We start from the raw sequence: 51144 nt of genomic DNA on the forward strand, positions 1-51144 counted from the left end.
AATGTAATGGTGGATAAGAGTGCGTGTATCGGGACTTGGGGGAGGGAAGCGGTGGACAAGAGTATAAGAGGATTTTTTTTTTTTTTCAAGCAGAAGACGGCATACGAATTTCCCTCTTGCCTCTGGGCCTGGGAGATGTTAATAAAAAACGGCATTTTCCCCCCCCCCCCCTGTATATTTCAAGGCCTGTTTTCAATAAATATTCTTTACATTTCTATGTGTTTTTGTGAATTTAGCATACATTTTCCCGTATTTATGGGCATATCGCCGAAGCATATCAAAAAATCAGCTCAATTTCCGGGAATCCCGGTAATGCCGGTATCGTTTCCACAGACCGCCAATTTTGCGGGAGCCATCAAAGACCCCCTGCCCCCGCCGGGAGAACAAAAAACACACGGCCCGCCTTTTACGGCAGACCGTGTGTGTTGAAGTCCTATGCAGTTTTGTCAGAAAAAGCTCACCTGACTGCTCTCGGGCAGGTCGCCCAGAGCGCCCACCTGACGCAGGCGGTCGATGATGCTGCTGCCAACGCCGGAGGCCTGCTGCAACTCCTCGATGGAGAGATACTCCTGCCCATGGAGGGTGGCGTTTTCCAGCGCATCGGCGGCGGCACCGCCCAGACCTTTCAGGGAGCAGAAGGGCAGGCGCACCTTGCCGTCCTCCACCACATACTTCGAGCCCCGGCTCTTGCCCAGCTCGATGGGCAGGAACTCGTAGCCGCGCACCAGCATCTCGTTGACCAGCTGGAGCGAGACGAGCACATCTTCATCCTTGGCGTTCTTCTCTTCCTTGAGGCGGCGCTTCACCTCATTCATGTGGGCGCGGGCCACCGCCGCACCGCCCACAGCGGCTTCATAGTCGATGTCATCGCCGCGGACGGTGAAGTACACCGCATAGAACGCCTGCGGGTGGTAGAGCTTGAACCACATGAGCCGGATGGCCGACATCAGGTAGGCCACCGCATGGGCTTTCGGGAACATATATTTTATCTTGCGGCAGCTCTCGATGTACCAGTCCGGCACCTCGTGCTCCCGCATGGCCTCTTCCCAGCCGGGCGCAAAGCCGCCCTTGGCCACCTTGCCCTTACGGACAGCCTCCATAATATCGAAGGCCATCTTGGGCTCGAGGCCCTTGCGGAGCAGATAGAGCATGATGCTGTCACGGCAGCCGATGACCTCCGCGATGGTGCAGGTGCCGCTGCGGATGAGCTCGTCGGCGTTGCCGGTCCAGACGTCGGTGCCGTGGGACAGGCCCGAGATCTGGATAAGCTCGGAGAAATTCTTGGGACGGGCCTCCACCAGCATTCCGCGCACGAAGTTGGTGCCCATCTCGGGGATGCCGAAGGTGCCGGTCTGACTGTCGATCTGCTCCGGCGTCACACCCAGCTCTTCCGGGCTGGTGAGCAGGCTGTAGACCTTGGGGTCGTTCATGGGGATGCTGTCCACGGGGATGCCGGTGTACTCCTCGAAATACTTGTAGAAGGTGGGCATATCGTGGCCCAGCTCGTCCAGCTTGAGCAGGGTGTCGTGGAGGTACTTGAACTCGAAGTGGGTAGTCAGCAGACCGCCCGCCACATCGTCCGCCGGGTGCTGGATGGGGCAGAAATCGTAGATCTCATAGGTGTCCGGCACGACGACCATGCCGCCGGGATGCTGGCCGGTGGTACGCTTGACGCCGGTACAGCCCAGCGTCAGACGGTTCTCCTCGGCGTGGTTGACCGTTCTCCCCCGATCGTCCAGATACTTTTTGACGTAACCATAGGCCGTCTTGTCCTGAATACCGGAGACGGTGCCGGCCTTGAACACGTTGGCCTTGCCGAACAGCTCCTCCGTGTAGCGGTGGACGTTGGACTGGTACTCGCCCGAGAAGTTCAGGTCAATATCAGGCTCCTTGTCGCCGTAGAAGCCAAGGAAGGTCTCGAAAGGGATGTCGTGGCCGTCCACCAGCATCCGGGTGCCGCAGTGGGGGCAGTTCTTGTCGGGCAGGTCGAAGCCATCGTCCACGCTGCCATCGGTGATGAACTCGCTGTACTTGCACTTGGGGCAGCGGTAGTGGGGCGGCAGACTGTTGACCTCCGAGATTCCGGAGAAGTGGGCCACAGCTGACGAGCCGACCGAACCACGACTGCCCACCTGATAGCCGCCCGCGTTGGAGTAGGCCACCAGTTTGACCGCGATGACGTACAGGACGGCATAGCCGTGGCCGCAGATGGAGTCCAGCTCTTTTTGCAGGCGCTTCTCCACGATCTCGGGCAGAGGGTCGCCATAGTCCCGCTTCGCGTGTTCCCAGGTCGCATCCCGGAGCTGCTGTTCTGCGCCCTCGATGCTGGGCGGGTAGGTGCCGCGCGGGATGGCGCGGACGTTGCCGTCGATGCTGGCCGCTATCTTGCGGGGATTGGTCACGACGATCTCGTAGGCCTTTTCCTTGGGCAGGTAGCTGAACTGGTTCAGCATGTCCTCGGTGGTGCGGTAGAACAGGGGCGGCTGGTTGTCCGCGTCCTTGAAGCCGTTGCCCGCCTGCAGGACAGAGCGGTAGATGGCGTCCTCCGGCTCGGTGAAATGGACGTCGCCGGTGGCGATGACGGGCTTGTGCAGGTCTTCGCCCAGCTTGATGACGGTGCGGTTGAAGTCCTTGATGACCTCTTCGCTCTCCACCTTGCCCTCCCGCACCATATAGGCGTTGTTGCCCAGGGGCTGGACCTCCAAAACATCGTAGTACGATGCAACTTTCTTCAGTTCTTCGTAGGAGCGGCCCTCCACGATTGCCCTGTAAAGTTCTCCTGCTTCACAGGCAGAAGTGAGGATAAGGCCGTCCCGATACTTGTTCAGAAGGCTGCGGGGGACGCGGGGCTTCTTGAAGAAGTAGTTGACATGGGCCTCGCTGACGATTTTATAGAGGTTTTTCAGGCCCATCTGGTTGCGCACGAGGATGATGAGGTGATAATACTTCTTTTTCAGCACCTCGCGGTTCCCGCCAAGGCCGGTGTTGATGCCGCTGACGGCGGTGACCTGCTTTTCCTCCAGATCTTTCAGCATGACGCAGAAGATGCGGCCCAGTGCGGCAGAGTCCTCGCAGGCGCGGTGGGCCTCGTAGGCGGGCAGCTCCAGATGCTTGTTGATGGTCCCCTGCTTGTAGTTGTGGAGGCCGGGGTACATGGCCTGAGCCATGGTCAGGGTGTCGATATAGGTCGGCTCAAACTCGATGCCGCTCCGCTTGGCGGCGGCGCGGAGGAACCGGATGTCGAAGGAGTGGGCGTTGTGGCCCACGAGGATGCGGCCATCCACAAAGTCGAGGAAGGCTTTCAGCGCCTCGGCCTCGCCGGGGGCGTCGGCCACCATCTCGTTGGTGATGCCGGTCAGCTCGGTGATCTTGGGGGTGATGGGCTTTCCGGGTTTTACGAAGGTGTCGAATTCTTCCACCACCTCCCCGTTCCGCACGATGACCGCGCCGATCTCTGTCAGATATTCCACGCCGGGGTCGAGGCCCGTCGTCTCAGTGTCGAAGACGCAGAACTCACCGTTCAGCGGCTCGTCTTTCACGCCGTAGACGCAGGGTATCATATCATCGACAAAGTAGGCCTCACAGCCGTAGATGAGCTTGAAGTCCGGGTCTGTCTTGTGGATGGCGTCCGCAGCCAGCATCGCCTCGGGGTAGCCCTGACAGACGCCGTGGTCGGTGATGGCAATGGCCGGGTGGCCCATCCGGTGGGCCAGCTTGACGATGCCGCCGGGGTCGCAGAAGGCGTCCATGCTGGACAGCTTGGTATGCAGATGCAGCTCCACCCGCTTGACGGGGGCGTTGTCCTCCCGCTTTTTGCGCTCGACAAAGAGGACGTCGTAGGGCCAGACGATATAGTCGTGCTCGTACTTATCGTAGGAGCAGTCGCCGCGCACCACGACCGTCGTACCCTTGGGGATGGACTCCCACTTGGAGCAGTCCTCCCCTTCCTGCGCACGGATCTTCAGGTTGATGGAGCCGGTGTAATCGGTGATGGAGACGGTGTATATCTTGCGGAAGCTGCCCTTCACCTCGGTGAAGAAGACGTCGCCCCAGATCATGCACTTGCCGCCCTCGCCGCCCAGATCCTTGAGGGGTGTGAGGTTTTTCGGGGTGAACATCTTGCCGTGGAAGATGGTGACGGGCTTGTCCGTGAGGTCGAGGCCCTCCACCTTGATGGAGGGAGCAGTGTTCTTTTTCTCAAACTTGACGACAGGCGGCGCAATTTTCCGCTCGAGCTTTTCTTCCATCTGGCGCTGTTCGGCCTCGCCCACGCTGCTTTCCAGCGTCACTCTGGGCTTTACGCCGGTGTGGGCAGCGATGCGCTCCGCCAGCAGGCGCTCGAACTGCATCTCCTGCAAAAACTTCGTGCCGTGGCAGACGCCGATGGTGATGTTCTGGCCGGTGATGGTGATGCGGCAGCGGTCGAGGAAGCCGTTGATGGGGACGCCGTCCCGCTTCATCTCCTCCATCAGCTCCCGCAGACCGGCTTCATCCAGCGTCGCATAGCCGAAAAGATTGTTGATGCGGAGCTCGAAGCCCTCGTAATCCGGTGCCAGCGAGGCCAGCAGCCGGGCGCACAGCCCCTTGTCCAGCGGGGCAGAACTGCGCAGCGTAAAGATGACCTGCCGCTCCTGCCGCAGCATCTGGGCGTGCTCGACGACCACGCGGCCAAAACAGGCCGCAAAGTCCGGGTCCGCCATAAACTGCGGCCATAGCTGGGAAACAAGTGGTGTCACAGTGGTACTCCTTTTCTATCAGATAACAACACAAACTGCCGCGCCCTGGAAAAGGGCGTGGCAGCAGGTCGTTCTTGAGCTTACAGCTTATCGATCTCCTCCATGAACTGGTCGAGGATATTATCCCCCGTCAGCTTCCTGACGGGTTCGCCGTGGACGAACAGCACTGCCTCGCCCTTGCCGCCGGCAATGCCGATGTCCGCCTCACGGGCCTCGCCGGGGCCGTTGACGACACAGCCCATGACAGCCACCTTGATGGACTTTTTGCAGCCCTGAAGCCGACGCTCCACCTCATTTGCGATTTCGGTGCAGGGGTACTGGGTGCGGCCGCAGGTCGGGCAGGTGATGACCTCCGGGCCGGCCACCGGGAAGCCGACAGCGCGCAGGATATTGTAGCCTGCTTCCACTTCCTTCTCAGGGTCAGCAGCCAGCGAGACACGAATGGTGTCGCCGATCCCCTCCAGCAGCATCCCACCGATGCCCATGCCGCTCTTGAGCAGGCCCATCTGGTAAGTGCCGGCCTCCGTGACGCCCACATGGAGCGGGTAGTCGGTCACAGCGCTGAGCTGGCGGTATGCCTCCATCATGCGGGGGACGTTGGAGTTCTTGATGGAGATGACGATGTTGTTGAAGTCGAACTTTTCCAGCAGGTGGACATGGTACAGAGCGCTCTCCACCATCGCTTCCGGCACAGGCGCGCCGTACTTGGCGAGGATGTGCTTTTCCAGACTGCCGCCGTTGACGCCGATGCGGATGGGGATATTTTTCTGCTGGCAGGCATCCACGACCGCCTTCACGCGGTCATCGTCGCCGATGTTTCCCGGGTTGATGCGGATCTTATCCACCCCCACGTCGGCACAGGCGATGGCTGCCTTGTAGTCGAAGTGGATGTCCGCCACGATGGGGATATTCACGGCGTTCTTGACAGCCTCGATGCACTTGGCGTCTGCCGCGCTGGGACAGGTCACGCGCAAGATCTGACAGCCTGCCGCTTCGCAGCGCTTTGCCTGCGCCACATTGCCCTCGATGTCCTCCACCGGGACGTTCAGCATGGTCTGTACGGCAATGGGATTCTTGCCGCCGATGGTCACATTGCCGATCTTCACTTCACGTTTCAGCTGCCGCATGGTTTTACCTCTTTCAAACTGCTCCGGTCACGAGCCGGACGATGTCATTGTACGTTGCAAAGAGCATCAGGCCGAACAGCAGCGCAAAGGCTGCGACGGTCAGGCTGCCCTGGATCTTTTCCGGCACTGCATGGCCGGTGACTGCCTCGATGAGCAGGAAGACGATCTTGCCGCCGTCCAGCGCCGGGAACGGCAGCAGATTCAAGACGCCGAGGTTGATGGTGATGAGCCCCAGCAGCTCAGCCACATCCTCCCAGCCGTAGCTTGCGGCCTGACCGATGGCGGTCACGATGCCCACCGGGCCGGACAGGTCGTTGATGCTCTCGCGGCCCCTCAGAAGGTCGGCCAGCGAGGTATAGATGATGCGTCCATAGTAGATGACGCTGTTGGCCGACTCTTTCAGGACATTCAGCGGTGTTTTTTTGAGGCCGTAGACTGTAAAGCCCAGTGTCATATGGGTCTGGCCCTGTTCATCCTGCCAGGTGTCGAACCGGACGTCCGGCAGCTCCACGAGCCTGCCGTCCCGGCGGACGGTGAAGTCCGCACGGTAGCTCTCGGTGCGCATAAGCTCGTAGAGCATATCGTTGGCCACGAAGCAGTGCCGCCCGTTGACGGCCACGATCTCGTCGCCGGCCTGCAGGCCGGTCTGGCCGCAGAGGGCGTTATCCTCCACGGCATAGATAACCTTGCTGGTGATGGGCTCACTGCGCAGCGAGATGAGGAGCAGCAGCACCACGAAGCCCAGCACGAAGTTCATCACCGCGCCTGCCGCCATCACCAGCATCCGCTGCCAGACAGCCGCCTCGTTCAGCGGCTTGCCTGTCCGCTGCGCCAGCACCTCCGGCGGGATGTCCGGGCCGTCATCATCCCCGCTTCCACCCTCGGCCTGCTCGCTCTCGGGGCTCTCCTCCCCTTCCAGCGCCACAAAGCCGCCTACGGGCAGGAGCCGCAGGGTATACTGCGTACCTTTGCGGTAGGTCTTGATGAGGGTCGGACCCATGCCAATGGAAAACTCGTTGACCTGGACCCCGCAGAGCTTTGCCACTGCAAAATGGCCGAACTCGTGGATGGCGATGACCGCGCCGAAGATGAGCAGCGCGGCAGCAAAGGTGATGAAAACTGACATTATTTCTCCTATATTACAGATGTGCTCTCACGAATGCGCGGGCCATACGGTCACACTCATACACATCCGCGAGGCTGTAGTCGCCGCCGAAGCTGTCGCTGTCCACGACAGCCTCCACCAGACGGCCGATGTCGAGGAAGCCGATCTTATCCTCGAGGAAGAGCTTGACGGCCTCCTCGTTGGCACCGTTGGCGGCGCAGGGGCCGAGACCGCCCTTTCTGATGGCCTTCTTGCAGGCGGCGAGGCAGCGGAACGTCTCCTCGTCGGCCACATCGAAGGTCAGCAGCTTGAGGGTGGTGAAGTCCAGCTCCGGCACGACGCCCGGCACACGGGCCGGATAGGTCAGCGCATACTGGATGGGGATGCGCATATCCGGCACACCCAGCTGGGCGATGATGGAGTTGTCGCTGTACTGCACCGCCGAGTGGACGATGCTCTGGCGCTGGACGACGATTTGAATCTTCTCCGGAGGCAGACCGAACAGCCACACAGCCTCGATGAGCTCGAGGCCCTTATTCATCAGGGTGGCGCTGTCGATGGTGATCTTTGCACCCATGTTCCAGTTGGGATGCTTGAGGGCATCGGCCTTGGTCTTGCCCCGCAGCTCTTCGGTCTTCATGCCGAAGAAGGGGCCGCCGGAAGCCGTCAGCAGGATCTTGGTCAGGCTCTTGGCGCTCTCCTTATCCTGCAGGCACTGGAAGATGGCCGAGTGCTCACTGTCCACGGGCAGCAGCTTGACGCCGTGCTTCGCCACGGCCTGAGTGACGAGATGGCCGCCGGTGACGAGGCTTTCCTTGTTGGCGAGGGCCAGGTCATGGCCGTTCTCGATGGCGGCAAGGCTTGCTCCGAGGCCCGCGATGCCCACCACGCTGTTCAGCACCACGTCCGGGCCGTCCATCGCGGCGAGGGCCTTCAGGCCCTCGGGGCCGGTCAGGAGCCTGGGTGCATTGGCGCGGCCGGCCAGCGCAGCCGAAAGCTTTTCGGCACCGGCCTCACTGGTCATACAGACGTATTTCGGGTGGAATTCTTCTATCTGCTGCAAAATTTTATCCGTCTGGCTGTGAGCCGACAGGCCGAACACCTCATACCCTTGAGCGCGGATGACATCGAGACTCTGGGTGCCGATGGAGCCGGTAGATCCCAGCAGCGTGATTTTCTTAGCCATAAAGAATCTATCTCCTGCTGATTTTAATTGTAGAATGCTGCGATGACCACCATGGTGACAAAGGGCGCGATGAACATCACGCTGTCGAAGCGGTCAAGGATGCCGCCGTGGCCCGGGAAGATGGTGCCGTAGTCCTTGATGCCGCACTGGCGCTTGACCACGCTGGCGAACAGGTCGCCGTAGATGCCCAGCACCGCAGCCACACAGGCCAGCAGCGCAATGATGACATACATGGATACGCCAATGTTGGAGCGGGTGAACTCTTCCATCCGGTCTGCTGCGATGGAGTAGATGACCGTGATCAGCACACCGAACACCATGGTGCCCAGCACGCCGCCAACAGCACCCTCCACCGTCTTTTTGGGGCTGACCACCGGGCAGAGCTTATGCTTGCCAAAGGCGCGGCCCGCGAAGTAGGCGCAGGTATCGCCGCCCCAGGCGAAGCAGAGGATGAGCAGGATGAAGAAGATGGCGTCATAGCCATACTCCTCCACCGGCAGCATCTCCTTGAGCCGGATGAACGAGTAGAAGCAGAAGATCACAATGCCCGAAAACATGGCGAGGCCGCTGGCTTTCTGGTAGCTGATAACGCCGTTGCGCACTACAAGGTAGATGGCATAGAACAGCACCACGAGGAAGGAAGCGGGCATCACCATCGCCCGGAAGACGCTGTAGCTCGACAGCATGATGAGCAGTGTGTAGGGCACCAGAACAGCCAGCAGCGGCCAGTCCTGCTTTTCAAAACCCAGCGCAGAGTAAATTTCATGCAGGGCGATGAGGGTGATGGCCGCGATGACCAGATTGAACACCAGCGTATCGAAGGTGAACAGGACGCCTGCCAGAACGATCAGGCCCACCACGGCTGTGATGATTCGTGTTTTCATAGTTTCATGTTCTCCTTTGTTTCGTCCGGGAGCCGCTCCCCTGCTCTGGCAGGGTCTGCAGCGTCAGCGCCCGAGGAAATACCGGGCGCTCTCCGGGGGCCGCGCACGCCGCGCGGCATCTTGCGTATCGGTCGCTGCTCTCAGAGTCCGCCGAAGCGGCGGGAGCGCCGGTTGAACTCCATGATGGCGGCATCGAGGTCATCACGGGTGAAATCAGGCCACAGAACGTCCATTTCCACCAGTTCGGAGTAAGCCGCCTGCCAGAGCATGAAGTTGGAGAGCCGCTTCTCTCCGCTGGGGCGGAGGATGAAGTCGGGGTCTTTCTGGCCGGCGGTGTACATCTGGGCCGAAAGAGCCTCTTCCGTGATGTCCTCAGGCTTCAGCTCGCCCGCAGCCGCCCTGGCCGCGAGGCTCCGGGCCGCCCGGACGATCTCAGGCCGTCCGCCGTAGTTGATGGCGATGTTGATGGTCAGGCCGGTCTTGCAGGCAGAGTCCCGCTCCAGCTTGTTCATCAGCTCCTGCAGCTTGGGCTCCAGCACCGTGCGGTCGCCCATGAAGCAGATGCGGACGTTCCGGTTCTCGTAGTCGAAGCCCTTGATGAGGTATTCGCCGAACAGCCGCATGATCGCGCCTACCTCCTCGGCGGGACGCTTCCAGTTTTCGGTCGAGAATGCGTAAAAATACACCGACTCTACGCCCAGTTCATCGCAGTAGTCCGCAATGTCCTGAAAGACCTGTGCGCCCTTTTTATGGCCGGCGGTGCGGGGCAGGCCGCGGCTCTTGGCCCAGCGGCCGTTGCCGTCCATGATGATGCCGATGGACAGTCCCTTCGCAAAATCCTTTGAATGCTCCATGCTCTTCTTCCTCTACGTCTCGTCTGGCAAAAAGTGCCGCGCACCTTCTTTCAGCGCACGGCACCTCCCTGCTTTGCCTGCAGTCGGAATCAGACGGACATGATCTCCTTCTGCTTCTCTTCCACGGCAGCGTCGATGTTCTTCACATACTTGTCGGTCAGCTTCTGGACGTCCTCTTCCATGGTCTTCTGGGTGTCCTCGGTCAGCTCACCGGCCTTCTTCATGGCCTTGGCCTTATCCATGGCGTCACGGCGGACGTTGCGGACGGCGACCTTTGCCTCCTCGCCCATCTTGGAGACTTCCTTGGCCAGCTGCTTGCGGCGCTCCTCGGTGGGAGCCGGGAAGTTCAGACGGATGGTCTGGCCGTCATCAATGGGGTTGATGCCCACATCGCTGGCCAGGATCGCCTTGCTGATGGCGCGCAGCAGGGTGCGGTCCCACGGGGTGATGGTCAGGGTGCGGGCCTCGCTGACAGCCACAGAAGCCACCTGCTGGATGGGCGTGGGAGAACCGTAGTAATCCACGGTCACCTTGTCCAGAACGCCGGGGTTGGCGCGGCCTGCGCGCACGGTCTTCAGCTCGCGCTCCAGATGCTCGACTGCGCTCTTCATCTTGTCTTCGAATGCCTTGGTGTTGCTGCTCATTGTCCTTGTCTCCTGTTTGTTATCAATTCTCACCAGCCGCGAAAAGGCGTCTGGGATATTCTATTGTCGGAAGCGGGGCGGTATGCTCAGCCCTCGTAGACCAGTGTGCCCACGTTCTCACCCTGCACAGCGCGGGCGATGTTGTCGGGGTCGGCCAGATCGAACACGAGGATGGGGAGCTTGTTGTCCCGGCAGAGGGTGGCGGCAGTGCCGTCCATAACAGCCAGACGGTCTTCCAGCACCTTGGTAAAGGTAAGGGTCTCGTACTTCTTGGCGTCGGGGTACTTGTGGGGGTCCTTGTCATAGACGCCGTCCACCATCGTGGCCTTGAACATGATGTCTGCGCTCACCTCAACGGCGCGCAGGGCAGTGGTCGTGTCGGTGGAGAAGAAGGGGTTGCCCGTACCGCCGCCGAAGATGGCGATCTTGCCCTCGTCCATTGCGCGGAGAGCGTCCTTGCGGGTGAAGGCCGGGGCCACCTGCGGCATGGTGATAGAGGTGAACACCTCGGTCGGCACACCCAGCTGCTCCAGCTTGTCGGAGACAGCCAGAGCGTTCATCACCGTTGCCAGCATACCGATCTTGTCGGCCAGCGTACGCTCCATCCTGCCGCTGGAACGGCCGCGCCAGAAGTTGCCGCCGCCCACGACGATGCCGATCTGAACGCCCAGCTCATGGGCCTTCTTTACGCCGCCGCAGATCGCGTCCATGGTCGGCTCGTCGAAACCGGTCCCCTTTTCGCCGCCGAGGGCCTCGCCGCTGATCTTCAGAAGGATACGCTGATATTTCAATGCCATAATAACATACACCACCTGTATCAGATTTGGCCGCGCTGTGCGCCGCCGGTTTTATCTCCTGTCTATTTTACAATAAAACTGCTCCAAAGTAAACAGGCAAACGCCAGCTCAGCGGCAAAGGTTTCTTCTCCTTCTGCACTTTGGGCAAAAAATGCTGGACATTTGCCGCGAATCATGCTATAATACTGCTTGCATCCCGGCAAAACAGAATATGCGGGCATCGTACATCGGCTAGTATATCAGCCTTCCAAGCTGAGGAGGTGGGTTCGATTCCCATTGCCCGCTCCACGTAAAAACTGCCTAGGTTCGTCAGAATCTGGGCGGTTTTCTTATGTTCTGGTGGCCCTTCTATTTTTTGTTCATTCGAACCGCCGCTCTCTTCCCTGCTTTTTTGCACGTTCTCTTGATATTTTAGCTATTATGGAGTATACTAAAAATAGCTAAAACAAGGAGGTGCCTTTATGGTTGCTGCAACTGCTACTGCAACGGAAATGCAGAATAATTTTGGACGCTACCTGAATCTGGTTCTGAACGGTCAGGAAATCATCGTCACGAAAAACGGGCGCGAAGTTGGGCGTTTCATCCCGAAGGGGGCTGCGGTGTCTTATCTGACGGACTCTTTGACCGGCATCCTGCACGGCGATATTGAGCTTGACGAAGCAAAATCGGAAAGGCTGGCAGAAAAGTATGGTGTTGCTGATTGACGCAAATATCATTCTGGATGTTCTGCTGAACCGTCCCGAGTTCGTCAAAGAATCCTCTCTTGTCTGGAAGCTCTGCGAAACTGAGCAGGCAAAGGGGTATATCTCTGCGCTGACGTTTGCGAATTTGGTCTACATCATGCGTAAACAGCTTACGCCGGAGAAAATCGAAGATGTTCTCCAGCGGCTCGGCTTGATCTTCGAATTTGCAGATCTCACTTCTGCCGACGTGTCTAAGGCAGCTGCGTTGCATTGGGCTGATTTTGAAGATGCAGTTCAGAGCGTCACCGCTGAGCGGATCCATGCCAACTACATCATTACCCGCAATGTCCGGGACTTCACCAAAAGCAGCGTTATGGCATTTACACCCGCAGAGCTTCTGGCTCGGGTGTGAGCCTTTCCGCCTCCCTCCCGCATTCTTCGGCGGGTCGTTTGTGTCTTTTTAGGGCGCTTAGATATCAGCATCTTCTCGAATCCTCCCAAGATATTTTTTCTTGCTTTTTAGATTTTATGTGATATTATCAAGATACAATAAGCAAAAGAGGTGATTCTTTATGGCCACCCGCAGCCACCCCGAATCTGCCCGTATCATCCGCGAGGCACGGCAGGCCGCCGGGCTGACGCAGCTGGAGCTTGCGGAGAAACTTGGTGTCACCATCGGCACGATCGGCTATTATGAGCGAGGCGCCGGGATGCCCAAAACAGATAATCTCTTTGCACTCTGCGACATCCTGCACATCAGACCCGCCGACCTCCTGCGCGCCGATTCATAAACCTGACGCCCCCGCCGGTGTTTCCGCCAGCGGGGGCGTTGCTGCAAGAAAACGGCCCTCTTCCCTTTTCCGGGAGAGGGCCGCTTTCCTATTGTAATAGCAATAACAGTTTCAGAGTCTTTTTACCTCTTCCACCGGCTCTTGCCCGCCCGGGTATCGATATGCACCCAGCCGGTGCTGCGCTTCGGGTGGGCGGCGTCTTTTGGATACCGTCCAATGCCGCCCCGGGAGGGCAGCAGGGTCTCAGCGTAGGCGGCAACGGCAGCCACCGGCACACCCTCGACGTAGAGATCCGCCGCTCGGCCCAGAAGGTGCTGGCTCGACTTGCTGCCGCCCACGGCAGCGTTGTGGGCAACGGTGCGGTAGCCGCTGGTGATATGTACCGGCTTGCCGAAGTGCTCCCGGATGCACTGCAGCAGCACCACAAGCTCGTCGTCGAGGAGGACAACATCGCTGCCCTTGCAGGCAAACTCCCGCACCTTGAAGCTGGGTGAGAGCTGCCGGGTGGAGTCCCGGGACATGGAATATTCCTTGATTGCGATAGAGACCACGACCTTTCTTTTTGTTGACTTTTTGATCGAATGATGCAATGCGGTCATTTCCTGTGCGGAGGCTTCTGCCGATACCATCCGCACGCAGGCAAAAACTTCGAGCCGTTTCCCGCACAGATGCCGGCCTCTGCGCCCGTGAAACAACTTTATTTCGTCATCTTTGCCTTTTCTTGTGCCATATGGTAGCATTTTGCGCATTCAAAGTCAACGATTCTCGTGAAATAGTCGGAAACTTGTGCAAAAGCGCACAGAAAACTGTGTTTTCCTCTTTTGGACGCAAAAAAAGAACCGACCCGAGCCGTGTGAGGGCACACGAACTCGGGTCGGTTTTCCATCATTTTATTTCAGAACGATGTTTTCGGAGCAGCTATGCCGCCGGGATGTTTGCCTCATCTGTCCCACTTGTCACAGAGAGCGTTGATCTGGTCGGCGAACTTGGCGAGGTCCTTGTTGGCGCCGCCCTCGTTGTGCTCGATGACCCGCAGCAGGCGCTTACCGGCATTGAGCAGGCGCTGGAAGACGGTAGCCGCACGGGCTGCACCCTCGCTGACGTGGTGCTCGATGCGGATACGGGTGCCTTCCTTCAGGCAGACCGCGCCCTCGGCACCGATGGCCCACTGCTCACCATTATAAGGTGCGCAGGCGTTGAAGCCCTGCTCGGTGAGGGTCTGGGCAAAGATGTTCTCCACCTCATCCTCGCCGTGGATGATGAACACCCGCTTGGGCTTCGGCTCAAAGGAGTTGACCCACTTCAGCAGGCCCTCCCTGTCGGCGTGGCCCGAAAGGCCGGTGAGCTGGCAGATCTCCGCCTGCACCTCGATGGATTCGCCGAAGAGCTTCACGTTGTCCGCACCCTCCAGCAGAGAGCGGCCCAGCGTGCTCACGGCCTGATAGCCCACAAAGAGGATGGTGCATTCCTTCCTCCAGAGGTTGTGCTTGAGGTGGTGGCGGATACGGCCCGCTTCACACATGCCACTGGCCGAGATGATGACCTTCGGCACGGGGTCGGTGTTGATGGCACGGGACTCATCGCTGGTGACGCTGACCTTCAGGCCCGGGAACTGGATGGGGTCGATGCCCTTTGCCAGCAGGGCGTTGGTCTCTTCATCAAAGCAGGAGGAGTCAGTGTCCTTGAAGATGCGGGTGGCCTCGATGGCCAGCGGGCTGTCGATGTACACCGGGAAGCAGCCGTGGCCGGTGACCAGGTTCTTTTCCTTTATCTCGCGGATGAAGTAGAGCAGTTCCTGAGTGCGGCCCACTGCAAAGCTCGGGATGACCACATTGCCGCCGCGGTCGAAGGTGCGCTGCAGGATCTTCGCCAGCTCGGCCACATAGTCAGGCCGCGGGCCGTGGCTGCGGTCACCGTAGGTGGACTCCATAAAGACATAGTCTGCGTCCTTCAGATACGTGGGGTCTTTGATGATAGGCTGGTCGAGGTTGCCGATGTCGCCGGAGAAGACCAGCTTTGTGGTCGCGCCGTTCTCCGTCACCCATATCTCGATACTGGACGAGCCCAGCAGATGGCCCACATCCACAAAGCGGATGACGATGCCGGGCGCAAGCTCGATCTCTTTATTGTAATCATAGCCCCGGAACAGCGCGATGGCTGCCTCGGCGTCCTGAACGGTGTACATGGGTTCCACAGGCTCTGCACCGGAGCGCTGGCCCTTGCGGTTCTTCCACTCGGCTTCGAATTCCTGGATGTGCGCCGAGTCGCGCAGCATGATGCTGCACAGTTCTGCCGTGGGCCTGGTGGCGTAGATCCTGCCCCGGAAGCCGTTGCGCACCAGAAGAGGCAGAAGACCCGTGTGGTCGATATGGGCATGGGTGGCCAGCACGCCGTCGATCTCGCCCGGCGCAACGGGGATGGGCTGGTTCTCATAGACATCCTTGCCCTGTTCCATACCACAGTCGATGAGGTAGCGCTGTCCCGCCGCTTCCAAGAGGGTACAGCTGCCGGTCACTTCGTGGTTGGCACCCAAAAACGTCAGTTTCATAGACACACCTCCAACAGGATTATCCAACCTTGGTACATTAAGTATATCACGTTTCGCGCTGTAATGCCGCCCAAATCGACAGCCGATTCTCGGGCAAAACGCCGAATCCATCAAAAATTTTTTATACAATCTTGACAAACCACCCCCGGATGATATAAACTTAAATCGTATGACGTAACTTCTACTGAGATTCAAAATAGAGAGGTTGTATTTTATGGTTCGTAACGATTTGCGCAATGTCGCTATCATCGCTCACGTTGACCACGGCAAGACCACGCTGGTGGACGCCCTGCTGCGCCAGAGCGGCGCTTTCCGCGACAATCAGGCTGTGGCTGAGCGTGTCATGGACAGCGGTGACATCGAGCGTGAGCGCGGCATCACCATTCTGGCCAAGAACTGCTCCTGCACCTACAAGGGCGTCAAGATCAATATCGTCGATACCCCGGGCCACGCCGACTTCGGCGGCGAGGTCGAGCGCGTGCTGAAGATGGTCAACGGCGTTCTGCTGCTGGTGGACGCTGCTGAGGGCTGCATGCCCCAGACCCGTTTCGTGCTGCAGAAGGCTCTGCAGCAGAATTTGAGCCTTGTGGTCGCCATCAACAAGATCGACCGTCCCGACGCCCGCATCAAGGAAGTCATCGACGAGGTCCTCTACCTGCTGATGGACCTGGGTGCTACCGACGAGCAGCTGGACTGCCCCATGCTGTTCTGCTGCGGCCGTGACGGCACTGCAAGCCTTGACCCCGATGTGCCCGGCACTGACCTGGTTCCCCTGTTCGACACCCTGCTGAGCACCATCAAGCCGCCCGAGGGCGACCCCGAGGCTCCCTTCCAGATGCTGGTGTCCTCTGTGGACTACAACGAGTTCGTTGGCCGCATCGGCATCGGCCGCATCCAGAACGGCGTCGCCAAGGTGGGCGAGGAAGTGGTCGTGTGCGACTGGCACAACCCCGACCTCAAGATGCGCGGCCGTCTGACCAAGCTGTATGACTTCCAGGCCAATGGCCGTCAGCCCTGCGACAACATCACCGCAGGCGACATCGTGGCTTTCTCCGGTCTGCCCGACGTCACCATCGGCAACACCCTGTGCAGCCCCTCCAATATCGAGCCGCTGCCCTTCGTGAAGATCAACGACCCCACCGTCGAGATGACCTTCTCCGTCAACGACAGCCCGCTGGCCGGCCGTGAGGGCAAGTATGTCACCAGCCGCCAGATCCGTGACCGTCTGCAGAAAGAGCTGCTGAAGGACGTCGCTCTGAAGGTGGAGGATTCCGCCACCACCGATTCCTTCCGTGTCATGGGCCGTGGTGAGATGCATCTGTCCATCCTCATCGAGACCATGCGCCGCGAAGGCTATGAGCTGCAGGTCTCTCCCCCGCACGTTCTGACCAAGGTCATCGACGGCAAGACCTACGAGCCTATGGAGCACGTCGTCATCGACGTCCCCTCCCAGTATCAGGGTGCTGTTATGACCGGTCTGGGCCAGCGCAAGGCCATCCTGCAGCAGATGGAGTCTCTGGGTTCCGACCGTGTGCGTCTGGAGTTCCGTATGCCCAGCCGCGGCCTGTTCGGCTACCGCAACCAGTTCCTGACCGATACCCACGGCGAGGGCATCATCAACCAGATCTTCGACGGCTATGACGTCTGGGCTGGCATGATCGCCAACCGCTCCACCGGTTCTCTGGTCAGCTTTGAGACCGGCGAGGCCGTCACCTACGGCCTGTTCAACGCGCAGCAGCGCGGCACTCTGCTGGTGGGCGCCGGCGAGAAGGTCTACGAGGGCATGGTCATCGGCTACACCGCTTCCGGCGAGGACGTCGATGTCAACGTCTGCAAGACCAAGCACCTGACCAATACCCGTGCTTCCGGCTCTGACGATGCTCTGCGCCTCATCCCCATCAGCAAGCTGAGCCTCGAGGGCTGCCTCGAGTTCCTGGCTCAGGACGAGCTGCTGGAGGTCACTCCCGAGAATCTGCGCATCCGCAAGCAGATCCTCAACCACGAGCAGCGCATGAAGGCCAAGAGCAAGCTGAAGTAATTCGTCCCTCTGCCCTTCTCCATAAAAACAAAACGTCCCGCTCTCTGCACTTTATGTGCAAAGGGCGGGATTTTTTTGCACCGAAGGCACCAAATAACCCCGGAGCCATATCCGGCCCCGGGGAATTGAGATCATTTATCGCAGCCTGCGTTTTGGATGCACAACGATAATTTAAGCACTATACCCGGTGTAGCTGGAGTAGCGCAACTTGCTATAAACAGGCCTCGGCGTTCTATACCGCTCCGGGATCACGGAATCCATATCGTTGCCGACAACCCAGCCCTCGATCTTGATCATACCCGACGCACTCCCATCGGGTTCCTCCATCATCATATAGGCTGGTGCCGTAGATGCCGCAGACTCGTAGTAGAAGATATATTTGTAACCATTATTAGCTCTACCTTCTTCTGCCAAGTATTCTTTTCCGTTGTACTTAACACTGTAGCACTTGAATTCCGTTGAATTCGGAAAACCGCCATTATTATAAGAAAAAAGGTGGAGTGCTCTCTCGTCCCATGTTTCCGTAGAGGGGTCAGCGCCCTCGATCTTCGTCGCCGTATTATCTACTCTGTAATCCGTATTCCTACTCCAATAAGAAATGATCACGCCCTTATCATCGTTTCCAACATAAGTGTCGCCATCACTGCCATTTGTCACCACATATTTCAGCTCGCCCACACCGGATGTTCCAACCACACGGTATTGGAGATACCGATACTTGCCTCCCACATTGTGGCCGGTAATGGTCTCATTAGGAGCCTCTGTCTTCGGCGGAGTGATCGGCACCGGCGGTGCAACGCCGTCATTCTTGCTGCTGCCGCAAGCAGTCAGGAGCGCAAGCGCCATACCTGCCGCCAGAACGCCGGCGGCCAATCGTTTCATCCATCTCATCGTCAATTTCCTCCCACTTTTTCGTTTGTCGTTCGGGGGTCTTGCTGATTTTTATGATACCCCCCCCCCCCCTAAATTTTGTCAAGTATTTGACGATATTTCGGAGATTCGACGGAAATTGCACTGTGAAACAGGACATTTTGACGAAGAAAAGCCGCGTCCAGAGGGGGTATTTCCCTCAGGGCGCGGCTCTTTGTAAGCTTTCTTTTGTCTTTCAGCCTGCGTAGGCACTGCCGGGCGTCCATGCATTATCGGCAGAATACTTGGCGTGGTTGCGCAGGTAAGTGACCCACGCGCCGTAGCCGTTGCCCGCCGAGAAGTGGACGCCGTCCGGCGCAGCCAGTACCTCTTTCAGGTTGCCCTCGCCGTCGGCCAGCGTCTCCCACAAATCGAGGTAGACACAGCCCTTATCTGCGGCCAGCAGGGCCAGCTGCTCATTCACCGAGCGGATGATGTCCGAGGCAAGGCCCGGCTTCTCCGCTGCGGCCTCGGGGCGGACGGGCGGGATGGACTCCACATAGATGACGCAGTCCTCCCCCAGCGTCTGGCGCAGCACGTCCAGCATCTGGCCGTAGTAAGCGAGGAAGCGGTCCGCCGCACCCACGGTGGTCAGGGTGTTGGTACCCAGCAGGATATACAGTTTTTTGGGCTGAGCAGCGGCCAGCACGTCCAGCGCGACTTCCTCGCCCCGCACACTGCTCTTGACGGCGCTGCGGTTGACGATGGCGTCCGGACCGACGCCGGTGTAGCCGCAGATGAGCGCACCGCCGAGGTTGATCTTATAGTCGGAGAAGCCCACCGTCAGGCTGTCGCCAAGGAAGGCGGCATCGGAGAAGTAGCTCAAATCGACCTGGCCGCTGGCAGGCTGGCGGATGACGCTGCTGTCGTAGGCTTTGACGCTGTAGGCTCCCGCCGTCTGACGGGCCGGGCCGAACTGCTCGAGGGTCACGGCGGGCGTGCCGTCTGCCGCCGCGTTCTCCCCGCCGCTGACGGCGCTGTCGGTGGTGCTGTCCGCCGCGCCCTGCATGGGCAGCGGGGCCAGAATGTTCTGCGCCGTGCCGTTGGCCGTCACGGTGGGCAGCTCTTCGGGCTGTGCCTGTCCGTGCTCGAGGATGGCCGTGATGGCGAAGCTCACCAGCAGGATGCCGGCCACGGCCCCCGCAAACCGGATGACTCCGCCGGGACCGCCTCTGCGGCTCCGGCCCGTGCTATGATAATCGTGTGAAATGCCCATAAAGGTGTTCCCGCTTTCGTTTGGTTCTGCTCTTAGTCTGCCCGGGTGTCGGCGGGTTATCCCTACTTTCCGGCCCGGCAGAGCTGTGCAGTACCTATTTTATCATAATTTTTTTGCCTCTGCAACCAATTAGGACTTGCATACAACAGGCAAAACGGTTACAATAGAAGAAGAGCAGGTTTTTGCACACATTTCTCGAAGTGCTTGCACGACCTGCCAGAATTTTTGTGCGAGTTGCAGTCATCGATTGTTGGCTGTTCCCCCGTCCGTACACTGTGCAGGGTGTACGGACCGCGAAACGGGGACAGCGCGGAGCGGTGCTGCGGCGCACAGGAAGTCCAATTTATCGGTAAATGGTACAAGGAGGTTCTCATGGCCAAGAATGTCATCATCGGCCAGAGCGGCGGCCCTACCGCCGTCATCAATTCCAGTCTCGCAGGCGTCTATAAAGCCGCCTGCAGTCTGGGCGCAGACAAGGTCTACGGCATGAAATACGGCATCGAGGGACTGCTGAAAGAGGAACTCGTGGAGCTGAACGTCCTGCTGGGCGACCGGCTCAGCATCGAGCTGCTCAAGCGCACGCCGTCCAGCTATCTGGGCAGCTGCCGCTACAAGCTCCCCGAGCCGGAGGCGGACTCCACGCCCTACGTCAAGCTGTTCGCCCTGTTTGACAAGTACGACATCTGCGCGGTGTTCTACATCGGCGGCAACGACTCGATGGACACCATCGCCAAGCTCAGCCGCTACGGCGCACAGGTAGGCAGTGCGGTGCGTTTTATCGGTGTACCCAAGACCATCGATAATGACCTCTGCCTCACCGACCACACCCCCGGCTACGGCTCTGCGGCCAAGTACATCGCCACCATCCTCAAGGAAGTCATCCGTGACTCCTCCGTCTACGACATCCGCAGCGTGACTGTGGCCGAGATCATGGGCCGTCACGCCGGATGGCTGGCCGGTGCGGCCTGCCTCGCAGGCGGCGACGACAGCGACGGCCCCGACCTCATCCTTCTGCCGGAAGTCCCCTTTGACCAGGACAAGTTCCTCGCCAGAGTGGATGAGCTGCAGCGGGTGAAGTCCAACGTCATCATCGCGGCCAGCGAGGGCGTCAAGACCGCCGACGGCACCTATCTGTGCGACCTCGTGTCCACGGCAGGCCAGCTGGACGCTTTCGGCCACAAAGCCATCCTCAGCGGCACCAGCCGCTATCTGTCCGACCTCATCCACGACAAGCTGAACTGCAAGAGCCGCGCCATCGAGTTCTCGACGCTGCAGCGCTGCGCCAGCCATCTGGCCAGCCGCACCGATGTCAACGAGGCCTACGCCGTGGGCGGCGCAGCGGCAGCCGCAGCCTTTGCCGGTGAGACGGGCAAAATGATCGCCCTCAAGCGCATTTCCGAGTATCCTTACCAGTGCATCACCGAGGCGGTGGACGTCCAGCAGGTGGCAAACCTCGAAAAGAAGGTGCCGCTGGACTGGATCACCCCCGACGGGATGCAGGTGACGGCGGCGTTCGAGGAGTACGCCCGCCCGCTCATCCTCGACGAGGTCACCCCCGTCTACGTCAACGGTACGCCCCGCCACATCTGCCTGTAAGAAAACTCGCTTCTCCCCTTCCCCGCGTCTGTTTTCGTGCTCCTGCACGATTAAAGAAGTTGTTTTCGTAAGCAGGGTACGCCGAATGGCGAGGATTTTTGTCGGCAGACAAGGCGATTTTCCGCAGTAATCCTGACGGATTGCAAGGGAAAGCAACGCAGTATGCAGGCAAAAAGACCGCTCAGACGGTGTGCAATGCTTAGAAAACGGCTTCGTTATAAAGCCGAAACAGAAAAACAAAAAAGGAGAAATCATCATGGGTAAAAATGCAATCGTTGGCCAGTCCGGCGGCCCCACCTCTGTCATCAACGCAAGTCTGGCTGGTGTGTTCGAGAGCTGCAAGAGCCGCGGCGCGGACGTCGTCTACGGCATGTGCAACGGCGTCGCCGGTCTGCTGGAGGAGCGGGTCGTGGACCTGTCCACCCTGCTGACCGATGACCTCGACATCGAGCTGCTCAAGCGCACCCCCTCCAGCTTCCTCGGCAGCTGCCGCTACAAGCTGCCCGACTGGCACACCGACGAGGCCTTGTACAAGAAGCTCTTCGCCATCCTCGAAAAGCTGGACATCGGCTGCTTCTTCTACATCGGCGGCAACGACTCGATGGACACCATCGGCAAGCTGGCTGAGTACGGCGAGTGCATCCAGAGCGACATCCGCTTCATGGGCGTGCCTAAGACCATCGACAACGATCTGATGGTCACCGACCACACCCCCGGCTACGGCTCTGCGGCCAAGTACATCGGCGTGGTGATGAAGGAGATCATCCGCGACGCCACCGTCTACGGCACCAAGTACGTCACCGTCGTCGAGATCATGGGCCGCAACGCCGGCTGGCTGACCGCCGCCGCCGCACTGGCCAAGAGCGACGACTGCGAGGGCGTGGACATGATCTGCCTGCCCGAAGTCCCCTTCCATGTGGAGCACTTCATCGAGAAGGTGCGCGTGATGCAGGAGAAGAAGCCCAGCATCGTCATCGCGGTGTCTGAGGGCGTCAAGCTCGAGGATGGCCGCTATGTCTGTGAGCTGGCCGACGATGTCCACGCAGTGGACGCTTTCGGCCACAAGGCCCTGACCGGCACCGCCCGCTATCTGGCCAACGTCGTGGCCCGCAATCTGGACACCAAGACCCGCTGCATCGAGCTTTCCACCCTGCAGCGCTGCGCCGGCCACCTGACCAGCCGCACCGATATCACCGAGGCCTATCAGGTCGGCGGTGCTGCTGTCAAGGCTGCGTTTGAGGGCGTCACCGGCCAGATGGTGGCCCTGAAGCGCATCTCCAACAGCCCCTATCAGTGTACCACTGAGCTGCACCCCATCAGCGAGGTCGCAAATCTCGAGAAGAAGGTGCCGCTGAGCTGGATGAACGAGGATCACACCCAGATGACGGAAGACTTCCTCGCTTACGCACGGCCCCTCATTCAGGCTGAGCTGACCCCGCTCTACATCGCCGGTCTGCCTCACCACATCTACATGAAGCCCCAGAAGTAAGCGTTCTGTTTCGCAAATGTACCTCCGCGCCCCTGCACCCTGTGTGCAGGGGTGCATTTTTGTACGGAAAAAGCTTTGATTTTACTTGTTTTTTACCTGAAATCGTATTATAATATTATCTGCGTCGCTCGCTGTTGAGCGGCGCGTTTTTTCGTGAGTACCATCTGATATTTGAGGAGGCAGAGCATTTTCATGGCACAGAATACCCGGACAGGCGATTTGACCAGCGGCCCCATGCTGCAAAAGATCATCCTGTTTTCCCTGCCGCTGGCTGCATCCAGCATCCTGCAGCTGCTGTTCAACGCAGCCGATGTCGTCGTCGTGGGACGCTTTGCGGGCAGCACGGCGCTGGCCGCTGTCGGCTCCAACGGTGCGCTCATCAACCTGCTGGTCAACCTGTTCGTGGGCCTGTCGCTGGGCGCGAACGTCGTCGCGGCCCGCTGCTTCGGCGCGAAGGACGATGAGGGCGTCCACAACACTGTCCAGACCTCCGTGACGCTGGGTCTCGTCAGCGGTTTCTTACTGGCCGTGGTGGGCTTTTTTGCCGCCCGCGTCCTGCTGGAGCTGATGAGCTGCCCGGAGGACGTCATCGGCCTGTCCACCCTCTACCTCAAGATATACTTCATCGGTATGCCCATGACCATGCTGTACAACTTCAGCTCGGCCCTCCTGCGCGCCGTGGGCGACACAAAGCGGCCTCTGTTCTGTCTGGCCGTGGCGGGCCTCATCAATGTGGTGCTGAACCTCGTGTTCGTCATCCTCTTCTCCATGAGCGTGGCGGGCGTCGCTCTGGCCACCATCATCAGTCAGACCGTCTCCGCCTGCATGGTCACGGCCCTGCTGGTGAAGGAGAAAGGCCCGCTCCACCTCGACCTCGGCCATCTGGGCTTCCATGCGGGGGCTCTGGGCCAGATCCTGCGCATCGGCCTGCCTGCCGGTCTGCAGAGCACCGTGTTCAGCCTCTCCAACGTCGTCATCCAGTCGGCGGTCAACTCCTTCGGCTCCATCGTCGTGGCCGGCAACTCTGCCGCTTCCAACCTCGAGGGCTTCGTCTATACCGCCATGAACGCTTTCGCTCAGGCCGCTGTCACCTTCACGAGCCAGAACATGGGCGCCCGCCGGTACGACAATCTGGACCGCGTCATGCGCAACTGCCTGCTCTGCTCCATCGTCACCGGCCTCGTGCTGGGCGGCGGTGCTTCCCTGCTGGGCGAACCGCTGCTCCACTTCTACTCCTCCGATGAGGTCGTGGTGACTGCCGGTCTGGCCCGTATGCACATCATCTGCACCACCTATCTGCTCTGCGGCGGCATGGATGTTCTGGCCAGCTGTCTGCGCGGCCGGGGCTACTCCGTCCTGCCGATGGTGGTCAGCCTCGTGGGCAGCTGCCTGCTCCGCCTCGTCTGGATCGCCACCATCTTCCGGCTGTTCCACACCACCACGATGCTTTACCTCAGCTACCCCGTCAGCTGGATCCTCACTACACTGGTGCATCTGGCCTGCCTGCTGGTGGTACGGCATAAGATGAACGAGAACCTTAAAGCTGCTGCGCAGCGATAGGCAGGCTCTTTGTCAGAGCGATACGATCGCAGTGCAAGAGCTGTTTGGCAGCGTCCTTGCCCTCTCAGGCGCTCCGCGCCAGCTCCCCCAAAGGGGGAGCCATTGGCATGTCGGTCAGCTTTCGTCTGGACGAGCGAAGCACGATGTCCCGGAAACGGTAGTGCTCCGTTGTCTGGGCCAGCGACAGCTTGACAAGGAGCGTTGTCCAGAAGCCGCTGCCCTCTGTAGCGAGGCCCGCCCTTTTACGCCATATCGGGCCTCAGGCGTCCAGTAAAAAGTGGCCCGGCCTGCCAAGGCCTCTCCCTTTGGGAGAGGTGGCACGCCGCAGGCGTGACGGAGAGGGCAAGCCAGTTACGGCAAAGCCGCTACGAAGCGATAGGCAGACTCTTTTGTCAGAGCGATACTATCGCAGTGCAAGAGCTGTTTGGCAGCGTCCTTGCCCTCTCAGGCGCTCCGCGCCAGCTCTCCCAGAGGGAGAGCCATTGGCATGTCGGTCAGCTTTCGTCTGGACGAGCGAAGCCTGATATAACGCAAAAAATACTGCCCTGCTACAGAGGGCAGCAGCTGCGGAACCATGTTCCTTGTCAAGCTGCTGCTGGCCTTGGTAGCAGGGCACTACTGTTTCCGGATAGAGTAAGCTTTGCTCGTCCAGCGTGGGCTTGGCCGACACGCCAGAGGCTCCCCCTCTGGGAGAGCTGGCGAACGAAGTGAGACTGAGAGGGCAAACCCCCGGCACGCTGCGGAACGTGCCGGGGGCTTTTCGTACAAAGCGGAGGGATGCGGAAACGCTCCGCCTTGGGGGTTGGTTAGTTAGTGGATCAGTTCGCTGTGGTCTGCGCCGCCCACGGTGAGGGTGGCAGAGCTGCCGCTGTGGGTGAGGGTGAAGATGGTGTCCTCTGCGCCCAGCGACAGCATGGTATCGATGTCCAGCGCCGTCTCGCGGCTCTTAGTGCGGAAGACGAGGGTATCTACGCCCTGCGCTTTCAGTTCTGCCAGATTGCCCAGACAGCCGAAGAGGGTGGCGGTATCAGAGTCTGCCGTGACGATGTAGCGGGTAGACTCCTGATGCATCTCATAGGGAGCGTCTATAACTCTCAAAACGATCCTGCCGTTCTGCTCCTCCTCCACAGGTGCAGGTTCCGGAAGTACAAACTTGTATACAGTCCTTGTGGAGCCGCAAGAAGAACATTCATACACTTTTTCGCCCAGCTGGCCGACAGCCGCAGGAGTAGAGGAGACAAGTGTCCATTTATGCTCACAATCAGAGGTCAACTTGGAGTTAATCCGGGTGACCGTACCCTCACCGCTGGCATTTACATCCAGCTCTTTACCAGCTTTGCCGTCTGCATCGCCGTTTGTGCCGATGGCGGCGCCTGGACCGCGATTGAACTTGTTATCGCCCAGGCCGCCTTTTGCAGTCACCTGCGCACCGCCGCCAATCTCGACCTCTACATCACCTTCGCCTCCGCCAATGCCGCTTCCACATCCGTTGCCCACGGCATCGACAACACCGCCGAGGATACGAACGGTCGATTTTTCATCGCAGCCAAAGCCGCCGCCAATGCCTGTGACATTAGAGTTACTGCCCTCAGCAGGTATCGCAGTTACCGTGCCGCCAAGGATGGTAACGTCTCCCGAGCCCCTAAAACCGCCGCCAATACCTGCCGCAGTATGCCCTCCATGAGCAGTCACATCCCCGCCGGAAATGGTCACTTCACCTTTTCCGTACATGCCGCCGCCAATGCCTGCACCCATATTGAAACCACTTTCTGCATAGATTTTTCCGTTTGCAATTTCCAGCTTCGAGGTGCTATCATAAGATCCTCCACCAATGCCCGCAGAATTCTGACCACCATACGCCTTCAAAGAGGCGCTTGTATCTTCTGCGGTGATGGTCAGTTTTCCGGTAGAGTACTCATCATCCTTTTCCAAGCCCGCACAAGAATGTCCACCTCTCAAGGTATTGTCCCCCACCAGCTTCAGGGTCGTGTCGCCTGCGCCCTCGACAGACATCGCGGCCTTATAATCATAGGCGTACTGATAGATATTCACGTTTTCGATCGTGACCGTCGTGTCTTTTTTGGTGCAATTATTGATGATCTTGATGATATTCTGTACCGCTTCGTTCGCAACCTTTGTCAACGTGCTGGCAGTGTTGGCCTCATAGGTCATGATGTCCTTGTCGTCATCTTCGTCCTCTGCGGCCTTCTCGACAGGCTTCTGCGTGTCCGGTGTCTTCGGCTCTCCTTCTTCAGGCTCCGGGTCGTCCTTTTCCTGGGCTTCCCCGCTTTTCGCGTCCTCGGGCCAGACGACGAGCTCCGTGCCGGTATTCTCCGCAGGCTCTCCCGGCTCGGCATCCACCACCGGCTTCTGTTTTTCGACCTCGTCCGCCGACCCGTCAGAGTTGGTCTCCGCTGGTTTGTTCGGGTCCTTGCCGCCCTTGATGACCACGTCCGTGTCGTCTTTCACTCCGATGTCATCTTTGTCTTTCGCATCGCCGACACGGACATAGGTGTCGCCCTCTTCCGTAACGGTCACCGTAATATCACCGTTTTCGATATAATAATCCTTTGCCAGTGCCGCCGGGGCTGCCGCCGAAAGTGCCATGCTCAGGGCCAGGGCGGCTGCCGCCGCACGCTTCATATTTTTCCGTAACCGCATACTCTTTTTTACCTCCTGAATTTTATTGCAGGATTTCTGCGGCTCTATTCTACCCCCCCCCCCCCCTATATTTTTGTCAAGTCCTTTTCATGACATACCAGCGTAGATTCATGAACAGTACGACTTTTCCGGCATAGCAAAAAAAGAACAGCCCCGCCTTTCCGAAGAAAGGCGGGGCTGTATCATTTTATAGCCTCTTCGCCAGCAGATACCGGTCATACCCGCCGTACATCTCCCGGCGGCAGACGATCTCAAAGCCGCTGGCCAGAGCGTTGTTGAGGCTGTACTGATTTTCCGGGCTGACGGTGGCCCCGATGCCCACGATGCCCGGGCGGAGCCGGGCAAGCGCCGCCTCCAGCAGCTTCCTTTGCAGACCGTTGCCCCGGTAGCCGGGGTGGACGATGGCGCTGTCGGCGTTGGCCCAGCCGTCCCACTCTTCTCGCGGGATGCCCATAAAGGCGGCGTAGTTGTGCGCGTCCTGCCCGCAGTACCGCAGGATGAAGTAGGCCCCCAGCCGCCCGCCGTCCCACCCGCCGATGCACAGGTCCTCTTTCAGGTAACGGGCGATGTTTTCCAGCGTGTCGGGTACGAACTGCTCCGGGTGGGGCATCGCGGCCCGCACCTCGTTCTGCAAGGCGTAAAAGGCGGCGGCATCCTCCGGCCCGGCAGCGCGCAGGGTCATGGTGCGGCTTGCGGGCCGTCCGCACACTTTGTGCAGAAGAACTTCCATTCTTGCTCTATCCCTCCAAAATAAAATCATACTTTCCGGCTGATTCCAGTATAAATGCCGTTTGAATCATTGTCAATTTATGCTATAATATTTGCAGGAAGAGTTTTGTGCTCAGGCACAGCTTTTTCGGAAGTCCAGGCAGGGCCGCCCTGCCCGTGTACCGGAGGAAACGAACCATGAGAGATTCCAGCTTATCTTCTTCCAGCCGCCTGGGTGGTGCTGTCATCAGCGACCGCATCGTCAGCGCTCTGCTGGAGGAACTGCGCACAGGCCGCTATGCACAGACCGACCGTCTGCCCGCTGAGGTAGACCTTGCCGCCGAACTCAGCGTCAGCCGCACCGTCATCCGCGATGCGCTGAGCGAGATGGAGCGTGCGGGTTACATCGAGCGGGTGCGCGGCATCGGCACAGTGGTCAACCGAAGTGTCCTGAACCTGCGCAGCCGGTTGGACCAGAAGCTGGAGTATTACCCGCTCATCCGCAGCTTTGGCAGCTACCCCCACGCCGACGGCATCCAGATCTACCCCGTCCGCGCAGGCGAAGAGCTGGCCCGTGATCTGGCCATCGAGCCCGGCGACGATGTCATCTGCATCAAGAAGCGCATCCTCGCCGACACCACCCCTGTCATCTACTCCATCGACTACCTGCCCCGCGCCCTGTTTGGGAACCGGGACTACACCCGCATCGACCTGTCGGGTGACATCTTCGATGTTCTGGAGCGGGAGTGCCGCCAGCAGGTGGCTTCCAATGTGGCCCACCTCAAGGCCAGCTGCGGCGACGAGCCTATCCGGGCCGCCATGCGTCTGGCCCCGGGCGAGGCCATGCTGCTGCTGGATGAGATATGCTACAACCGGCTCTGCCATCCCGTCATGCGTTCGTTGAGCTACTACACGAACTTCTTCGACTTCTCGATTCTTCGAAAGCTTCTTTGACGGAGGGAAACAAAAGAATATGCGTCATCTAATCGATCCGTTGGATTTCAGTCAGCAGGAGATCACCTCTCTGCTGGACCTGGCCGACCGCATCTGCGCCGACCCGGCCGCCTATCAGGACGTGGCCGCCCACAAAAAGCTGGCTACTCTGTTCTACGAGCCGTCCACCCGTACCCGTCTTTCGTTTGAGGCCGCGATGCTGAACCTCGGCGGACATGTCCTCGGCTTCCCGAGCGAGACCGTCTCCAGTGCATCCAAGGGCGAGAGCGTGGCCGACACCATCCGCGTCGTCTCCTGTTACGCCGACATCGTGGCCATGCGCCACCCCAAGGAGGGCGCACCGCTGCGGGCCAGCCGGTACTCCCGCATCCCTGTCATCAACGCAGGCGACGGCGGCCACCAGCATCCGACCCAGACCATGACCGACCTGATGACCATTCGCCGCCGCAAGGGCCGTCTGAACGACCTGACCATCGGCCTGTGCGGCGACCTCAAGTTTGGACGCACCGTCCACTCCCTCATCAAGACCATGGCGCGCTGTGAGAACATCCGCTTCGTCCTCATCAGCCCCGAAGAGCTGCGTGTGCCGGACTACATCATCACCGACGTGCTCGAGGCCAACCACATCCCCTACAAGGAGACCCGCAGCCTCGAGGAGTCCATGCCCGAGCTGGACATCCTCTACATGACCCGCGTCCAGAAGGAGCGTTTCTTCAACGAGGAAGACTATGTCCGTCTGAAGAACAGCTATATCCTCACCAAAGAGAAGATGGCCCTTGCCAAGCCTGACATGGCCGTGCTCCATCCCCTGCCCCGCGTCAATGAGATCACGCTGGACGTGGACGATGACCCCCGCGCCGCCTATTTTGAGCAGGTGCAGAACGCCGTTTACATCCGCATGGCGCTGATCATGACACTGCTGGGTCTCAAGGACCCCAAGGCTGAAAAGGAGGGCAACTGAGATGCTGAACATTGATGAAATTCAGAACGGTATCGTTATCGACCATATCAAGGCAGGCACGGCCATCGGCCTGATGGACCTGCTGGGCATCAAGGGCAACCGCACCTCCAGCGTGGCCCTCATCCAGAACGCCCGCAGCCACAAGGCAGAGTCGGGCCGGAAGGACATCATCAAGGTGGAGGGCGACGCCTCCTGGCTCAACCTCGACGTGCTGGCCTATCTCGACCCCGACATCAGCGTGACCGTCATCGAGAACGGCAAGGCCGTCAAGAAGGAAAAGCCCCAGCCCCCCAAGCGTCTGGTCAACATCGTGCGGTGCAAGAACCCCCGCTGCATCTCCTCCATCGAGGAAGAGTGTGACCAGATCTTCGAGCTGAGCTCCAACGGCAAGTATCGCTGCATCTACTGCGAGCAGGAGCTGCAGGTCAAGCCGGAATAATAGAAATATACGATAAAAGCCGCCTGTCATTCAACGAATGACAGGCGGCTTTGCTTTTGATTTTCAGACTTTCCGGCGCAGCAGGCTCATCGGCGGCAGCTCCGGGGTGGGGATGGTATAGCGCTCCATCGCGTGGGGCGTGGACTCCACCAGCTCACCGGCCTCATTCTTGATCCACTCGGGGTCCAGCGGGATGCTGCGGCCATCCGGGCAGAGCACTTCCAGCGTGTCGCCGAGGCTCCACTTGCCCCGCTGCTGGCAGCTGGCGACGCCGTTCTCCCAGCCGTCCACCGTACCGACAAACTCCCACTCGCGGATGTAAGTCGCGCTGTCGGTGGCCTGACGGGCCTGCTCCCGGCCAAAGTAGAAGCCGGGCGAATAGTGGCGGTGGCTGGTGCGGGTCAGCTCATCCAAAACCTCTTCCGGCAGCTCGAAGTTCTCGTTCATCGGGTCGGCCAGATACTGGTCGAGGGCGCGGCGGTAGGCCGCCGTCACGCTGGCGACGTAGTAGAACGTCTTGGCGCGGCCCTCGATCTTGAGGCTGTCCACGCCCGCGTTGCAGATGAGGTCGAGGAAGGGCGCGGTACACATATCGTTGGCGTTGAGGATGTAGCTGCCGTTCTCGTTCTCGCCGATCTCATAGAGCTGGCCCGGGCGGGTCTCCTCGCTGAGATAGTACTTCCAGCGGCAGGGCTGGGCGCACTGGCCGCGGTTTGCGTCGCGGCCTGCCATGTAGTTGGAGAGCAGGCAGCGACCCGAGACGCTCATGCACATGGCGCCGTGGACGAAAGCCTCAATTTCCAGCTCCGGCGGGGTCTTGTCGCGGAGGGTGGCGATGTCCTGCAGGGTCATCTCCCGGGCCAGCACCACCCGCTTCGCGCCCATATTGTAGGCGGCGCGGGCAGCGGCCCAGTTGGTGATGCCGGTCTGGGTGGACATATGGACGTCGATGTCGGGCGCGAAGGTCTTACAGGCGTCCAACACGCCGAGGTCGGCCACGATGAAGGCGTCCACACCGGCGGCGGCAGCGTCCTTGATGGCCTGAGGCAGACGGTCAGCCTCCTCGTTGGTGGGCAGGGTGTTCATGGTCAGGTAGACCTTGCGGCCCCGGGCGTGAGCATAGATGACGCCCTCGCTCAGCTGCTCCGGGGTGAAGTTGGTGGGTGCAGAGCGCATCCCGAACTCGGGCAGAGCGCAGTAAACGGCGTCCGCGCCGTAGTTGATGGCATACCGCAGGCGCTCGAGGTCGCCTGCCGGGGCCAGAAGTTCCGGTATCTGTAACATGGTATTCCTCTTTTACTTCATACTTTTATTAACTTTAGCCGCCTCATCGCAGTTTTTCTGGTGGTCTGCGTAGGTGCGGGCGTAGTAGTAGTGACCAGCAAGGTCGGTGACGAAGAAATAGGCGTCCTTCGCCTCCTCGTCGGGCTGCGGGGCAAGCGCCGCACGGATGGCTGCGATGCCGGGGTTGGAGATCGGGCCGGCGGAGAGCCCGGTGCAGGCGTATGTGTCGTAGGCTCCCAGAATGTTCTCCGGGATGCTGTCCCAGCCGCCGTAGTAGGGCGCGACCCAGTTCCAGAGGTAGTTGTTGTCGGCGTCGCTCTGGACGTAGCTGGAGGTGTTGCTCTGCAGTTTGGGGTAGGGCGAACCCTCGGCCAGACGGTTGCGGAACACCTGCGCCACATTATCGTCCTGATCGTTGCCGGCCTCCTCCTGCACGAAGGACGCCAGAGTGACCACCTCGGAGAGGGTCATCCCCTGCTTTTCCATCTCGGCATACATCTCATCGGTGATCTGCTTGTCGAAGTGAGAATAGAACGTCTCAACGTAATGATGGACGGTGTCGTCCTTCAGGAAATCGTAGGTATCCGGGAAAAGATAACCCTCGCACTTGAGGAAGCGGTCCGGGGCGTCCTTGTCGTCGGGGACGTACTGCCAGAACCTGTACTGGCTGAAATCGCCGGTGTTGGCCTCCTTGAGGAAGTCCTCGGCGCTGCACAGCCCGGCATCCTCGATTTTTTTCGCAATGGCGATGGCCGTCGTACCCTCGGGGAAGGTCAGCCGGACACTGTCGGCCTTCGCGTAGGCGGAAAGTGCCTCGATGATGTCGTCGTAGGAGCTGCCGGGGGCGAGGTCGAACTCACCGTATTGGAGCTTGCCTGCCGCGCCCTGCTTGCCTGCATACCAGCGGAAGACGTGGGGGTACTTGATGACGCCCGCTGTCTTGAGCTTCTGGGCGATGGCTGCCACGCCGCTGCCCTGCTGGATGCTCACACTCACCGGTTCGCCAGCGGAAGCACTGCCGTTGATCTCTTTTCGGATGGCCAGCAGACAGCCGCCCGCCGCCAGTACCAGGATCAGCAGCACGATCAGGATCATTTTCGCTGCGCCGCCTTTTCTGCTTTTTTTATGTTTTGCATCGTGTGCCATGTACACACTCCTTTACCATTCCGTTCAGCTTTCCATCATCAGCCGCATATAGCTTTCTTCCACATCGAAAGGCTCCGCGTCGAACCGTATCATGCCGTAGTCCTGCCGGGTGCCTTCGCCGAGGAAAAGGTTCTGAGCCGCACCCACTGTGATGACGGCACGCTCCACGATGACTTCCTTCTCCCGGGCCGCTTCCATCAGCACCTCGGCGGAGCGGTCGTCTTCGGCCATCAGCTCCACAAAATAGAGGGTGTCCTCCCGGCGGAAGTAGATGCCGTAGCCCTTCTCGCTGGACACGATGGTCGCGCCCCGGGCGTAGAGGTCGGTCAGCACGACGGCCATCTGCTCCGGCGGGAACTGGACGGTATCGGGATAGAAGCGCTCCCGCAGCTCACAGAGCTTGCGGGCCGTCACGGAGTCGAACTCCGCCTGACTCCACAGGTTGCGGGACACCTCCCGGGGCAGGCAGCGGAGGGCAAAAGCCCGCTGGAAACCCTTGTTTTCCAGCAGCGCGGCCTGCTCCTGTCCGGTCGGAACGGCCACGGTGAAGCCCGCGCCCCGCAGCTTCTGCTGCGCACAGAGATAGTCCACGAGTCCTGCCAGAAGCAGGCTTCCCTGCCCGCAGAGGCCATAGAGGTAGCTGCCGCTGCGTCCCTTGAGGGTGACGGGGACCGCCAGCGCCGCAGCGACGATCTCGTCATTTTCCTCAGCGACGTAGATATTTTCCGCCCCGGCGAACTTTTCCAGAGCAGTCTTGATGAACTCAGCGCTGTCGCCGCGTTCTTTCTGCCACAGTGCCACGACTGCCGCCTCATCCGACGGCTGCATCAAACGATACATTGATAGTATCCCTCCCATTTTCGCGGTTATCCGAGTTCTTTTTCCGCCAGCGCCCGCACCTCGGCCTGAATCTCCTCGATGGTGCGCATGGCTCCATTTTCCGTGCAATGGACGGTGGCCCAGCCCAGATGCTCTGCACAGTACTCGGCGGCACGGCGGCTGCGGGCCAGATATTCGATGTCCTTTTCGTGGACGTCCTTCCTGCTCTCGTCGCCGTGGTAGCGGCCGGTCATGAGCTTCTGGCTCACAGCGGGGTCTACCTGTAAGTACACCACAGCGTCCGGTGCGGGCAGACCCAGCAGCCTGTATTCGTAGTCAAAGGCCCAGCGGAGGAAGTCGTTCCACTGCTCCGGCGGGAGCTTGGAGCACTGATGCACCGCGTTCGACGTGGTGTAGCGGTCGGCGATGACGATGCCGCCCGCCTCGTAGAAGCTGCCCCACTTGGTCTTATAGCTGGCGTACCGGTCCACCGCATAGAAGCTGGACGCCGCATAAGGGTTGACGTCGTCGGGCTTGTCGCCGAACTGACCAGAGAGGTACATCTTTACCAGCGCACTGGAATCGCTCTCGTAGTCCGGGAATGTGACCTCCATCACCCTTCGACCGCTCTCGGCCAGATGGGCGGCCAGCAGCTTTGCCTGGGTGGCCTTGCCGGAGCCGTCCAGCCCTTCGATGACAAGAAGCCTGCCCTTGCTCATTCTGCCTTCTCCCCTTTCAGCGCGGCGTACTGGGCGCGGACTTCGGCGGTGCGGCCGCAGCACATCTTGCCCTCCGGGCAGGGGCCGGACACGCAGGCCGGGCCGGCGGTGCGGAAGATATGGGGTGCCACCGGGTAGACCAGCCGCAGCATCTCTTCGGCCAGCTGCCGTATCTCCCACTGGGCGCGGCTGCAGCAGCGCAGGTGGAAGAAGTTCTGCAGGCTGCGGGCGTTCATGGTCACCACCATCTTGGTCTCGCAGGCGTTGGGCAGCACGAAGCGGGCGTCCTCGTTGGCCTGCTTGGAAGCCTTGGCCCGGGCCTGCTTTTCGGGCAGACCCTCGGCCATCAGGCGGGCGGTGTGGCCGTCTTCCAGCTTCTGCACGAGGTCGAGGTAGCGCCTGGCGTCCTCGTTCATGCTCTCGATGAACGCCGCCTTTGCCTCGGGGATGGCCTCGATCTCGGGCGGGATGACGTAGCGGAAATCGTCCAGACGGACGTACCGCTGACTCTGGACGCTGAAGGACGCGATGCGGTGGCGGGTGATCTGGGCCAGCAGGGTACGGCTGACGCCCTCGATGCCGAAGGTGAAGCTTGCGTGCTCGATGGGGCTGGCGTGGCCCAGATCGCTGAGCATGGTCAGGAAGCGGGCAGTCTTTTCCTCATCCAGCCCGTCCAGCAGGTCGGTGATGTGGGCGTCGGAGTAGCAGAGCTTCGCCGCGGCCGCCACGACCTTCTCCGGCTCCGGCGTATGTGCTATCAATCGGACAGTCATCATTTTTCTCATTCCTCCGTCGTTATCTTCACAAGGGGCGCAAAGTTGGCCATGGTCTTTTTCACGCCCACCTTCTCGAAGCTGATCTCCACGATCTGGTCGCCGGCGGCGGGCTTGACTTTCAGCACCTTGCCGCGCCCGAAGACCTTGTGCTCCACGATGTCGCCCGGCTCGTAATGCTTGGGGCCGGTGGATGCCGCTGCCGGACGGGGCGAAGACGTCACACCGCCGCCTGCGGGTTTGACCGGCGCTTTGGGCGCTGCCGGACGGCCATAGCCAGAGCCGAAGCCGCTGCTTCCCGAACCGGAGCTGCAGCCGCCATGACCCGACGAAGCACTTCCCCGGCCCGCGTAATCGGAGCCAAAGCCTCGGCTATTGGACATTGGTGCGTTATATTCTTTATTCAGATAGCCGCTGCGGCTGCCATAGCCCGAGCCGTAACCGGAGGCCGCACGCCCCCAGCCGGAGGGGCCGGAGTAGCCCGACGCACCGCCCGGCACGGTATCGCTGCCGTAACCGTTGCCCCAGCCGCCCAGACGGGAGCGCTGTTCCAGCACCGGGCTGCGGGTCTCTTCGATGTACTCCGGCTCGATCTCCCGGAGAAAGCGGCTGGGCTCGTTGCGCTGGGTGCGGCCATAGAGCATCCGGGTGACGCTGTTGGAGATGTAAAGCTCCTTCTTGGCGCGGGTGATGCCGACATAGGCCAGACGGCGCTCCTCCTCGAGGTCAGCCTCAGAATACTTGCTCATCTCACTGGGGAAGACGCCCTCTTCCATGCCAATGAGGAATACATAGGGAAACTCAAGGCCCTTGGCCGAGTGGATGGTCATCAGCACCACCTGGTCGGCACTCTCGTTGTAGCTGTCGATGTCGCTGATGAGGGCGATGTCCTCCAGATAGCCTTCCAGCGATGCCTCTTCGCCGTGCTGGTCGCAGTAGCTCTTGACGTTGTTGACCAGCTGACCGAGGTTCTGCAGACGGTCGGCGGCGTCCTCGTGGCCCTTGGCGGCGTCAGCTTCCAGCATGGCGCGGTAGCCGGTGATCTCGATGACATCAGAGGCGAACTCATCCAGCGTCTTTGTTTCCAGTGATTCCTGCAGTTTCTGGTAGATGTCCCAGAACTTGAACAGCGGCGCGATGGCGCGGCTGAGCTTGGCGTACTGGTCGGCATGGGAGATGACATCCAGCATACTGATGCCCTGCTGAGCCGCCAAGTCCGCGATGACTTCGATGGTCGTCGCACCGATTTTGCGCGCAGGCTCGTTGATGATTCGACGGAGTCGGACATCGTCCCGGGGGTTCGCCACGATGGACATATAGGAGTGGATGTCCTTGACCTCCTTGCGGTCGTTGAAGCGCTGGCCGCCCACGATCTTATGCGGGATGCCCGCACGGGTGAAGTAGCTTTCGATGGGGGCCGACTGGGCGTTCATCCGGTAGAGGATGGCGTGGTCGGCCAGATGTCCGCCCTCTTTGAGGTGCTGGCCGATGACGTCCGCGATATGGCTGGCCTCGTCCTGCTCGTTCTCGGCGGTGTAGACCTGCACCTTGTCGCCCTCGCCGTTCTTCGTCCAGAGGGTCTTGCCCTTGCGCTCGGTGTTGTGCTGGATGACACAGTTGGCGGCATTCAGGATATTCGACGTAGAGCGGTAATTCTGCTCGAGTCGGATGGTCTTCGTGCCTTTATAGATGCGCTCGAAGTTGAGGATGTTCTCAATGGTCGCGCCGCGGAAGCGGTAGATGCTCTGGTCGTCGTCGCCCACGACGCAGATGTTTTTCTCCGGGCCGGTGAGCAGGCTCACGAGCCGGAACTGAGCCACACTGGTGTCCTGATACTCGTCCACCAGCAGGTATTTGTACTTGTTCTGGTAGAACTCCCGCACGTCCTCGTGCTCCGACAGCAGGATGACCGTCTGGTAGATGAGGTCATCGAAGTCGAAAGCTCCGGCCTCCTTGAGCTTCTTTTCATAGGCGGCGTAGACCTTAGCCGCAAGTGCGCCCTTCGTGTCCCGGGCCGGGGTCTTCAGGGCCTCTTCCGGGCTGATGAGCTGGTCTTTCCAGCGGCTCATCTGGTTGATGGCGCTTTTGACCGGGAAGAACTTGTCGTCCACGCTCAGTTCTTTGTAGACAGCCTTCATGACACGCTGGGAGTCGTCGCTGTCGTAGATGGTAAAGCTGCGGGGGTAACCGATCTCCTCGGCCCAGCGGCGGAGAATGCGGACACAGGCCGAGTGGAAGGTGGAGGCGAACACCTCGTCGCCCTCTTCCCCGCCCAGCATCCGGCGCAGACGCTCTTTCAGCTCACCTGCGGCCTTGTTGGTAAAGGTGATGGCCATGACGTTCCAGCTCCGGACGGCGTCCTTCCGCAGCATCCCGTCCAGCCACGACGGGGCATCGGTGCCGGTCATGATGGCAGTGCGCAGGGCTTTCACATCGTCCTCCGTCACCTCCCGGGGCGTCCATCTGGAGCCGTGGGCCGAGCCGAAGCGGATGAGGTTGGCGATGCGGTTGACCAGCACGGTGGTCTTTCCGCTGCCTGCACCCGCGAGGATGAGCAGAGGGCCGTTGGTGGTAAACACCGCCTCCCGCTGCATATCGTTCAGGCGTCCGAACTGCTTTTCAATATACGTATCACGCAAAGCGCAGAATTGTTGTGCGAGATCTGTTGCCATTGTTTCACCTGTTCTTTTCAATCATTTCTGGATATATCACTTAAAATATAGTATATCACATTTCAAAAAAGTTGTACACAAAAACAATGCAAACAAAAACCGCCCCACCGCGGTCAATACCACGATGGAGCGGGAATCTCAGGAAATGCTTAGCCGAAGATGTTGATGAGGATACCAGCAGCGACGGCGGAGCCGATAACACCGGCCACGTTGGGGCCCATTGCGTGCATCAGCAGGAAGTTGGAGGGGTTCTCGCTCTGGCCGACCTTCTGAGAAACACGGGCAGCCATAGGCACAGCGGAAACGCCAGCGGAACCGATCAGGGGGTTGACCTGACCGCCGGTCAGGACATACATGACCTTGCCGCAGAGAACACCGGCAGCAGTGCCGAAGGAGAATGCGATGAGGCCCAGCACGATGATGAACAGGGTGCGGCTGTTCAGGAAGGTGTTTGCAGAGGTGGTGCAGCCAACAGACAGAGCCAGGAAGATGGTGATGATATTCATCAGCTCATTGCCGGCGGTCTTCTGGATACGGTCCACGACGCCGCACTCCTTCATCAGGTTGCCCAGCATCAGCATACCGACCAGAACGGCGGCATCCGGCACGATGAGGGAGACGATGATGGTGACCATGATGGGGAAGATGATCCTCTCGGTCTTGGTCACGGCGCGCAGCTGCTTCATCACAACAGTACGCTCCTTTTTGGAGGTCAGGGCCTTCATGATAGGCGGCTGGATAACAGGCACCAGAGCCATGTAGCTGTAGGCCGCGACGGCGATGGAGCCCAGCAGCTCAGGAGCCAGACGGGAGGTGACGAAGATAGCGGTGGGGCCGTCTGCGCCGCCGATGATGGAGATGGCGGCAGACTGCTTCTGGGTGAAGTCCACCAGACCGGTAGCGGCCAGCAGACGAGCGCCCATGTAAGTGCCGAAGATGCCGAACTGAGCGGCAGCGCCCAGCAGCAGGCTCTTGGGGTTGGAGATCAGGGGTGCGAAGTCGGTCATGGTGCCGATGCCGAGGAAGATCAGCGGCGGGTAGATGCCCAGCTTGACGCCCATGTAGAGCATATCGGCCAGACCGCCGTTGTTCAGGATCTCGACCCACATCGGGTGTTCGAGGCCGTCACCGACAAAGTACTGCATGTGGATGACGCCGCTGCCGGGGAGGTTGGCCAGGATCATGCCGAAAGCCATGGGCAGCAGGATCAGAGGCTCGAACTCTTTGACGATAGCGAGGTAGAGCAGGAAGCAGCCCACGCAGATCATCACTGCGTACAGCCAGCCGCCCGGCTCACCGAACTTGGCAAAACCGGAACTCTGGAAAATACCGACCAGAGTCTCAATAAACTGAGTCATGTTTTTCCTCCTGTGTTAAAAGGGTGCGGTGGTGTCGTTGACGCCAGCCTTGCCCCAGCCATTCTTGCCGCGGCGGACTGCCTTCAGCACATACTTGCCGTTGCCCATAGAGTAGATGGCTGCCATGATGGCTGCCACAACGTCGCCGGGGATGCCGGCCTCGACCTGCGGGGCAGCAGCCTTTGCAGGAGCGGGCGCAGCGGCCTGTTTCACAGGAGCAGCCGGTTTTGCAGCAGAAGCAGCCTTGGCAGCTGCCTTCTTGCCGTTCATGGCGTCAAAGATCTTGCCCTCCAGCGTGATGATAGCCATCAGCAGGACGAGGATCAGAAACACCAGCACAATACCGGTTATGGTAACGATCACATCATAACCTAAATCCATGGTCTTCCTCCTATTTACTTTTTTCTTTGCCGCCCGGGGGGCGGGCGGCAAAAAGCGATTTGAAGATATTATACAATATTTTCCGGGTCGATTCAACAACTATGAACAAAAATCATATTGTTTTTCACGGTTCTGTGAACAGCGCTTCCCTCTCAGCGGCGGCCCATGCGGGGGGTGGCGTCCATGAAGCCGGTCTCCAGCTTGTCGCCCAGACGCAGGCTCATGGCCGTACCCAGCGCGACGCAGTTGACGGGGTCAGGCGAGACGGTCACTTCCACCTTCAGCTCCTGGCTCAGGTACTCAGGCAGGCCGTGGAGCTGTGCGCCGCCGCCGGTGAGGACGACGCCGTTGCGGTAGATGTCGCCGGCCAGCTCCGGAGGAGTCTTCTCCAGCACCTGATGAGCGGCGGTGCCGATCTGCTCGCTCAGGCGCATGACCGGCTCGTAGAGGTCGGCGGTGGAGACATTGACACGCACGGGCAGGCCGGTGAGCAGGCTGCGGCCCTTGATCTCCATGGTCTCGTTGAAATCTGCCTTCTGGGGGCAGCAGGCCACGTTCTTTTTCAGGTTCTCAGCGGTGCGCTGGCCGATGGCGATGCTGAACTTGTTGCGCACGAACTTCAGGATCTCTTCGTCGTAGTGGTTGCCGGCCACGCGGACGCTGGTGGCCTTGACCTTGCCGCCGAGGCTCAGCACGGCGATGTCGGTGGTGCCGCCGCCGATGTCGATGATCATTCGGCCATCCGGCACGGTGATGTCGATGCCGGAGCCGAGAGCTGCGGCGATCGGCTCATCAATGAGGTAGACCTGACGCGCACCGGCGGCCATGACGGCCTCCACCACAGCGTCGCTCTCGATGCCGGTGATGGCAGCAGGCACACAGACGGCCACACGGGGCTTGACCATGTGGGAGCTGTAGACCTGATTGACGAAGCGGCAGATGAGCTCCCGGGTCATGGTGTGGTCGCTGATGACGCCATCCTTCAGCGGGAAGATGGCGGAGATGTAGTTGGGCGTGCGGCCCACCATTGCAAGGGCCTTGTCGCCGGCCTCAAGCACGCAGTTCTTGCGGGTATCCACCGCCACCACGCTGGGCTGGTTGAGCACGACGCCCTGCCCCTCCTGCGCGATGATGATGGTCGTCGTACCAAGATCGATACCGATGTCATTCTGTGCCATAATCGTGATATTTCCTTTCTCTGCTGCCCATTCTCTATTTCCATCGCCCATCTCCGGGCGCGGGTCATCAAAACACATTATAGTATAACACAGGTGTATCCAAAAAGAAACCCTTAAAGGTTCTCCTGCTCCGGGGGCAGAGCCTGGGCCAGCAGGGCGGCCAAGCCGCTGTAGCGCAGGTTCTGGCGGATGTTGGACATCATCCGGTTCACCACATCCCGCCGGCCCACCACGATGCAGAGCTTCCTCCCGCGGGTGACGCCGGTATAGAAGAGGTTGCGGTAGCACAGGCGGGGCGGCACCTGCGCCGCCGGGAGGATGACCGCCGGGAACTCGCTGCCCTGGCTTTTGTGTACCGTGATGGCATACGCAATTTCCAGCTCGTTGAGGTTCTCCGCCGGGTAGACCAGCCGCCGGTCATCCATCCGCACCACCATGGAGCGGCTGCGCACGTCGATGGACTCCACGATACCGATGTCGCCGTTGTAGGCACCCACACCCTGTTCCCCGCCGATGCGCTGCCACGTTATCTCGTAGTTATTGCGCACCTGCATCACTTTGTCCCCCACCCGGAAGACCCGGGCCGCGCTCTGCAGCTCCGGCTTGCCCTTCTTTGGCGGGTTGAGCATGGCCTGCAGCTCCGCGTTGAGGGCCTGGGTGCCGGTGGGGCCGAGCTTCGTGGGGCAGAGCACCTGAATATCCTTCACCGGGTCAAACTGGTAGCTGCGGGGCAGACGGGTGATCACAAGGTCGCAGACCAGCTTCTGGGCTGCGTCGCCGTCGGCTTCGAGGAAGAAGAAATCGTCCGTCTTTCCGCCCTTTTTCAGCGGTTCGCCCGAGATGATGTGGTGGGCGTTCTCCACGATGAGGCTCTGAGCGGCCTGCCGGAATATCTCGTTGAGGCAGACCGTCGGCACCAGCCCGGAGCGGATGATCTCGCCGAGGATATTGCCCGGGCCGACGCTGGGCAGCTGGTCGGCATCGCCTACCATAATAATACGGCAGCTGTACCGCAGTGCCGCAATGAGGGCCTGGAACAGCTTGACGTCCACCATACTCATCTCGTCGAGGATGACGACGTCGCACTTGAGCAGGTTCTTGTCGTTGTGGATGAAGCTGACCACGCCGCCGGTGTAGTCCACTTCCAGCAGGCGGTGGATGGTGGAGGCTTTCCGGCCCGTCAGCTCGCTCAGACGCTTGGCGGCGCGGCCTGTGGGAGCGCAGAGGGCTACCCGTTCGGCCTCGTTCTCGAGCAGCTGCAGGATGGCGTTGACCGTGGTGGTCTTGCCGGTGCCGGGGCCGCCGGTGAGGACAAGGCAGTTCTCGGTCATGGCCTTGCGGATGGCTTCCTTCTGGAGCGGCGCATAGGCAAAGCCCTGCGCCAGTTCCAGAATCTGGATGTTCTTGTCGAGGTTTCGGGCCGTCTGCTTTCCGCGCCTGGTCAGCATGGCCAGACGGTCGGCGATGTCCTGCTCTGCAGCCAGCAGATCCGGCAGATAAATATACGGTGTGCCGTCGAACATCCGCACCGCCAGTTTCCCGGTCTGGATGCAGCTGTCCAGCGCCGCCGCCAGCTTTTCGGGGGGCTGGCGGATGAAGTTCGACGCTGTTTCCAGCAGCTGCGCCCGGGGCAGACAGGTGTGGCCATTGCCGGCGTTGTGGCGCAGGGTGCGCAGAAGGGCGGCTTCCAACCGCTGGGCGCAGTCCCCTGCCATCTGGTAATACTGGGCGATGCTGTCGGCGTGGCGGAAGTCCAGCTGCAGCGGTTCCCCGCAGAGCAGGTAGGGGTTCTGCTGGATGGCCTGCATGGCCCCCGGCCCGAAGGTGCGGAAGACTTCCATCGCCCGGCGGGGGCTGATCTCGAACTGAGCCAGATAGGCGATGAGCTCCCGCATTCCAAACATCCGCTTGAACTCCTGCTGGATGCGGTCGGCCTTGTCCGCCGAGATGCCCGGGATGAGGGTGAGCTGGGCGGGGTCGTTGGCGATAACTTCCAGCGCCGCCGCGCCGAATTTGTCAATGATCTTATCCGCCGTCCGTGCGCCGATGTAGGGCAGCGACCGGCTGGCGAGGAAGGCGTAGACGGCCTCGAGGTCTTTGGGCATATCCGTCTCGCACTCCTGTGCGTGGAACTGTCGGCCATAGGTGGCGTGGTTCTCGTACCTGCCCCGGCAGACGACGCTCTCGCCGGCGTGGAGCTCTCCCACCACGCCGCACACAACGGTGACGACACCGCCGCCCGACACCTCGAACACGGTGTAGCCGTTGTCCTCGTTCAGGTAGATGATGTCCTCTACCGTGCCTTCCAGCCGTTCCAGCTCCTGCTCCATCGTCCCGCCTCCTCGTTTTGACACAACTATATATAGTATAGCGGTTTTGGGGGGATTTGTAAATATGAGGGGTGGGCTTTGAGGCTCTCCGGCAGCGTCCTAGCCCTCTCAGTCACCTTCGGTGACAGCTCCCCCAAAGGGGGGAGCCACTGGCGTGTCGGTCAGGCCCACGCGGGACGAGCAAAGTTTACTCTATCCGAAAACAGCAGTGCCCTGCTGCAGAGATTCACAGCAGCTTGACGAGGGATATTGTCCCGAAGCTGCTGCCCTCTGTAGCAGGGCACTATCTTTTATGCCATATTGAGCTTCCAGCAGTCAGCGGAAAGTGGCCCGGCCTGCCAAGGGCTCTCCCTCTGGGAGAGCTGGCGAGCGGAGCGAGACTGAGAGGGTCAATCCTCCACCCGCGCTGCGGCAAGCTCTTTCGTCAGCCGCCTGCGCACTGCAAAGTACGCCGGGATGAGGAAGAAGCAGGCAAAGAACCATGCCACAGGGCTGGCGATGCAGGCCGCAAAGTAGCCCCAGAGCGGCACGAACCAGAAGCCCACCATGGCACGGGCGACCATCTCGGCCACGCCCGCGAACATGGCAAGGCCGGAATAGCCCAGGCCCTGGATGGTGTAGCGGTAGATGATGAGGACAGCCAGCGGGATGTAGAACACGCTGTTCCAGAAGATGAAGCTGCGGGCATTCGCCATGATCTCCACCTCGCTGCTCTCGAGGAAGAGGCTGATAAGCGGCACATCCAGCACACGCAGGATGAGGAAGGATGCCACACTGTAGACGCAGCCAATGCCCAGCGCGGTATTGACGCCCCGGTCCACACGCTTGAGGTCGTGAGCGCCCATGTTCTGGCTGGCGTAGGTGGTCATGGCGGTGCCGATGCTCTCCAGCGGCACCGAGAGGAACTGGGCGGCCTTGCTGCCTGCGGTCTGCGCGGCCACGATGCTGCTGCCCAGACCGTTCACCGCGCCCTGCAGCACGACGCTGCCGATGGCGGTGATGCTGCACTGCAGGCCCATAGGGATGCCCATGTTGCAGAGCTTGAGGCAGTGGCTGGCGCTCAGACGGCCCTCTTCCCTGCTCCATTTCAGCTCCGGGTAGTGGCGGCCGATGTAGATGAGACTGCCGATGCCCGCCACCGCCTGACTGAACACGGTAGCGAAGGCCGCACCGAACGCCCCCATCCGGAAGACGAGGATGCAGAGCAGGTCGAGGCCGATGTTCAGCGCGCTGGCCACCAGCAGGAAATAGAGTGGCCGCTTGCTGTCGCCCAGCGCGCGCATGAGGGCGCTGGTGACGTTGTACAGCAGGGTGAAGGGGATGCCACAGAAGATGGTGCGGATGTAGATGTCCGCGATGTCGATGATGTTGTCGGGGGTGTTGGTCCAGACCAGCACCGCCCGGGTCAGGGCCACCGTCACCACCGTGAGCACGACGGCGAAAAAGAGGCTCAGCCAGACGGTATTGGCGGTGTAGCGCCGCATCTCTCTGTAGTCCTTCGCGCCGAAGGTCCACGAGATGGGGATGGAGAAGCCGCAGGCGATGCCGTTGACGAAGCCCAGTACCAGATAGTTCAGGCCGCCCACGCTGCCCACCGCCGCCAGCGCATCCACGCCCACGAAGCGGCCCACGATGATGGTATCGGCCAGATTGTAGAACTGCTGGAACAGACTGCCCAGCATCAGCGGCACCGCAAAGGCAAGGATGAGCTTGAGCGGGCTGCCCTGTGTCATGTCTTTTGTCATACAAAGCCCCTCCCCGGGCGGTCACTTAACATTTCTTTGCCGGATCTTTACCGACAAAAACGCCCTGCCGGACGAGGGGCAGGACGTTTTGCGTTTCATGAATGGTATTATACTCAGCTCATCGTGATTTTGCAAGGGGTTTGGGGCAGATTTCTTCGTACAACATTGCTATTTTCTATCGGCGGTTTTTGGTGATTGTGCGCAGGTCAGTTTCCGCGTCCCGCGTGCCGGCCCCGAGGGCCGCGGGGTTCACCGGTCTTATCACCGTCTCTGCTTGCCTGTGCCCCGCGAGGGCCTGCCTCGGTCTGCCGGACGGGGTCATCCCGCCTGCCCTGCTGGCCGCGAGGGCCGACAGTATCGGTCTGTTCCTCCGCCGGGGTCTTCTCCGTGAAAGGCTGAATGGTTATCTTTTCCTCGTCCTCAAGAAGCGGTATCCGGATGGGGTCTTCCGGCCCGGGGTCTGCGGCCTGCTCCGGCTGCTGAACCGTGGTAAGGCTGTCCGGCGAGAGAGTCGTCGGCCCGCTGAGGCCACCGACGGAGGGGGCCGGGTCATCCTTCTTGCTATCCTGCTTCCCGCCCACGAGCTTAACGATGTTACTAGTAAATGTCTTCCACACCGTCGGTTCGGAGGCGGGCTGCTCGGACGGACGGACCGTGAGGGGGCCCATGTCGATGATGGTGGGATCCTTCGGGTTTGCGCTGAAGTCGGTCACGCTGCCGACGGTACCCGTTCCCGGCTGAGTCCGCTCGGGCAGTCCGCTCAGAGAGCCGCTTTCCCGACCGGAGAGGACAGTTCCCCATTGCTTTTTCTCCTGCTTGCGGCGGGCGATTGCTTTCTCCACCCGGGCAGTCTCCTGCGCTTTCTGCTCCTCATCGCCAACGCGGTACACGAGGACCAGTTCCCTGCCGTTTCGGCGCAGGGCGGTCTCATCCGAGAATGTTTTTCTATCATATCCCGTCTGCCCGACAACATGGAAGCGATAGAGCCCTTCCTGGGACAGCTCGAGTTCGAACGCACCATTCACGCCGACCAGATCTTTGATCCGGGCCAGCGGAATGACGGCCTCCATTTCCTGCCCGTTCCCATCAAGGAACCGGATGCGAAGCTCATGGACCTCCTTTGCAAGCTCCCGCAGCGAGTCGCCTGTCATCCGAAAGACCGAACCATGGGCGTCGAAGCTCAGGACCCTGTTGACCGGGTCATACTCCGCCGTGGTCACGTCACCAAGCTCCTGTGTGCCATCCAGATGGGTGATCACGCCGATGGCCTCGTACATCTGCTTCACACGGTCCGGCACCTCGCCAGACTGCGAGTTCGGGGTGTCGTCCTCGTCGTCGTTCTCGCTATCATCGGGCTGCTCCCACTGGGAGGGCGTCCGCCGGTCGTAGCTGTAGTCCTCCATCTTCTTCCCGGCGGGGTCGTAGCGGGTCAGACTGCCGCCCGTCACCTTGTGGTGGTCGTCGGAGAGGGCGCTGTTGGGTATCTCGCCGACATCTCCGCCGCCGATGGCCGCAGTTTTTCCGCCGGTGCTGGCGCCTGCCTTGGCCGTCACCTCGGCGTCGCCGGAGATATAGATGTGATTGGGGTTGCTGGGTGCGTCCGGATCTATCTCGCCTTTCTCCGTACCCGCGCCGTCGCCGATGCCAGCCGCACCGGGGCGGGAGGATTCCAGATTTTTATTCGCATTGCCGCCCGTGGCCGACACCTCGCCGCCGGAGATTTCGATGTCGTGGCCCGGGCCGTACACACCGCCGCCGATACCGGCAGCACCCTCGCCGCCCACGGCTTTTACCGTGCCGCCGGTGATCTCGATGTTTCCGGCACCGCTTTCGTTCTTTCCGCCGATGCCTGCGCCGCCGCCGTCGCCGCCCTCAGCGGTGAGGGAGCCTTTGGTGTCGTTGTCGTCCTTGATGGTCAGCTTGCCGGAGGACTCATTGCCGTTCTTCTCAAGACCCGCATTTTTGCCGCCGCTCTTCAGCTCGTTGTCGCCGTCCAGCTCGATGGTGGCATCGTGGCCGCCCCTCACGGTGACGGCGGCATTGCTCTCCCGGACAGGGCTGTCACCGCCGCCATCCACCTCGGCCTTGTCGCTGCCATCCACCTCGGTCTTGTCGCTGACGTCCCCCTCGGCCTTGCCGCTGCCATCCACCTCGGCCTTGCCGCTGACGTCAATTTTCAGGTCGTCGAAGGTGACGTCCACGTTGCCCTTGGAGGTGTCGATGGTGACGGTATGCTCCTTCGACTCGCCGGTGATGACGGTCTCCCCCTCATCCTTCTTGAACTCGTTGTCGCCCTGCTTGACCTCGTTATAGTTTCCGCTTCCATCGCTCTTACCTTTGACCGTAATGTCGCCCTCGGCGATGTTCCATGTTTTCGCATAGGCCGGGATGCCGGAACTCACCACGATGCCCGCGATGACGGCGGCGGCCACGCCCCGCCGGAGTGCGCTCTTCAGTCTCATAGTCTGTCCCCCTTTGGTCTGTTCGTTTTTTGAAAAATCAGCCTTTTCTGACACAAGCTTACCAAAAAATTCAGAGAATGTAAATAAAATCTGCGCGAATCGCGGTGTTTTCGGCGTGAGTGGCGCAAAAAAGCCCTCCCGAGCGGGGAGGGCCATAGCCTGTCTTATTCAGAGTAGTGCGCCAAAAACTGCTTGGTGCGCTCCTCCTGGGGGTGGTCGATGAGCTGGCGGGCCGGGCCTTCCTCCACCACGACGCCGCCGTCCATGAACAGGATGCGGTCGGCCACGTCCCGGGCGAAGTGCATCTCATGGGTGACGATGATCATGGTGGTCTTACGGTCGGCGAGGTCCCGCAGGACGCGGAGAACTTCGCCGGTCAGCTCCGGGTCGAGGGCGCTGGTGGGCTCATCGAAGCAGAGGATGTCCGGGTGGAGCGCCAGTGCGCGGGCGATGGCCACCCGCTGCTGCTGACCGCCGGAGAGCTGGTGGGGGTAGTGTCCCGCCCGCTCCGACAGGCCCATCTGGGCCAGCAGGTCACGGGCCTGTGCTTCCAGCTGGGCGTGGATGGCCTTTTTGTTGGCCTTGTAGCCGGGCTGCTCCTTCGCCAGAAGCTCCCCCGCCAGCATCACGTTTTCCAGCGCGGTGTACTGGGGGAAGAGGTTGAAGTTCTGGAACACGAGGCCGAAGTGGAGGCGCTTTTTCCGCACCTCGCTCTCCCGCTGGGTGGCAGGGTCGGCGGCGTCCCACATGGTCTCGCCGTTCACCCGGATGACGCCGGTGTCGGGACGCTCAAGGAAATTCAGGCAGCGCAGCAGCGTCGTCTTTCCTGAGCCGGACGAGCCGATGATGGCCAGCGCCTCGCCCTGTTCCAGTGTGAGCGAGATGTCCTTGAGAACTTTCGTCTCGCCGAAATTCTTCCCGATGCCAGAGGCTTCGAGTAATGCCATAATTCAGTATCCTCCTTAGCAGCGGAAATAGTCCATCTTTTTCTCGGCCCAGTCCAGCAGCAGGGTGAGTGCGCCGACAAAGACGAGGAAGAAGATCGCGGTGGAGAACAGCGGCCAGATGAGGCCCTTGGCGCTGTACTCCTTTGCCATCATGATGATCTCCTTGTTGGCGATGACGTTCGCCAGCGAGGTATCCTTCACCAGCGTGATGACCTCGTTGCCCATCGGGGGCAGGATGCGCTTGACGACCTGCAGGAGCGTGACCTTGAAAAAGATCTGGCTCCTGGTCATGCCCAGCACCTGACCGGCCTCGGTCTGGCCTTTCGGCACATCCTCGATGCCGCCGCGGTAGATCTCAGAGAAGTAGCAGGCGTAGTTGATGGCGAAAGCCACCACCGCCGCCACCAGACGGCCCGAAGAGCCGGAGGGCCAGGGGTTGGTCATGCCCAGCAGGCCGGGGCCAAGGTAGATGACGATGATCTGGAGCATCAGCGGCGTACCGCGGATGACCCACACGAAGGTCTTGACGACGCCCCGCAGCGGTGCGCACCGGCTCATGGAGCCAAAGGCCACCACAAGGCCCAGCGGCAGCGAAAACAGCAAGGTCAGAAAGAACAGCTCACAGTTGAGCGCGAATGCGCCGGTCAGACGCTCCAAAATCACAGTCACAGAATCACTACACCTATCCGTTTATAATGTAAGTTACTCAGCCAGAGTCAGGCCGTACTTGTCGGCCAGAGTCTGCATGGTGCCGTCAGCCTTCAGCTCGTCGAAAGCGTTGTCCACAGCCTCGGCCACGTCGCTGCCCTTGCGGAAGGCCACGCCGTACTCCTCGACGTTCAGTTCATCCACCATCTTGAGGTTTGCGTAGTCGGTACCCTCGCCGATCATGGCAGAAGCCAGAGTCAGGTCGAGGATGGCGGCGTCAGCAGTGCCGGCGGCGACTTCCATCAGGCAGTCGGTCTGAACATCCTTGGAGATGAAATCAGCCTGAGACAGGTCGGCGTTCTCGGTGATGGTGGTCTCACCGGCAGAGCCGGCCTCGGCCACCACGGTCTTGCCGATGAGGTCGGCGGTGGAGGTATAATCGGTGCCGTCCTTCACCACGACGACCTGGGCGTTCTTGACGTAGGGCTTGGTGCAGGCCATGTTCTCCTCCCGGTCATCGGTGAGGGTCAGGCCGTTCCAGATGCAGTCGATGCTCTTTGCCGCCAGCTCGGTCTCCTTGGTGTCCCAGTTGATCTCCACGAACTCCGGCTCGACACCCAGCTTCTCGCAGACAGCGGTGGCCAGCTCGGTATCGAAACCGGTGAAGCTGCCGTCGGCGTCGGTGTAGTTCATCGGCTCATAGACGGTGTAGCCGATGACCATCTTGCCGTTGGACCGGATATAAGCCAGGTCGCTGTCAGCGGCCGCGGAGCTTGCCGGGGCGGCAGAGGCGGCGGCAGAAGAAGCAGCCGTGGAAGTGGATGCAGAACCGCCGCAGGCGGCAAGGCTCAGTGCCATCGCACCGGCCAGAAAAGCAGATACCAGACGTTTCATATACAAATTCCTCCTTTAGAAGCAGTGCTTCAGAAGCAGCGCTTCGTTTTACCGCTTTACCATGCTAAATTGTTAAACTGTGACTATAGAATAGCGCGTTTTGCCCCGTTTGGCAAGAGGAAAACCGATTTTTTTGCGTTTTGCCCGCAGACCGCCCCTTTCCGATCGGGTTTTCGGTGTATTTGTACAAAGGACAGGGCGTTCCGCAAGGCTCTCCCTCTGGGAGAGCTGGCGCGAAGCGCCTGAGAGGGCAAGCCCGTCTCCCAAGAGCCACCACCCAGCGATCAGCAGACCCTCCGTCAGAGCGATACTATCGCCGCGCAGCTGCTTCGCCATGAGCATCCTAGCCCTCTCAGTCTCGCTCCGCTCGCCAGCTCCCCCAAAGGGGGAGCCATTGGCAGGCCGGTCAGGCCCACGCGGGACGAGCAAAGTTTGATTTTATCGGAAACAGTAGTGCCCTGCTGCAGAGAGCAGCAGCTTCGGGACAATATCCCTTGTCAAGCTGCTGTGGATCTCTGTAGCAGGGCACTATCTTTTATGCCATATTGAGCTTTCAGCGGTCAGCGGAAAGTAGCCCGGCACGCCAGTGCCTCTCCCTATGGGAGAGGTGGCTGCGAAGCAGACGGAGAGGGCTAGGACGCTGCCGCAAAGAGCGTCAGCTTCTCCCCGGGATGTCGCCTACCATGATGACGAAGAGCCTGGGTTTGCCATTCTCATCCTTCCACCTTCCGAAGCCGACCCGGTAGCTGGATGCGAGGAAGCTGATAGTGGCCCAATTCTTCTCATTCGGTTCCGGCAGTACCAGTCTGTAGTTGTTACAGAGGTCGATGGCCTGCTTGACGGGGTCGTCCGAGCCTCTGTCCTCTCCACAGTAGAAGATGACCTGTTTGTTGGTGGTGTTGGGGTCGATGCCGATGGTTTTCAAGAGAGCTTTGCGAGGCTCAGAACCGATAGAGTGGTAATTGCCCAACTTCAATTTGTTAATGAGAAGAGTGCTTCCATCCTCAGAGCTCACCTGTGTGTACCTCTCCGCCGCCTCACTCAGCTGCGGGTCGGCCTCGCAGGTGATGTTTACGCCACGCTGTACATTTATGATGTCTGCCAGAGCCTCGGCCCGGAGGGTGTCCTCCGGCTTATCGCCCGGCTTATCGCCGCAGCCGGTGAGCAGGGTCAGCGCCATCACGCCTGCAAGGGCAAGGACAAACAGCTTTTTCAATTTCATGGTCGTTTCCTCCTGTGTCAAGTCCGCGGGGTATTGATGGTGGCGTATGTTACCAGTGCAAGGTAATAGCGGTGGCCGTTGCTCTTCTTGTCTGTCCTTGTAAAGGCTATGGCGTGCAGAGCGGTGCCTGACGACCCATAACCAGTACCAAACTCTATCTTTTGGTCGTACTGCATGCTCTCCGCCTGCGCCTGCGCACTCTGGCCCGGCTTCACTTCTCCATACCAAAGCCAAACGCTGCCTGTCAACAGATAGCCCTTCAATTCATCTTTAATGATACTGCGTGCATCCTCGGTCAGCCCACCCGCTTCATTATTCAGCCAGCTCGGCTGGAACTGCTGTGCGATGGCCTCGAGCTTTTTGTCCAGCGTCTCGTCCTTCTGATAGTCAACATTTTGTCTCGTTTTCATTAGAGAGCGGAAGCACTCTTCTACCTGCTTGGCTTTGGAGCTGCTGTCCGAGCAGCCGGTGAGCAGGGCCAGCGCCATCACGCCCGCAAGGGCAAAGGCAAGGAGTCGTTTTGCAGTTTTCATCGTCTCTACCTCCAATCGTGGGGTGTGTCTCGGTGATTTTATTATACCATACCCCTGTCTCCTATACACATTTGACGCCGCCGACGAACAGAGAGGCGCAGATCTAGGGTGTCGCCGGGCGCGCGAACAAAAGAAAAAAAGAACACA

The 51144-nt window shown here is 60.2% G+C and carries 42 protein-coding genes and 1 tRNA gene; 12 read left to right on the top strand and 31 right to left on the bottom strand.

Annotated elements, in window-relative coordinates; genetic code table 11:
• On the top strand, positions 1 to 429 hold a 429-nt coding region (locus tag F3G95_RS13905), incomplete at its 5' end, for a hypothetical protein (protein ID WP_207706444.1).
• Positions 430 to 446: 17 nt separating this feature from the next.
• Here the strand turns inward: F3G95_RS13905 and F3G95_RS13025 are convergent.
• From F3G95_RS13025 to pyrH, 8 genes are all read right to left on the bottom strand, one after another.
• Positions 447 to 4736, bottom strand: a complete 4290-nt coding sequence (locus tag F3G95_RS13025; RefSeq protein ID WP_243130398.1) for a PolC-type DNA polymerase III — start codon at positions 4734 to 4736, stop codon at positions 447 to 449.
• 80 nt (positions 4737 to 4816) lie between these two features.
• Complete coding sequence (gene ispG, locus F3G95_RS13030) at positions 4817 to 5863, bottom strand: flavodoxin-dependent (E)-4-hydroxy-3-methylbut-2-enyl-diphosphate synthase (RefSeq protein ID WP_149795277.1); 1047 nt, start codon at positions 5861 to 5863, stop codon at positions 4817 to 4819.
• Positions 5864 to 5876: 13 nt separating this feature from the next.
• Positions 5877 to 6989, bottom strand: a complete 1113-nt coding sequence (locus tag F3G95_RS13035) for a site-2 protease family protein (protein ID WP_149795278.1) — start codon at positions 6987 to 6989, stop codon at positions 5877 to 5879.
• Positions 6990 to 7002: 13 nt separating this feature from the next.
• Positions 7003 to 8154, bottom strand: coding sequence for a 1-deoxy-D-xylulose-5-phosphate reductoisomerase (gene dxr / locus F3G95_RS13040; protein WP_149795279.1), 1152 nt, complete (start codon positions 8152 to 8154; stop codon positions 7003 to 7005).
• A 23-nt stretch (positions 8155 to 8177) separates the two neighbouring features.
• Positions 8178 to 9038 carry a phosphatidate cytidylyltransferase gene (locus F3G95_RS13045; protein ID WP_149795280.1) on the bottom strand — a complete coding sequence of 287 codons (861 nt, stop codon included), beginning with the start codon at positions 9036 to 9038 and terminating at the stop codon, positions 8178 to 8180.
• A 140-nt stretch (positions 9039 to 9178) separates the two neighbouring features.
• Positions 9179 to 9892 carry a polyprenyl diphosphate synthase gene (uppS, locus tag F3G95_RS13050; protein WP_149795281.1) on the bottom strand — a complete coding sequence of 238 codons (714 nt, stop codon included), beginning with the start codon at positions 9890 to 9892 and terminating at the stop codon, positions 9179 to 9181.
• A gap of 89 nt (positions 9893 to 9981) precedes the next feature.
• On the bottom strand, positions 9982 to 10536 hold the full coding sequence (gene frr / locus F3G95_RS13055) for a ribosome recycling factor (RefSeq protein ID WP_015563925.1): 555 nt from the start codon (positions 10534 to 10536) through the stop codon (positions 9982 to 9984).
• A gap of 86 nt (positions 10537 to 10622) precedes the next feature.
• Positions 10623 to 11333, bottom strand: coding sequence for a UMP kinase (gene pyrH / locus F3G95_RS13060; protein ID WP_149795282.1), 711 nt, complete (start codon positions 11331 to 11333; stop codon positions 10623 to 10625).
• Between the two features lie 213 nt (positions 11334 to 11546).
• Between pyrH and F3G95_RS13065 the strand changes: the two genes are divergently transcribed.
• From F3G95_RS13065 to F3G95_RS13080, 4 genes are all read left to right on the top strand, one after another.
• A tRNA-Gly gene (locus tag F3G95_RS13065) sits at positions 11547 to 11621 on the top strand.
• 173 nt (positions 11622 to 11794) lie between these two features.
• Positions 11795 to 12037: a type II toxin-antitoxin system prevent-host-death family antitoxin gene (locus F3G95_RS13070; RefSeq protein ID WP_149795283.1), complete on the top strand. Its 243-nt coding sequence runs from the start codon at positions 11795 to 11797 to the stop codon at positions 12035 to 12037.
• Positions 12021 to 12428 (top strand): PIN domain-containing protein, encoded by a 408-nt coding sequence (locus tag F3G95_RS13075; RefSeq protein ID WP_149795284.1) that lies wholly within the window; start codon positions 12021 to 12023, stop codon positions 12426 to 12428. The genes F3G95_RS13070 and F3G95_RS13075 overlap by 17 nt, the downstream gene beginning before the upstream one ends.
• 160 nt (positions 12429 to 12588) lie before the next feature.
• A complete protein-coding gene (locus F3G95_RS13080; RefSeq protein ID WP_149795285.1) occupies positions 12589 to 12807 on the top strand; it encodes a helix-turn-helix transcriptional regulator in 219 nt (72 codons plus the stop codon).
• A 122-nt stretch (positions 12808 to 12929) separates the two neighbouring features.
• On the opposite strand, the gene F3G95_RS13085 is transcribed toward F3G95_RS13080, so the two are convergent.
• Positions 12930 to 13349: a D-Ala-D-Ala carboxypeptidase family metallohydrolase gene (locus F3G95_RS13085; RefSeq protein ID WP_149795313.1), complete on the bottom strand. Its 420-nt coding sequence runs from the start codon at positions 13347 to 13349 to the stop codon at positions 12930 to 12932.
• 398 nt (positions 13350 to 13747) lie between these two features.
• Positions 13748 to 15355 carry an MBL fold metallo-hydrolase gene (locus F3G95_RS13090; protein WP_149795286.1) on the bottom strand — a complete coding sequence of 536 codons (1608 nt, stop codon included), beginning with the start codon at positions 15353 to 15355 and terminating at the stop codon, positions 13748 to 13750.
• Between the two features lie 214 nt (positions 15356 to 15569).
• Between F3G95_RS13090 and typA the strand changes: the two genes are divergently transcribed.
• Complete coding sequence (typA, locus tag F3G95_RS13095) at positions 15570 to 17393, top strand: translational GTPase TypA (protein ID WP_149795287.1); 1824 nt, start codon at positions 15570 to 15572, stop codon at positions 17391 to 17393.
• A 171-nt stretch (positions 17394 to 17564) separates the two neighbouring features.
• On the opposite strand, the gene F3G95_RS13100 is transcribed toward typA, so the two are convergent.
• Positions 17565 to 18284 (bottom strand): hypothetical protein, encoded by a 720-nt coding sequence (locus F3G95_RS13100; RefSeq protein WP_149795288.1) that lies wholly within the window; start codon positions 18282 to 18284, stop codon positions 17565 to 17567.
• Positions 18285 to 18498: 214 nt separating this feature from the next.
• Positions 18499 to 19518, bottom strand: a complete 1020-nt coding sequence (locus tag F3G95_RS13105; protein WP_149795289.1) for a GDSL-type esterase/lipase family protein — start codon at positions 19516 to 19518, stop codon at positions 18499 to 18501.
• Between the two features lie 372 nt (positions 19519 to 19890).
• Between F3G95_RS13105 and F3G95_RS13110 the strand changes: the two genes are divergently transcribed.
• The 3 genes from F3G95_RS13110 (at position 19891) to F3G95_RS13120 (ending at position 24163) form a co-directional block, all read left to right on the top strand.
• The gene (locus tag F3G95_RS13110; RefSeq protein ID WP_149795290.1) at positions 19891 to 21114 is read left to right on the top strand and encodes a 6-phosphofructokinase; all 1224 of its coding nucleotides are present in this window, start codon (positions 19891 to 19893) and stop codon (positions 21112 to 21114) included.
• A 256-nt stretch (positions 21115 to 21370) separates the two neighbouring features.
• A complete protein-coding gene (locus tag F3G95_RS13115) occupies positions 21371 to 22603 on the top strand; it encodes a 6-phosphofructokinase (RefSeq protein WP_149795291.1) in 1233 nt (410 codons plus the stop codon).
• A 192-nt stretch (positions 22604 to 22795) separates the two neighbouring features.
• Positions 22796 to 24163, top strand: a complete 1368-nt coding sequence (locus F3G95_RS13120) for an MATE family efflux transporter (protein WP_149795292.1) — start codon at positions 22796 to 22798, stop codon at positions 24161 to 24163.
• An 810-nt stretch (positions 24164 to 24973) separates the two neighbouring features.
• On the opposite strand, the gene F3G95_RS13125 is transcribed toward F3G95_RS13120, so the two are convergent.
• Both F3G95_RS13125 and F3G95_RS13130 read right to left on the bottom strand, forming a co-directional pair.
• A complete protein-coding gene (locus tag F3G95_RS13125) occupies positions 24974 to 26824 on the bottom strand; it encodes a hypothetical protein (protein WP_149795293.1) in 1851 nt (616 codons plus the stop codon).
• Positions 26825 to 27011: 187 nt separating this feature from the next.
• Positions 27012 to 27554, bottom strand: a complete 543-nt coding sequence (locus tag F3G95_RS13130) for a GNAT family N-acetyltransferase (protein ID WP_149795294.1) — start codon at positions 27552 to 27554, stop codon at positions 27012 to 27014.
• 176 nt (positions 27555 to 27730) lie between these two features.
• Between F3G95_RS13130 and F3G95_RS13135 the strand changes: the two genes are divergently transcribed.
• From F3G95_RS13135 to F3G95_RS13145, 3 genes are read left to right on the top strand one after another with little or no spacing between them, the layout of a single operon-like run.
• Positions 27731 to 28486: a GntR family transcriptional regulator gene (locus tag F3G95_RS13135; RefSeq protein ID WP_149795295.1), complete on the top strand. Its 756-nt coding sequence runs from the start codon at positions 27731 to 27733 to the stop codon at positions 28484 to 28486.
• A gap of 19 nt (positions 28487 to 28505) precedes the next feature.
• Complete coding sequence (gene pyrB / locus F3G95_RS13140; RefSeq protein WP_015563910.1) at positions 28506 to 29447, top strand: aspartate carbamoyltransferase; 942 nt, start codon at positions 28506 to 28508, stop codon at positions 29445 to 29447.
• Position 29448: 1 nt separating this feature from the next.
• The gene (locus F3G95_RS13145; protein ID WP_015563909.1) at positions 29449 to 29886 is read left to right on the top strand and encodes an aspartate carbamoyltransferase regulatory subunit; all 438 of its coding nucleotides are present in this window, start codon (positions 29449 to 29451) and stop codon (positions 29884 to 29886) included.
• 63 nt (positions 29887 to 29949) lie between these two features.
• On the opposite strand, the gene F3G95_RS13150 is transcribed toward F3G95_RS13145, so the two are convergent.
• The 17 genes from F3G95_RS13150 to F3G95_RS13230 all read right to left on the bottom strand — a co-directional run bounded on the left by F3G95_RS13150 (position 29950) and on the right by F3G95_RS13230 (position 50997).
• Positions 29950 to 31170, bottom strand: coding sequence for a U32 family peptidase (locus tag F3G95_RS13150; protein ID WP_149795296.1), 1221 nt, complete (start codon positions 31168 to 31170; stop codon positions 29950 to 29952).
• Positions 31171 to 31182: 12 nt separating this feature from the next.
• Complete coding sequence (mltG, locus tag F3G95_RS13155; protein ID WP_243130399.1) at positions 31183 to 32265, bottom strand: endolytic transglycosylase MltG; 1083 nt, start codon at positions 32263 to 32265, stop codon at positions 31183 to 31185.
• Positions 32266 to 32340: 75 nt separating this feature from the next.
• Positions 32341 to 33156 carry a hypothetical protein gene (locus F3G95_RS13160; RefSeq protein WP_149795298.1) on the bottom strand — a complete coding sequence of 272 codons (816 nt, stop codon included), beginning with the start codon at positions 33154 to 33156 and terminating at the stop codon, positions 32341 to 32343.
• Positions 33157 to 33182: 26 nt separating this feature from the next.
• Positions 33183 to 33854 (bottom strand): thymidylate kinase, encoded by a 672-nt coding sequence (locus tag F3G95_RS13165; RefSeq protein ID WP_149795299.1) that lies wholly within the window; start codon positions 33852 to 33854, stop codon positions 33183 to 33185.
• On the bottom strand, positions 33851 to 34630 hold the full coding sequence (gene thyX / locus F3G95_RS13170; RefSeq protein WP_149795300.1) for an FAD-dependent thymidylate synthase: 780 nt from the start codon (positions 34628 to 34630) through the stop codon (positions 33851 to 33853). The genes F3G95_RS13165 and thyX overlap by 4 nt, the downstream gene beginning before the upstream one ends.
• Positions 34631 to 34635: 5 nt before the next feature.
• Positions 34636 to 37299, bottom strand: a complete 2664-nt coding sequence (locus tag F3G95_RS13175; RefSeq protein WP_149795301.1) for a UvrD-helicase domain-containing protein — start codon at positions 37297 to 37299, stop codon at positions 34636 to 34638.
• 149 nt (positions 37300 to 37448) lie between these two features.
• Entirely contained in the window at positions 37449 to 38657 is a 1209-nt protein-coding gene (locus F3G95_RS13180) for a sodium ion-translocating decarboxylase subunit beta (protein WP_149795302.1), read from the bottom strand.
• Positions 38658 to 38672: 15 nt separating this feature from the next.
• Positions 38673 to 39038: an OadG family transporter subunit gene (locus tag F3G95_RS13185; RefSeq protein ID WP_149795303.1), complete on the bottom strand. Its 366-nt coding sequence runs from the start codon at positions 39036 to 39038 to the stop codon at positions 38673 to 38675.
• Between the two features lie 152 nt (positions 39039 to 39190).
• Positions 39191 to 40216: a rod shape-determining protein gene (locus F3G95_RS13190; RefSeq protein ID WP_149795304.1), complete on the bottom strand. Its 1026-nt coding sequence runs from the start codon at positions 40214 to 40216 to the stop codon at positions 39191 to 39193.
• A 113-nt stretch (positions 40217 to 40329) separates the two neighbouring features.
• A complete protein-coding gene (locus tag F3G95_RS13195; protein ID WP_149795305.1) occupies positions 40330 to 42546 on the bottom strand; it encodes an ATP-dependent RecD-like DNA helicase in 2217 nt (738 codons plus the stop codon).
• 389 nt (positions 42547 to 42935) lie between these two features.
• Positions 42936 to 44291 carry an MATE family efflux transporter gene (locus F3G95_RS13200; RefSeq protein ID WP_149795306.1) on the bottom strand — a complete coding sequence of 452 codons (1356 nt, stop codon included), beginning with the start codon at positions 44289 to 44291 and terminating at the stop codon, positions 42936 to 42938.
• Between the two features lie 206 nt (positions 44292 to 44497).
• A complete protein-coding gene (locus F3G95_RS13205; RefSeq protein WP_149795307.1) occupies positions 44498 to 46753 on the bottom strand; it encodes a hypothetical protein in 2256 nt (751 codons plus the stop codon).
• A 164-nt stretch (positions 46754 to 46917) separates the two neighbouring features.
• Complete coding sequence (locus F3G95_RS13210) at positions 46918 to 47700, bottom strand: amino acid ABC transporter ATP-binding protein (protein ID WP_149795308.1); 783 nt, start codon at positions 47698 to 47700, stop codon at positions 46918 to 46920.
• Between the two features lie 15 nt (positions 47701 to 47715).
• On the bottom strand, positions 47716 to 48363 hold the full coding sequence (locus F3G95_RS13215) for an amino acid ABC transporter permease (RefSeq protein WP_149795314.1): 648 nt from the start codon (positions 48361 to 48363) through the stop codon (positions 47716 to 47718).
• 39 nt (positions 48364 to 48402) lie between these two features.
• Positions 48403 to 49242, bottom strand: coding sequence for a transporter substrate-binding domain-containing protein (locus F3G95_RS13220; protein ID WP_149795309.1), 840 nt, complete (start codon positions 49240 to 49242; stop codon positions 48403 to 48405).
• Between the two features lie 655 nt (positions 49243 to 49897).
• The gene (locus F3G95_RS13225; protein WP_149795310.1) at positions 49898 to 50464 is read right to left on the bottom strand and encodes a hypothetical protein; all 567 of its coding nucleotides are present in this window, start codon (positions 50462 to 50464) and stop codon (positions 49898 to 49900) included.
• Positions 50465 to 50481: 17 nt separating this feature from the next.
• Positions 50482 to 50997: a hypothetical protein gene (locus F3G95_RS13230; protein WP_149795311.1), complete on the bottom strand. Its 516-nt coding sequence runs from the start codon at positions 50995 to 50997 to the stop codon at positions 50482 to 50484.
• Positions 50998 to 51144 lie beyond the last annotated feature (147 nt).

Origin of the sequence: Faecalibacterium sp. Marseille-P9312, from assembly GCF_902497445.1 — a bacterium.
Classification (GTDB): domain Bacteria; phylum Bacillota; class Clostridia; order Oscillospirales; family Ruminococcaceae; genus Faecalibacterium; species Faecalibacterium longum.

What these genes read in the sequence shown, in the direction of transcription:
- ispG (WP_149795277.1), bottom strand. Translation starts at nt 5,863, where the DNA reads ATGCGGCAGCTGAAACGTGAAGTGAAGATCGGCAATGTGACCATCGGC.
- F3G95_RS13035 (WP_149795278.1), bottom strand. Translation starts at nt 6,989, where the DNA reads ATGTCAGTTTTCATCACCTTTGCTGCCGCGCTGCTCATCTTCGGCGCG.
- dxr (WP_149795279.1), bottom strand. Translation starts at nt 8,154, where the DNA reads ATGGCTAAGAAAATCACGCTGCTGGGATCTACCGGCTCCATCGGCACC.
- F3G95_RS13045 (WP_149795280.1), bottom strand. Translation starts at nt 9,038, where the DNA reads ATGAAAACACGAATCATCACAGCCGTGGTGGGCCTGATCGTTCTGGCA.
- uppS (WP_149795281.1), bottom strand. Translation starts at nt 9,892, where the DNA reads ATGGAGCATTCAAAGGATTTTGCGAAGGGACTGTCCATCGGCATCATC.
- frr (WP_015563925.1), bottom strand. Translation starts at nt 10,536, where the DNA reads ATGAGCAGCAACACCAAGGCATTCGAAGACAAGATGAAGAGCGCAGTC.
- pyrH (WP_149795282.1), bottom strand. Translation starts at nt 11,333, where the DNA reads ATGGCATTGAAATATCAGCGTATCCTTCTGAAGATCAGCGGCGAGGCC.
- F3G95_RS13070 (WP_149795283.1), top strand. Translation starts at nt 11,795, where the DNA reads ATGGTTGCTGCAACTGCTACTGCAACGGAAATGCAGAATAATTTTGGA.
- F3G95_RS13075 (WP_149795284.1), top strand. Translation starts at nt 12,021, where the DNA reads ATGGTGTTGCTGATTGACGCAAATATCATTCTGGATGTTCTGCTGAAC.
- F3G95_RS13080 (WP_149795285.1), top strand. Translation starts at nt 12,589, where the DNA reads ATGGCCACCCGCAGCCACCCCGAATCTGCCCGTATCATCCGCGAGGCA.
- F3G95_RS13090 (WP_149795286.1), bottom strand. Translation starts at nt 15,355, where the DNA reads ATGAAACTGACGTTTTTGGGTGCCAACCACGAAGTGACCGGCAGCTGT.
- typA (WP_149795287.1), top strand. Translation starts at nt 15,570, where the DNA reads ATGGTTCGTAACGATTTGCGCAATGTCGCTATCATCGCTCACGTTGAC.
- F3G95_RS13100 (WP_149795288.1), bottom strand. Translation starts at nt 18,284, where the DNA reads ATGAGATGGATGAAACGATTGGCCGCCGGCGTTCTGGCGGCAGGTATG.
- F3G95_RS13105 (WP_149795289.1), bottom strand. Translation starts at nt 19,518, where the DNA reads ATGGGCATTTCACACGATTATCATAGCACGGGCCGGAGCCGCAGAGGC.
- F3G95_RS13110 (WP_149795290.1), top strand. Translation starts at nt 19,891, where the DNA reads ATGGCCAAGAATGTCATCATCGGCCAGAGCGGCGGCCCTACCGCCGTC.
- F3G95_RS13115 (WP_149795291.1), top strand. Translation starts at nt 21,371, where the DNA reads ATGGGTAAAAATGCAATCGTTGGCCAGTCCGGCGGCCCCACCTCTGTC.
- F3G95_RS13120 (WP_149795292.1), top strand. Translation starts at nt 22,796, where the DNA reads ATGGCACAGAATACCCGGACAGGCGATTTGACCAGCGGCCCCATGCTG.
- F3G95_RS13125 (WP_149795293.1), bottom strand. Translation starts at nt 26,824, where the DNA reads ATGCGGTTACGGAAAAATATGAAGCGTGCGGCGGCAGCCGCCCTGGCC.
- F3G95_RS13130 (WP_149795294.1), bottom strand. Translation starts at nt 27,554, where the DNA reads ATGGAAGTTCTTCTGCACAAAGTGTGCGGACGGCCCGCAAGCCGCACC.
- F3G95_RS13135 (WP_149795295.1), top strand. Translation starts at nt 27,731, where the DNA reads ATGAGAGATTCCAGCTTATCTTCTTCCAGCCGCCTGGGTGGTGCTGTC.
- pyrB (WP_015563910.1), top strand. Translation starts at nt 28,506, where the DNA reads ATGCGTCATCTAATCGATCCGTTGGATTTCAGTCAGCAGGAGATCACC.
- F3G95_RS13145 (WP_015563909.1), top strand. Translation starts at nt 29,449, where the DNA reads ATGCTGAACATTGATGAAATTCAGAACGGTATCGTTATCGACCATATC.
- F3G95_RS13150 (WP_149795296.1), bottom strand. Translation starts at nt 31,170, where the DNA reads ATGTTACAGATACCGGAACTTCTGGCCCCGGCAGGCGACCTCGAGCGC.
- mltG (WP_243130399.1), bottom strand. Translation starts at nt 32,265, where the DNA reads ATGATCCTGATCGTGCTGCTGATCCTGGTACTGGCGGCGGGCGGCTGT.
- F3G95_RS13160 (WP_149795298.1), bottom strand. Translation starts at nt 33,156, where the DNA reads ATGTATCGTTTGATGCAGCCGTCGGATGAGGCGGCAGTCGTGGCACTG.
- F3G95_RS13165 (WP_149795299.1), bottom strand. Translation starts at nt 33,854, where the DNA reads ATGAGCAAGGGCAGGCTTCTTGTCATCGAAGGGCTGGACGGCTCCGGC.
- thyX (WP_149795300.1), bottom strand. Translation starts at nt 34,630, where the DNA reads ATGATGACTGTCCGATTGATAGCACATACGCCGGAGCCGGAGAAGGTC.
- F3G95_RS13175 (WP_149795301.1), bottom strand. Translation starts at nt 37,299, where the DNA reads ATGGCAACAGATCTCGCACAACAATTCTGCGCTTTGCGTGATACGTAT.
- F3G95_RS13180 (WP_149795302.1), bottom strand. Translation starts at nt 38,657, where the DNA reads ATGACTCAGTTTATTGAGACTCTGGTCGGTATTTTCCAGAGTTCCGGT.
- F3G95_RS13185 (WP_149795303.1), bottom strand. Translation starts at nt 39,038, where the DNA reads ATGGATTTAGGTTATGATGTGATCGTTACCATAACCGGTATTGTGCTG.
- F3G95_RS13190 (WP_149795304.1), bottom strand. Translation starts at nt 40,216, where the DNA reads ATGGCACAGAATGACATCGGTATCGATCTTGGTACGACGACCATCATC.
- F3G95_RS13195 (WP_149795305.1), bottom strand. Translation starts at nt 42,546, where the DNA reads ATGGAGCAGGAGCTGGAACGGCTGGAAGGCACGGTAGAGGACATCATC.
- F3G95_RS13200 (WP_149795306.1), bottom strand. Translation starts at nt 44,291, where the DNA reads ATGACAAAAGACATGACACAGGGCAGCCCGCTCAAGCTCATCCTTGCC.
- F3G95_RS13205 (WP_149795307.1), bottom strand. Translation starts at nt 46,753, where the DNA reads ATGAGACTGAAGAGCGCACTCCGGCGGGGCGTGGCCGCCGCCGTCATC.
- F3G95_RS13210 (WP_149795308.1), bottom strand. Translation starts at nt 47,700, where the DNA reads ATGGCATTACTCGAAGCCTCTGGCATCGGGAAGAATTTCGGCGAGACG.
- F3G95_RS13220 (WP_149795309.1), bottom strand. Translation starts at nt 49,242, where the DNA reads ATGAAACGTCTGGTATCTGCTTTTCTGGCCGGTGCGATGGCACTGAGC.
- F3G95_RS13225 (WP_149795310.1), bottom strand. Translation starts at nt 50,464, where the DNA reads ATGAAATTGAAAAAGCTGTTTGTCCTTGCCCTTGCAGGCGTGATGGCG.
- F3G95_RS13230 (WP_149795311.1), bottom strand. Translation starts at nt 50,997, where the DNA reads ATGAAAACTGCAAAACGACTCCTTGCCTTTGCCCTTGCGGGCGTGATG.